Source organism: Pseudoalteromonas sp. CO342X, assembly GCF_004208915.1.
GTDB lineage: Bacteria > Pseudomonadota > Gammaproteobacteria > Enterobacterales > Alteromonadaceae > Pseudoalteromonas > Pseudoalteromonas maricaloris.
Genome location: NZ_SGPH01000039.1, coordinates 1 through 57,671, shown reverse-complemented (window position 1 = coordinate 57,671; position 57,671 = coordinate 1). Strand labels below are relative to the sequence as shown.

The following is a 57,671-nucleotide window of genomic DNA, read 5'->3' as shown; positions in this document are numbered from 1 at the left end:
ATAAACGCAGCTTAAATACTGGCAGGCATGCCCATGCAGCTTGCATAGTAAGTGGTCGTTGCTGGCCAATCAGAGAATACGCCGATTACGCCAACCTCTTTGGCCAATACATCTAGCACTTTAAAGGTATCGCCATCATTATCTATCATCGCCGCACCTGACAGACTGCCGTTGATGCTTTGATAGTACCAACCACCGCCGCTGGCTAGGTGACCAGAGCGCTCTAGTGTCCAAGTGATGATCTCAAGCCCTGCTGCTTTTGCAGCTTTGGCATAAGGTGAGGGTACGATTTCCCCTCCTTCTTCGGTTAGTAACATCCAAAGAGGTGGTGCGATAATGTTAACACCATCCGCTGCAAGCTCTTCCATCGTTGGTGACAGTAGCTCTGGGTTATGCACGATTTGCTCTGCTGATACCATAGTTTCATTGTCTACCGCTTGCGCTTCGTATCTGTCGTCCAAATACACTGCCTGTGCGCCAAACTCTGGATTTTCTTTTATCCAATAGACGACATCGTCACGATTAAATGACTGCGCCCAGACATTTTTTGGATCTACATTTGCAGCTTTATATTCGTCGATCATTTTTTGTGCGTAGGCTTCTTGTGTAAAACCGTCAAAAGGCATAGCGACTGACGGAGTCTTCAGCTCTGGCGTCATTTTCACGCCTAAACTTTTAAATAACTCAATACTCTGGGCATGGGTCATTAAAGTGCCACGGCTCGAATATAAATCGGTGCGCCAATTTGCCGTGCCATCCATATACTCCTCTACGGTTGTGGCCATTGAGTTTGCGGCATCCATTTTACCTTTCAATGTCTTAAACTCAGCCAAAGTAATGTCGCTGGTACAACACATAGCTTGGGCTGCAATTCCATTTTCAGGATCGCCTGGTACAAATGGTGTTGCACATTTTTGGCCTAAATCCGTTGCTAAAATATTTGTTGTAGTGTGTAAATCACATTGTGAGTGGCGACAAACCAGCTCTTTGTCTTTGGTAAAGGCAACGTCACACTCTAAAATCCCAGCACCCATTTTAGCCGCCGCAATATAAGATTCTTTGGTGTGTTCAGGAAACTGCATTGGCGCACCACGGTGTCCAATTGAAAAGTCTGTTTTATAAAAAGGCCCGTTAGCACACTGCTCAAGTTTGGTTTTGAGTGCACTGTCTTCCATATCTTGAATCAAGAAATCAGGACGTGTGCCCACTTGCATGGCACTTGCGCTACCTGCTGGCACTTCCACAATTACCGGAACTTCAACGACTTTTATTTCAGTCTCCGTTGTGATCACCGGCTTTTCAACCTGTACAACCTCCACAGAATCATCATCACATGCACTCAGTAATAATGCAGCTACGATCGCAGAACAAACGCTTATCTTATTCATTGTATTACCATTATTATTTTAAAGAAGGCTTACGCTAGAGGCTTTGCATTACGATTACGGGAACAAATCATGATTTTTTTGTTACATCTTTTTAACTAAATATAACTCCCCTGACTGGATAATGGTTGTGTAATTTGAATATAAAGAAAAAGAGCCTGCACTTAACAGACTCTTAGATGCGAGATAATTATCTAAGCGATTAATTAACCTGAGCTGCGGATAATTAATGCCTTTCTAGCAGCCAGTTTTAGCGCTAACTGCGTTGAATTCACTTCCAATAGCCAGCTATTGGTGCGTAAATTCGCCTTGCCTACAGGATGTAGGTACCTTAGCGAGAGCAGGACGCGGAAGCGGTGTTTTCCCTAAAACTCTCTGGCTAGAGAAGGAAAAAACTAAGTTGTTCTTTAGAAACAATGAGTTGGAACATTCCTTATCCAAACCTCAGGTTAATTAACTATTTGGCCTCTTAACTCACCACTTGGATTTGCTGGTGTATGCACATTCACGTAGTGACCACCGCCTGCCAGAATCGCAAATATTTCCGCTGTCAATGCTGCATTGGCCGGAGCCATCCAGCGATTGGCATCACTACTATCTTGCATTAATGCCAATAACACAGGGCCGTTTTCATCAGCAATACCGGTATGTATGTGGGCAGCCGTTGCATCAGCAACACCTGAGGTGAGGACTTGTAATTCAAGGTCAAAGCCGTTTCGATTTACCAAAACATATCCACTACCTGTGGCTGTGGTTGTAACGGCTGGGACTTCTTGCTCGCCACTCAATGGAAACGCTACCAAAGTGTAGTTGTCAGTGAGGATCTGACCACGGAGTTCACCACTCGCATTTGCTGGTGTATGCACATTAACATAGTGACCACCTGATGCGAGTACCGCAAAAATCTCAGCATTGATCATAGTGTTGTCTGGGGTCATCCATACATTCGTATCATCGGTGCTTTGCTCAAGGCCAACTAAAACATCACCATTCATGCCGATCTGACCGGTATGAATATGTGCCGCCGTTGCGTCCTCAACACCCATTGTCACTAAACGAAGTTCAACTTCATAATCGTTCATGTTAACCAATGCGTAGCCATCCCCTGACGCCATTGTCGATACCGCAGGAACCTCTTGCTGACCTGAAAGCGCAAATGTAGCAAGTGCATAATTGCTGGTAAGAATTTGGCCACGTAGCTCACCACTGGGGTTGCTAGGAGTATGGACATTAACATAGTGACCACCTGATGCGAGTACCGCAAAAATCTCAGCATTGATCATAGTGTTGTCTGGCGTCATCCATACATTCATATCATCGGTGCTTTGCTCAAGGCCAACTAAAACATCACCATTCATGCCGATCCGGCCAGTATGAATATGTGCCGCCGTTGAATCCTCAACACCGCTAGTGACAACTCTGAGCTCTACTTCATAGTTATCAGTGTTAACAAGGGCATAGCCATCACCGGATGCCATTGTTAACACTGCTGGCACTTCCTGTTTGCCGGATAAGTCAAATGTCGCAACTGCGTAATTGTCCGTCAGGATTTGGCCGCGGATCTCACCATTTGCTAGCTCTGGCGTATGAACATTAACGTAGTGTCCACCCGAGAGCAAAACGTTCAACATCGCTTCGTCGATCATCGTGTCATCTGGCGTTACCCAGTCTGTCATCACTTCGTCGTCTTGCTCTAACACCACAAGCACATCGCCGTTCATACCAATGCGGCCAGTGTGAATATGTGCTGCTGTGGCATCATCAACGTCCATAGTGACCGCGCGAAGGTAAAGCTCGCCATCGATGCTGTCGTATGACGCATAACCATACCCCATGGCACTACTTTCATTCATTGGCACCTGTTGTGAGCCATCTAATTTGAACGTGATCACGCTTACCGTGTCAGGCACAATCTGAGCGCGTAACTCGCCGTTTGGAAAGGCTTCGGTGTGTAGATTGATATACCAATCACCATCCAACATATCCTCAATTAGATCCTCAGACAGATCTGTGATTGGAATACTCACCTTATTATCATCTGAAGCTTCAAAGGCGAATGCCACATCGCCATTCGCCCCCAAATCACCATCGTGAATATGTGCAGCACTAAAACCTTCGACGTCGCTGTAGTCGAGTGTTGCTCTGAATTGCATCAGATTTTCATCAAGCTCCACTGTTGCGGAAGCGGTTTGCATTGACGTATTCATCGGCACTTCTTGCTTTCCTGATAACATCAATTCAAAGGTCTTAGTCGCTGAAAACTCTTGGGCTGGCGGCGGTGGCGGAGGTGTAACAGTATCGTTATCGTCGTTATCGCTACATGCCATAAGAAGCATGAGGCTGGCACTTACTATAAACTTTTTCATTATACTCATCCTGTAGACTCGGTTAAAAAGAATGACTTTTGTCACCCATAGCTAACCCTTACGAACAGGTTTGAATAAAAGTTCATCAAATTTGCAAAATTATTGTATATTTTTTGTCTGTACCTAATTGCGCCAACTGCAATACCAACTTTTGCCTGTTCATCCATTGATACCGATGATACTAACGCTTGAATGGCATTACATTCAGCTCAGTGATATCAATGAATTTCTCACAATAATTGTGAAACCTCATTGCCATATAAGAGTCATATTTTTGTGATTAAGTAGCTGCTTTAACGATAATAATCAGGGTATTTTATGTTTAAGCACTCACTTATCGCGCTCTCTTTGCTTGCTCTTCTCACAGGTTGTTCGCTTGATGGTGACGATGGCGCCACAGGCTCGCAAGGGCAACAAGGCGTTGCCGGACAAGATGGTAACGATGGTCAAAATGGTACAAATGGCTCCGACGGCCAAGATGGAGCAAACGGACAAGACGGAACCAATGGCACTAACGCCAATAGCGTGCTTGAAATAAGTCTTGTAGGACGCGCAGTGCTTAATGCAGAAAGCCCTGAAGGCGCCGCTGAAATTGTCGCTTACCAAGCATCCAAAAAATGGATATATGCCATTAATAGTTCAGGCAGTACCGCTGTGGTTGAAGTTATTCCAGCAACCAGCTTTGATACGGCCGCTCTGGTCAAAAATAATGAAGGTGTTATTACCGCTACAAATTTAACATCAGCCATGACAATCAACTTAAACGACAATACCCCCGGCGATGCAAACAGTATTGCAGTTGACGAAAACAACCAACTATTGGCAGTTGCAATGGCTGCCAAGACTACGGGTGACACAGGACAAATCGCTTTTTATGATATCTCAGGTGCAACTCCGGCCTTTGTTAAAAATGTAACGGCGGGTGCACTACCTGATATGGTTACCTTTACTCATGATGGCAGCAAAGTCGTGGTCGCAAATGAAGGGGAACCCGCAGGTGACTACAGCGTTGATCCTGAAGGTAGCATCAGCATTATCAACATTACAAACGGCGTAGTTGCAAATACAGCAACACAATTAAACTTTAGCGCATATAACACCAAGCAAGCTGAGCTAGAAGCACAAGGCATTGTCTTCGCCAATCCAACTGGTCGCACTATCAATGGCAAACTTATTAATACGACAGTTGCGATGGATTTAGAACCGGAATATGTCACCATCTCTAAAGACAACCGCTTCGCCTATGTTTCAATTCAAGAAAACAACGCACTCGCTATTGTAGATCTCAGTGACAATAGCCTTAATTTAGTCGGTTTGGGATTCAAAGACTGGTCTAATTACACCATAGATGCCTCGGATAAAGATAAAAAGATCAATTTTAAAAAGTATCCCGGTCTTTACGGCATGTATCAGCCAGACACTATCTCCAGCTACACGTGGAAAGGCGCTAACTTTATTGTCTCTGCCAATGAAGGTGATGGTAGAGAATACTTTTTTGATGCTGCCGATGAAGCCGACTGTACCGCGAAAGGTGGCCTAGATTACGATAAAGACGATGGCTGTTTAGCGTACATTGATGAGAGCCGTGCCGAAGATCTTACCTTAGCAAGCAACTTTGCTTATCTTAATAATGACGATGACGACATTGGTCGCCTTAAAGTCACAACGGTGAAAGGCGATGAAAATAATGACGGCCAATATGAAGCGCTGTACACCTATGGTGCACGTTCATTCACCATTTGGGATAGCAACGGCCTTGTGGTGTTCGACTCAGGCGATCAAATCGAGCGGATCACAGCCTCCGTGCATGGCGCACAATTTAACAATGATGAAGACACCAATGAAGGCGATACGCGCTCCGATGCAAAAGGCCCAGAGCCGGAAGCCCTAGCGCTAGGTCAAATTGGTGAACGCACTTTTGCATTCGTTGGCTTAGAGCGTATGGGTAGTATCATGGTTTACGATATCACCAACCCTTACGATGTTAAGTTTGAAGATTATTTTTACAACCGCGGATTAGTTGAAGATGCCGAAATCAGTGGCGACTTAGCCCCAGAGGGCATGGCATTTATTCCTGCCGACAAAAGTGCAACTGGCGAAGCCTTATTGGTGATCGGTAATGAAATTTCCGGCTCAGTTGCAGTATGGCAAATCGCTGAAAAATAAAGCATTCACATTATGTTGCAGTGGGAGGCGCTCTATGCGCCGATCTTGATGAAAAGATCGCGGGGTGAACCCGCTCCTACACCATATTCAAGCCTTTGGTGGGAGCCACTTTACTCGGCGATTATTGGGAAAAGCTGGCTGGGTGAACCCGCTCTCACAACATATTCAAGCCTTTGGTGGGAGCCACTTTATGTGGCGATTATTGGGGAAAAGCTCGCGGGGTGAACCCGCTTCTACACCATATTCAGGCTTTTGGCGGGAGCCGCTTTACGCGGCGATTACAAGCGTAAAGATCGCGGGGTGAACCGGCCCCTACACCATATTCAAGCCTTTGGTGGGAGGCGCTTTACGCGGCGATTGCAAGCGTAAAGATCGCGGGGTAAACCCGCTCCTACACCATATTCAAGCTTTTGGTGGGAGCCGCTTTATGCGGCGATCTTTAGGTTATTCTGACAATCCTTTGACCGTATTTGTGAGGTTTTCTGCGCCTTGCTTTATTTCATTCATCACTTTATTCACTTCATCGATTTGTGCAAGACCAAGCTCTGTGCTTTCAGACACCGTATTCATCAGTGCGGTGGCTTCTTTAGTTAACACTTCATTCTGATTTACCACATCATTGATTTCGTTGGTCGACTGCGAAGTACGTGCTGCCAAGCTTCTTACTTCATCGGCTACCACCGCAAACCCTCTTCCCTGCTCGCCCGCTCTGGCAGCTTCTATCGCTGCATTTAACGCAAGCAAGTTAGTTTGCTCTGCAATCGCACTGATGGTAGACACAATTGCCGAAATCCCTTTTGACTGTTCATTAAGCTGTGCTATTGCGGCCATTGCACTTTGTACTTGATTAGAAATAAGTCCAGAGGTACTGACAGACTCTTGCAGCAGCAAACTCGCACGGGCCGCGATTTGCTCGGTTTGCTCTGATGTCACCTGCGCAACCTCAGCAGCTTTTGCGACTCGATGCGCTTTTTGCACCCGCGCCGTGATATTTGTTGCAAACTTTATCACTTTAATGACTTTGCCATGTTCATCAAAAATAGGGTTATACGTTGCTTCTATCCAAATATCTTCGCCATGCTTACCTAAGCGATGAAAGCGACCACTTTTATGCTGGCCTTTTGCTAGCTCTTGCCAAAAATGTGGCTGCTCTTTGTAAAAGCTGTCGTCACAGAACATTCGATGGTGCTGACCTTTAATCTCACTGAGCTTATAGCCCACAGTTGCCGTGAAATTTGGATTTGCATCTAAAATAACGCCCTCGGGTGTAAACTCTATGGTTGCCATGGACTTATTGAGTGCGTTAGCTATCGCTTCTTGTGCTTTGATAGTGAGCTTTTCTGCTGTGATGTCATTCGCAATTTTAACAATACGGGTGACTTTGCCATTTTCTTCAACCGGAAAATAGGTAGCGTCAAGCCAAACCACGTCACCTTTTTTGGTAAAGCGCTCAAAATTACCAAACTGAGCTTGGCCACGTTGAAGGCTTGCCCAGAAACTACGATACTCTGAAGAGTTTACATAGTCCTTGTGGCAAAAAATACGATGGTGCTGTCCTATCACTTCAGCCTCTGTGTAACCCACGACAGCGAGAAAATGTTGATTGACTGCAGCTATTTGACCATCGGGTGTAAATTCAATTTTTGCGACCGCTTCATCAATCGCAGAAAGTAATGCCCGAGCACGGTTGAGTTCAGCGGTCAAATTTTCAACTTCTTGATTTGGCTTTCGAAAAAAGTTCATAAGCTATTCCGTAACAAACAATATGCATGACTGCATTATTATCATAGTTTTGGTAATAAAGTATGAATTATAGATAAGAAAGTGGAGTTTGGCGTTCTAACATACGCACCAAAACAAGCCGCGCGCTGATCACACAAGCAACGCGACTTGGCATTATATCAATTGTATTGACTAACCAGTGCTTAGGATAGCTACTTCTGTACCGTTAGACGGTAGTCACCCGCACCGCTGTATGAGTAAACCAAAATGCGGTAATAACCTGAATTTGCCGTATAGTTAATTGACTCTTGTGAGGTTGGCGTCTCCGAAATGGCAACTTGTTGCCATGCTCCACCTTGCCAAGCTTCGAGTTTCAAATCGAAGTCTGCGTTCGCTGGCCCCTCTAAAGTAAGTGCTATTGTGCCACCGCTGTACTGAAACCAACTGCCGTCAGGTTGTATGGCTTGTTGCTTGTCTGCTAAGTATCCAGTGTAAACATCTCCCGTTGGTGGTGGGGTTGTACTACCGCTTACGGTAAATTGGATCTCTGTAGCGGGATCAGAAATATTGCTGATGGACAAGCCAGAGTCGCTTCCATTCCACCATAGGGCATTCGTCCCTTTGCTACTCAACGCATTCGGCAGTGTGGCGCTAAACTCTCCTGCCACATCAAATAAATCGCCATTATCCCCACGGTTGCGACCATTTTCAGGATCTCGTTTGGCATCACCATGCTCCATTTGGATATACGGATACCATTCATTCGAGTTATTGCCCGCGGGATCAACGTGCCAAATAGCCAAGCCAGAATCGAGTTGCTCTGAGTTTTGTCCCGATTGATGAATAGCCTCAATGTAAAAGGCTTCATTTGTGTTACTTGGGTTGGTCCATTTATATGAGCTATTAGCGCCCGAAGTATGACTGAGCCTTCCCGTTGGGGCATTAGCATTTATGGCTGGATTAAGTTCAGTTACCGTATCCCAACCAGCTATGGCTCTAAAGTGTGCGACAGGTGGCGTCGGCTTAAAACGGTTGGAAGCACCAATCGCGCCAAACCCCATAACGCCAAAACTTGCGACTGAGCCCTCAGAGCTGCCGTCATAATCATAAAGATCGGGCCAATTTGTGATTAAGTGACCTGACTCATGTACAAAGGTGCCAATTGCAAGGCTATTTCCCATATCCGTGATTTGATAGCGATCGGTACACACGCTATCAGCACAAAAACGTGGACTGAGTCTTGCCATGTGTGGCCACAGACCTTTAGACCATGCACTATCAGAGTTGCCAGCATAAAAAATATTTAATCCACGGATCTGCCCACTACTATTTGTAGTCAGCGAGCTAAAATCAAATCCCTGTTGAAATTCAAGCCAATTTAGCGCTTCTTTTATAAGTTCTTGCGAGCGTACCGTTGAGCTTAATGCACTATCCGCATAATACGCTTTGTTTTTCTTTGCGGTGTAATAAGCCGTTACCGTATTGGTATAATCGAGCTTGCCACCAGAGACCGACGAAAAATACCCTCTTACTGACTGCGCGTTACCAAATTCATTGTAATTTTGGTCATTTAAAAAACGCTCAACTTGCGCTTTTGTGATAGTGCCGCGCTCATCAGGGAAATCAATGATGATGGTTAACCCTTTTACTTGACCGCTGATCTCGGCATTCAACGCCGTTTCATTGTTATTGCGTTCAAACTGATGCGTATGTACCAAGTCGGCAGATGTTTGGTTTTGACCCAACATTACCTGCTGCGCCGCTTTTACCTTTTTTGCAATAGCAGTTGAGGATAGTCCTTGCTGCATAGCATTTAATGATTGACGTTGTATGCCTTGCTTGTTGCGTTTGGTCACAAGCTTACCTGTAGATATAAGCTGCTCACCATCGACTGATACCTGTGCGTAAGCCATGCCTTTAAGTGAGGCATCATACACCACAAGCTCGCCGTCAAGTGTGCGCTGCTGAGCAAAGTATGTATTACCATTAAGAATAAGAGTGATCACCTCACCACTTGGTTGGGTAAATTGGTACTGTTCGTTTTTATAAGGGATCGCCGCGTTTACTGCGACACTGGTTGCCAATAATGACGTTGCGATAATTGCTGATGTTAATTTCATTTTTCCTTTCCTAGGTTACATGTTGTACAACTCATTAACATACAGAATGGATACAAAATTGCAACAACTCTCAAACCATTAAAGGTACAAGATTTATCAACCAGATAAATAACAAATAGTTACATCGATTGTAATTCCATCATTTTAGAAGCTTTATATTTCAAAGTGAGCAAAAAAAATCCGTTTAAACTATTTTTTTCAATTTTTAGTTTACAAGTACTAAACATTACATTAGCATTGGTCTCGTTCCTTTGGGGCTGCACCTTTTTACCTGCGTATCTAGGCGTGCCTAAAGTCACAATTGAACTCCCGAGAAGTAGAGCTTGCCGACTGGGATGTTGGCATTATTGGGATTTCCTTGGCACAGCTTGTTGCTATTGGAGTTTTTATGCAGGCCAGATGGCCTGCTTTTTTTTGTCCAAAATTCGCCATCTAAGCTTTATACCAATTGCCGAGTGCAACTCAACTGGTTAAACTCAAAGCACATGTTCCTGATTTGATGTAAACCATGTCGGCGCTACGTAAACCCGTTTCGGTATTGGTCGTAATATACAACGAGCATAATGAGTTTTTGCTATTACAAAGAGCAGACGATAAACACTTTTGGCAATCAGTCACTGGGGGAGTAGATCCCGGTGAAACTCCAATCACTACCGCGTATCGAGAGTTAAAAGAAGAGACCGGTATTGACGCCGCGGCGCTTGGGATCACCATCCACTCGCATAATAAAACGAATCAATACACTATAAGACCGCAGTGGCGCCATCGTTATGAGCCGGGTGTTACCATAAACACTGAGCATGTTTTTAGTATCCAAGTACCGTCAGGGATCAGTGTGGTACTTGCTGAAGATGAACATACAGACTTTATTTGGCTTAACAAAACACACGCTTGTGAACGCGTCTGGTCCCCAAGCAATCGACAGGAAATAGAACTTATAGGAGTATGATTGAGCTATGTTTACGACATTAGGATCCTTACAAACACCATGTTTAGTTGTTGATAAAATTGCTTTTTTACATAACCTTTCGCGTATGGAAAAGCATCTTGATGCTTTTAATGTGGCCCTTCGCCCACATTTGAAAACGGTAAAATCCATTGCAGCCGCAAGCTATATTTTGGCCGACAAACAAGCGGGATGTACGGTTTCCACTCTAAAAGAAGCAGAAACATTTGCAGCGGAAGGTTACACTAATATCACTTATGCGGTGGGGATCACAGAAGATAAGCTACAACGCGTTCTAGCCCTAATCAACCAAGGTGTCAACCTAACCATACTGCTTGACAGTATGGAACAAGCCATGCTTGTCTCGCAATTTTGCTCGGAAAATGAGTGCACGATTCCTTGCTTGATAGAAATAGACTGTGACGGACATCGCGCAGGACTTAGCCCTAAAAACAAAGAAATCGTGACCATCGCAACCATACTGGAAAGCAGTGGTTTATATCGGGGTTTACTAACGCATGCCGGTGGCTCATACGCGTGTAGCACGGCCGAGCAGCTAATACAGTTTGCTGAGAAAGAGCGCTCAGCAGTTGTGGCTGCCGCGTCCATGCTGGAAGAGGCAGGGATCACCACAACAGTGCTGAGTATTGGCTCTACTCCAACAGCACTGTCAACGCAAAACCTCGATGGGATCACTGAAGTGCGAGCTGGGGTCTATACATTCTTCGACCTTGTTATGGCTGGTATCGGCATATGTGACATCGAGGATATTGCACTAAGCGTGCTAACGCGTGTCACTGGTATCAAACGTAGTGAAAATAAGCTCTTTATAGATGCAGGCTGGATGGCGCTTTCAAGAGACAGAGGTACCGCGAGTCAAGCGTTTGATTGCGGCTATGGCCTCGTCTGTGACCAAGCGGGTAATTTGCTGCCTGGGCTCAAAGTAACCTCAGCAAATCAAGAACATGGCGTTATTGAATGTGAACCCGGCTTCACCTTACCAGACGTGAAACATGGTGACCTACTACGTATTTTACCAAATCATGCATGTGCAACAGCTGCTCAGCACTCGGGCTATCATGTGTTAAGTTATGATGATATCGAGTTTTGGCCAAGATTTGGGGGGTGGTGATACACCCTTGCTTACAACGCTCTTTTGGTACACTGCTCTCTTGAGACCTCAAAGAGTAGAATAAACAAGTCATATTATACACTTTGGCCTATAATCCTTTATACTCGTATACTCTCGGTTTTTTAATTTGCTCTTGGCAGGTTACTGAATTCCAACAATCGGTTTCTGGATAGCGATAATATAACTCTTTAAATATCGGGTTATATTTCTCTCTCACCGCTTTTTGTATTTCTTTTGGAAGCACTGGTAAATAGTCGGTTTTTATGGAATAAATATGCTGTGATACCAAAGTTCCTAAACTGTATCTAGCCTCTTCAAAAAACGAACTCTGACGGTAATATTCTGAGCTATCCGGTGCGAGCTGCTCCATCGCCAAGCTCGCGCGCTCAGCCTCTTTTTCTATTCGAGCCAAAACCGCCTCCAGCGGAGCCACTTCAACTGTAAAGGGAATTGGGTCATCAGCTTTGCTTGGGGCAAAACCTGCACTCGAATAATTAATATGGTACATAGGATGGTACACTTCGAAGTGGATTAATGCATAAGCGTTAGGATATTTGAGATCTAAGTGCTCCCTTGGAAATAAAATCGGTTGGTTTGCATCGCCAATTCTTTCATAAAGATAGCCCATTCTATGTCCACTTCCCCCATGACCTCCATACTCAACATGCGCAGATTTAATTAAAAATGGCGCTTCAGGCTGTTTACCATCTTTGGTTGCTATTGTTACAACTATCGGGCCTCTGAAACCAAAGGACTTATCAAATGCACTACAGCCAGTGAGTGTTAGGACTATAATACACAGAAAACTGTGACCAAACGTTAAATACTTTTTCATAAAGTAAACCATAAAATAATATACTAGGTAGCTGTAATCACTGGATTATCTGAACTACCAGAAATTCGATAACCAAGAATACTAGCCAGTTGAGAGACTTCTTCGATTACCCCCCACAATCAATATAAATATTTAAATCAACAACACCCACCTTTTTATAGTCCATTATATTCGTGTTCTCTTGGTTTTTTTAATTGTTCTTGGCAATACATCAAAAGCCCACATTCGGTTTCTGGATAGCGATAATATAGCTCTTTAAATATCGGGTTATATTTTTCTCTCACCGCTTTTTGTATTTCTTTTGGAAGCACTGGTAAATAGTCGGTTTTTATGAAATCAATATGCCGTGATACCAAAGTTCCTAAACTGTGCCTAGCCTTTTCAAATAACGAACTCTGGCGATAATATTCTGGGCTATCCGGTGCGAGCTGCTCCATCGCCAAGCTCGCGCGCTCAGCCTCTTTTTCTATTCGAGCCAAAACCGCCTCCAGCGGAACCACTTCAACTGTAAAGGGTATTGGGTCATCAGCTTTGCTTGGGGCAAAATATGCACTTGAATATTTAGTATTGTACATAGGATGGCGCACTTTGAAGTGGATTAGCGCATAAGCATTAGGATATTTGAGATCTAAGTGCTCCCTTGGAAATAAAATAGGTTGGTTTGCATCGCCAATTCTTTCATAAAGATAGTCCCTTTTCAGTCCACTTCCCCCATGACCCCCAACCTCAACATGCGAAGATTTAATTAAAAATGGCGCTTCAGGCTGTTTACCATCTTTGGTTGCTATTGTTACAACTATCGGGCCTCTAAAACCAAAGGACTTATCAAATACACTACAACCAGTGAGCGTTAGGACTAAAATACACAGAAAACTGTGACCAAACGTTAAATACTTCTTCATAAAGTAAATCATAAAATAATATACTAGATAGCCGTAATTACAGGATTATCTGAACTGCCAGAAATTCGATAACCAAGAATACTAGCCAGTTGAGAGACTTCTTCAATCACAAAGGTTCCATTTTCCACATCAGACAAAACACCTAATTTTGAAAGCAGGTTCGTTTTGTTATTCTCCAATATATACTTTATGGCTTCATCTCTTTCATACTGCCCCATTTTAACATTAAAGTTTAATTCAATTAGTTTATCTTTATCTGATGATAAGTCGCGTTTTAATTTTATATAACGTTCGGCAATAGCGAGATACTCATCCCCTAATCCAACATTTGAATAATTTGATTTGATGTAATCAAAGTCAGCTATTTCAGCTAGCCCTAATAACGTTAATAACTTACTATCGAAGCCAAAGTCGTCCCCAATTGACTGATTTAGCGCTTTTGATAGTTAAGCAATTGCATCAGGATCATTTTGAGCGAATAGTTTGCCAAATGCCCAGCTCGCGGGACCTCTAAAAATAGGATGAACGCTTTCATCTGCCATTAAACTAATTCTTGATTTAACACTAGCTTTAGGATGAAGCGTAAAATACATGAGTGTTTCTCGAAGCCGTATACCACCAGCTTCGTCACTGTTAATATAATCAGAGTGAAATTGAGAAGATATTGCTGTTGGCCCGGCAAGGAGAATATTTATCATGATACTTTTTTGTACTAATGATAAACTACTCGTACCTTCTGATAAATCAATCATTTCTTGCTGTAGTACGGAGTACAATTTTGCTTGATTAACATGATTTGCTAGAGCATTTTTACAGCTAAATATAGCCTCTTTAAGCAGCTCAGCGTCATTTTGTAGTGGGTTAAGGGAGTTAAAATAAACCTCAAATTTATTTAATTTAACAACAATTCCAGGTACTTTATTCAAGCCAAGATCTGAAAGATGTGGCAACTCTCGAATTTCATCTTCTACCTTTTTAATTTCAATCAAGCTAAGTGCATTAACAGAAAAGCTAAACAAGGAGAACAAAAAACAAAAAGACACTGTCTTTATAATTCTATCAAACACAGTAGCAAAATCCTCCAAACCCATATAGGGTACAGCATAATATACAACAAATAAAACTTGTCAACACAATGTTATCAACCGAGTTATAAATCAATATATTTAATTACAAAGAAAGAGGTAATTACATCTCAAACCAAAAAAATGACAGCGATATCATTATGAAACAGAAGAATAATCGATATTTTTTAGTCACATCTAAATATAAATATGATTTATACACTTCTTTAAAAACCACATGCAAAACTGCCCAAAAAGTCCAGTCATCATAGACACACTGAGGGGGAAACAAACCAATAGCTATTCTCACGTTATTCATCTATATTGGGAACATGCATTTGATGCGAACAATTCTTATGTAGTAGGAGAGCTAACATGGATCCAGTCACACTTATTTTTGATTACCTTTTTACCATCCAAGCGTTTTTATTGATTTTCGTTATTGTGGTACTAAAAGGGAGTATCAAATTTGTCCCGCAGAACCGAGCGTGGATTATTGAACGTTTCGGTAAGTATCAATCCACTAAAGAAGCCGGCCTAAACTTTATTCTGCCATTTATCGACCGCGTAGCCTCCGATAGGAGCTTAAAGGAGCAAGCCGTTGATGTACCATCTCAATCAGCCATAACTAAAGACAATATTTCATTGATTGTTGATGGTGTACTTTATTTTAGAGTTTTAGATCCGTATAAGGCGACTTACGGTGTTGACGATTATATCTTCGCGGTAACTCAGCTCGCGCAAACCACCATGCGTAGCGAACTAGGTAAAATGGAGTTGGATAAAACCTTTGAAGAGCGAGATTTACTTAATACCAACATCGTCGCCGCCATCAACTCAGCTTCTGATCCTTGGGGTATTCAAGTACTGCGCTACGAGATTAAAGATATTGTGCCACCAAACTCAGTAATGGAAGCAATGGAAGCACAAATGAAGGCTGAGCGTGTGAAACGAGCTCAAATACTAGAGTCAGAGGGTGACCGTCAAGCCGCAATCAATGTCGCGGAAGGTAAGAAGCAAGCGCAGGTGCTTGCAGCTGAAGCCGAAAAGGCAGAGCAGATCCTAAGAGCTGAAGGTGAAGCAAAAGCGATTATTGCCGTTGCAGACGCACAAGCCGAAGCCCTTCGTAAAGTCGGTGAAGCCGCAAATACCGAAGAAGGTCAAAAAGCTATCCAGCTTGACTTAGCGACAAAAGCCATTGCAGCAAAAGAAGCAATAGCCAAAGAATCTTCTGTGGTATTGCTACCAGACAATGGCACAGATGCAAGTTCGCTTGTGGCACAAGGCATGTCTATTATTAATACATTAAATAAAAAGCAAGGGTAACACCTATGGCCTTTTTACTTGAGCATTTAGCACAAACCTTAGTAGTACTAGGAATTGCTTGCCTAATTGTTGAGGTTGCTGTGCTTGGTTTTGCGACCTTTGTACTGTTCTTTTTGGGTCTGTCGCTGGTGATCAGCGGTGGTCTAATGTACGCAGGCATGCTTGACCAAACTTGGCTGACTGCACTTTGGTTTAATGCGTTAGTCACTACATTATTGGCTGTGTTTTTATGGAAACCACTAAGACGCATGCAAGATGTCACTGACAACAAAGAAGTAACCAGTGATTTTGCTGAGCTTACCTTTACGCTAGAAAAGGACTTGAATGCGGATAGTCGTATTTTTCATACTTATTCTGGTATTGCGTGGCAACTAAAAAGTAAACAACCTATTACTGCAGGAACACAAGTCAAAGTGGTTAAAAAAGAGGTTGGCGCGTTTTGGGTAGAGCCTAATTAAGCAAATTGGTATAGCCTTGCGAACAAAGTGCCTAACAGCCAATTTTGTTAGGCACTTTCTGTAATCCGCAGTATTCAGAAACAACTTTTTACCTTATTCTCTTTTCGTCTAGTACCTACTCGGTTTACTCTATCCTACACAACAGTTACACTCAAATTTAGGTACAAGGCTAAACACCTCTGAACCATGAATAAAATATAATAAAAACAAGGGATTATAATCTACGATGATTCGGGTCGAAAACTTAAGCCGAGTATACGGAAGCGGAGAAACCCAAGTGCATGCACTAAAATCAGTTTCTCTAGAAGTAATGGAAGGTGAATTTGTCGCAGTAATGGGGTCTTCTGGCTCTGGAAAGTCTACCTTAATGAATATACTTGGCTGCTTAGATTCTCCAACTTCCGGCTCTTACTATCTTGCTAATCAAGAAATTCAGGCAGTGGAAGATGAAGCCTTATCACAAATTAGAAATCAAAAAATTGGCTTTATCTTTCAAACATTCCATCTACTTACTCGCCTAACCGCACTGGAAAATGTCATCTTACCGCTACGGTACACTGAGACTTCCCCATCAGAGGCAAAAAGTCGCGGACTTGCCATGCTAAAAAAAGTAGGTCTTGATAGCAGAGCACATCACAAACCCTTCGAAATGTCTGGCGGACAACGCCAACGTGTTGCCATTGCACGGGCACTCATTAATGAGCCAAAAGTCATTTTTGCCGATGAACCAACTGGCAACTTAGATAGTAAAACCTCGCATGAGATCATGGAATTACTATGTCAGCTACACCATCAAGGCCACACGATTGTAATGGTAACGCATGAAGACGATATTGCGGCATATGCCGAGCGTATCATCAGAATGAAAGATGGCGAGAAAGTGGAGGATAGCCAATGCGCAGCTATATCATAAGCATCGCCCTGCTCACCTCTTTGCAGGCTTTTGCCAAACCAATTATCGTTTCGGGTGTTATTAAAGCAGGTGAAACTCAGGTCTTTCACGCGCCGATGAGCGACTCTTGGAAGACTCAAATCCAGTGGATGCTGCCCGAAGGTGAAGTTGCTAATAAGGGTGACATCGTCGTCGTCTATGATTCAGGCTCTATCGCGACCTCAATCGACCAAGATAAAGTAGCGCTCGATGCTGCAAAAGATGAGTACAAAAGAATTGAGCAAGACGGCGCCCAAAAGGTACTAGAAGCTCAGTTTCAGCTGAAAAAAACCATTTTGCTCGTAGAAAGAGCCAAGATAGATGCTAGCGTGCCAAAGGCCAATATCAGCACCTACGACTACGAGCAATACCAGCTGACGTTAGAAAAAGCGATTATCGAAAATCATAAAGCCGAAATAAGTTTAAGCAAGGCTGAAACTGAAGCAAAAGCAAATACTCAGAAACAGCGACTGGAAATAAGACGGTTAGAAGCAAGTCTCACGCACAACCAAGAGCAGCTCGAGAAAATGAGTCTAACGGCCAGTAATAACGGCCCTATTCTGTATGCTGATCACCCTTGGAATGGCAACAAGTTGTTTGCTGGCGCAACTGTACAACCGGGTTGGAAAGTAGCAGAAATCCCTTCTACAGCGGGTCTGTATCTAGAAGCATGGATCCATGAGGTAGATGCTATTGGCATTAAAGAGGGTCAAACCGCCGATTTAAAATTTGACGCCTTTCGCTCCTCATCAACGCCAAGTACCCTCACTGAGCTATCAACACAACCTGAAAAGCGCCAAGACTGGGGCCAAGGCATGTATTACCGAGCTAAATTCACATTCAACACCGATTTGCCACTACTACCGGGCATGAGCGGAAGCATAACTTTGCCAGGAGAGAAAAATGAAAGTTAAGTTACTGGCAGCCATCATTCCACTCTATTTACTTGGCTGTAGTCCGGCCCCCAGCGATATACATATTGTTAAGACGCAGCCAATCACTATTACAATAGAAGCGAATGGTGAATTAGAATCAAAAAGCCGAGCGTTGATAGCCCCTCCTTCAATCAAGCGTATGTGGCAATACAAGATAAAGCAGTTAATGCCTGAAAATACCACGGTCCAAAAAGGCCAAATTGTTGTTTCTTTTGACGATCAGACCGTTAGAGATCGCTTGATGGAATACAATTCGAAGCTAAGCCAAGCGCAAAAAGAACTGGAAAATAAGCAAGCTCAAGTCGAGAAGCAAGAAGAAGAATACAAACTCGCACTCGCTGAAGCGCAAATGAACTTTGATAAGGCAAAACGACGCGCAGAGATCATAGATAACTCACGCTCAGACAACGATCGTAAAAAAGCGCAAATCGACTTCACCATTGCAACCAATGATTTAGAGCTTGCCCGCAGTAAACTCGCTTTTCACCTAGATAACAAAGAGCTGAGTATCCAAATGGCAAGAAGCAAGGTTGCACGAACGGATGCTGAAGTAAAAGAGCTAAAACGTGATATAGCGCGTTTACAAGTAAAAGCGCCAATGGATGGGTTAGTTGCATATCGAGCAAACTGGGAAGGTGAAAAGCCCAGTGTTGGCGAGTCCATGCAGTTTGGTCAACCTGTTGTTGAGCTATCAGTTATTGAGCAAATGCAAGTAAAAGCACAAATTAAAGAAGCCGATTTTGGACGGATTACATTGGGGCAAAAGGTCAAAGTTACCATAGACAGCGCCGACGGTTATGTTATCGGCGGAACACTCGTTGAAATAGGAAAAGCTTTTAGAGAAAAGTCGCATCAAGATAAAAGCCGCATTGTTGATGCTATTATTGAGCTGGACAAAGTCGATCCCGAAAAGCTGCGGCCAGGCTTGACCGCTCGTGTAGAAATAATGACAGCACAACTTGATAACGCCTTAACCGTGCCATTAAACGCGTTAAAACAAAGTGCGGGTAAAGTGTTTATAGACACAAATAGCGGAGAAAAAGAAGTCACCGTCTCTTATACCACACCGACACTTGCCGTGATTTCTTCTGGAATTAGCCAAGGCGCGGAGGTAAAGCTATGAAAAAAATATTACTCGCAGTCATTGTCCCACTTTGGTTACTTGGCTGCCAAGAAGCAACTGAACAGCCTGCGCAACTACTATATACCGTAGAATCGAAGCCATTTTCGATCACAGTGGAGGCAGAAGGCGAATTGGAAGCCGCAAGTGAAACCGTTATATCCGCGCCAACCTCGGCGAGAGGGGCTCAGACGCTCGCATGGATCATGCCTGAGTACACTCAGGTGAAAAAAGGCGATGTTATTGCACGCTTCGATGGTAGCCAATTAGAAAGACGAAAACGCTTTAGTGAATTCGACAAAGGCAAAGTCGCACAAGATATCACAGTCACCGATAGTGATTTAACCACGAGAAAGTCCCATTTGGATAGCGACAAGGTTATCGTAAGTGAAGAGAAACACTTTGCCGAGACCTTTTCAGTTGACGATGAACGGATCCGCTCAAAGCTCGACATTTTAGATCAAATGCAAAATGTTGAATATCTCAATGCAAAAGAGGCTTATTTTGGCTGGCAGACAGAGCAGTTTTCATCTTCAGCTCTTGGAGAAATGGAACTGTTAAAACTGCAATCAAAACAGCATGAAAGCAAAATTGCGATGTACAACGCAAACTTAGAAGGTCTTGAAGTCATCGCGCCACACGATGGCTTACTTACCCTCAGTGCCGATTGGCGTGGCGAAAAACCCAAATCAGGCCAAGCGCTATGGCCTGGGCAAAAGATCGGCGGGTTACCAGATATTTCATCCCTGCAAGCTAAGCTTTTCGTTCATGAAAAAGAAGCGCTTGGCCTTGCGATTGGCCAAAAGGTTGAGTTTACCCTGCTCTCCAATAGCGATGAGCGCTTTGATGGTAAAATCACAAAAGTATCACCTTACCCACAATCTATTCGTCGTGGAGATCCACAAAAATACTATGAGATCATTGCGAGCCTTGATGAGACTCCAGCCCATTTCAAGCCGGGCAACAAAGTACTCGCTACGGTATTTGTCCAAGAAAATAAACAAGCGTTACTCGTGCCTAAACATAGCGTGATCAATGATAACAACGCATTTTTTGTTCAAGTTAAAGACGGTAGCCAGTTTAAACGCGTAAAAGTGGAATTAGGCCAAAGCAACCTAAGCCATACTGAAGTATTGACAGGCTTGTCTCCCAAGCAACAAATTGCACTCGTCGCGAATAAGGAACTGTAATGAAATATTTAGATTTATTTACCGACGCCATTGTGCAATTAAAGCAACATAAGCTCAGAACACTATTGACCTTGCTCGGGATGATTTTTGGTGTGGGTGCCGTTATTGCTATGTTAAACATCGGTGAAGGTGCAGAACGCGAAGCGCTCAAAATGATCGATTCTATGGGGATCAATAATGTTATTGTCAGCGCCAAAGACATTGAAGAGAATGACCTAAAAGAACAACGAAAACACTCGCAAGGTCTTAATCTATTAGACGGCCAAGTGATTGTCGACGCCCTGCCATTTGTGACCGACTTTTCGGCTGAGCGACTGGTGGATACCTACCAGATATTTAGCGAATTCGGCAGCTTTGAAGGCGAAGCCGCGGGCGTAACAGCAAACTATTTTAGCCTTGCGCATTATGAACTCGCGGCGGGTCGCCCACTAAATACTGAAGATAGCAAGGAATATAGGCAGGTTGCGTTACTTGGTGCAAATACCGCAAAAACCCTATTTCCCCTCGGGAGCGCTGTTGGGCAACAGGTAAAAATTAACCATTTGTGGTTTGAGGTTGTTGGCATTTTGCAGGCACCACACCTAAACAAAAAGGAGTTTCAAGGTGTTGCTCTAGGAGGTGAACAAAGCCGTATTTTTGTTCCGCTAACAACCGCTATCCATCGCTTTAATAAAGGACTACTTGAGCCAGAGGTTACCGAACTAAAACTTGCCATCGACAAATCTCAGAGTCCAATTTTGGCATCTCAAGCTATCACTAACATTTTAACCAATCGCCATAGTGATATCGATGACTATAGGCTAACCATTCCCGCCGCTTTGCTTGCTCAGCAAAAACAAACACAGGCTATTTTTAATATGGTCATGTCTTGCGTTGCTGGTATATCACTCCTTGTTGGTGGTATTGGTATTATGAATATCATGCTCGCAACCGTACTTGAACGAACTAAAGAAATCGGCTTATTACGCGCAATAGGCGCCACTCGGAAAAATATTCAAGTCCAGTTTATTACAGAGAGCTTTACCATCTCGATATTAGGCGGACTACTCGGTGTGGTGTTTGGTATTTTACTTTCAGAGATAATTGCATTTTACTCAAATTGGGCGGTGTCTTGGTCTCTAAGTGCTATTTTCCTATCTTTTAGTATTTGTGCTTTAGTCGGTTTAACATTTGGGGTATATCCAGCCATTAAGGCTTCAAAGCTAGACCCAATCGAAGCGCTGCAAAGTGACTAACCAATAAAAGAGGCACTAACGCCTTCTTTGTATTTCAAATCTAATATACTTTTTCGCATGCTGTTCAATGACCAAAGTCATTAAATAGCATGCTTTTTGTTGGACTTTTTTTCGCCACAAGGTAAACTTTTATGCGATTTAAATCAAAAATAACTGGAAGCATTGTATGAGCAAAGAATGCTCGTATTGCTTTGTGTTAGTTTTACAGCTTAGTAAATCTTTGAATATGTTACTTACTAAGCGCTGAAGAAAGCAGCTAACATTAAGTAAAAATGCTGATGCGAATGGAACTTCAAGGACAAATAATGAAAAAAGTAACACTTATCGCACTTTCACTTATCTCTCTTACCGCATGTAAAAGTAATGATATCAATCGTGTAGTTAACGACGGTGTTGACGGTGCCATCAACGGTATTTTTGGCAGCTCAAGCACTGTGGTTTCGGCGACGGGTAGCGGCTCTAGTAACGATTATTCTGTCAACAAAGAAAAAGTGTGGCCTCATCAAGCGACCAAAACGGCTCGAGATTATGGCTCATTGGCATTTGTAAAAACGGCAAAAAATCCAGACGGTAAAACCAGACTTAAATTTAACGAATGCAAACACCCTCGGATCGGTAAAATTAAGTGCGAAGGCTATTTATACGAAATTTCACCCGAGGGCTGGTTAGTAAAAGGTGATTCAATTCACTTTGGTACACATTACTACACTGATATCGTTATCCCAGCTGGACAATACTATATAAAAATTGAAGGTGAAGATGTGGGTAAAGATGTTTACGCGACAGGAACTATTGAGATATCGCCCTTTGTTACTAACTACATTAATGTAACCGTTCAATAAAGATCACAAAAAGTACCTAGTGCTTATAAAACAGCTAGGTACTTTTTACCAGACCAATTTCCTCTTTAATTAAGCAACCCAAAACAACGCTTCTTATTCATTTTATTTCATCAATATTATGCAAAAGCTCCTAATAACGGAACAAATAGTAAATCTGCCAGCATTAAAATTTACCTTACATTACAAAATGATGACTACCTCTCCTAGCGTATTAGCTGTTCTTAGTTTTTTATAAGCTCTAAAAAAATTTAGATTTATTCAACAATAATAATTAGTTAGATAAAAATAACAAAAAATAAAACCTCCTCCTAAATTCCCAACGAAAACATAAGGTTATTATTTTGTTTATTTTTTGTTATTTATTTATTTGAAATTCTTTATTACCTTAGAGTTTGTGCTCAAAGTAATAGCACTAATAATCAGCCGCACTCATTCGCTCTTATATCTCATGTATTGAGTAGTTGCGTTTTAGTGGGAAGGAATCTTCAAAATAATTATGGAGTTAACATGCAAGGGTTAAAGTCTCTGTGCGTTTTAGCATCAGCGATAAGTATGTATTGTCACGGCGCTGAACGCGTCTCTTTATTCAATGACACGCAGAAAATTGCGCCAACTTTACAACAAAAACAATCCACATTTGGTGATGATTCTAATCAAAACTATCTACTAACGCTGAAAACATTTGCAGCGCAATACACAGGTCATACGCTTACATTTCATCAAAGCCAAGTAGGTCAAACGAAGCAAAGCCATACCATAACTCAAAAGTACCAGAATATTCCAATCTGGAATCATGACCTTGTTGTGCTGACAGACGAAAATGGCGCTGTTGAGCAAGTTTATGGTGATCTCATTATTAACGTCGCTAAAGATATACCCACGCTCGCTCCTGTTTCTGAAGCACAACTTAGCGCGACTTTAGACTCAGTCATTTCTCAGTTTACCAGTGAACGCCCTAGAATTTTTAGACGTTCATCAGCAGAAGAAGTAATTTATATAGATGCTCATGGCAAAGCCCGACACGCTGCCAAGCTTACTTTTTTCACCGATTTTAAGTCTGGTCCTTTTAAGCCACAAAGGATCCTTGCTTTTGTAGATTTAATAACAAACGAGCTTATCAGCCAATCAGATGTATTGCAGCGCGTTGTGTATGAAGGCGGAAGCGGACCATCTGGTAATGACAAGGTTTCACGCCCAGATTATCAACAAGAAGATTACGTTTCCTACCCACCAAAGACCTTTGTTGTCGCCATGGAAACTGATGCTCAGCAAACTAACTGCTTGTTTGATGCAAAAAACGTTGAGACCAGAAACTACAATCACGGTACCGCGCAAGTTAATATGCCTTATAGCTATAACTGCTCAGATTCAACTCGCAATGACTATAAAGAATATCACGGCGCTCGCTCTGCCTTAAATGATGCTCATCATCATGGACAAACAGCAAGCTTGATGTTCGAGGCTTATCTTGGACATAAACCCTACTTTAATAAAAAGATAATTCAAAATGTCCATTACGGTCTAAACATGGATCAGGCATTTTATGAAAACGGCGAGGTCTATTTTGGTGATGGTGACTACCTCTTCTATCCTATGGTTTCCTTGGATGTAGTTGCCCATGAAATCGCTCACGGTTTTACCGAAGAGTATGGCTCAAATACGCCAAAATCAATGCTGACAGGTCAAGCTCGTGCCATCAATGAAGCCTTTTCTGATATGGCGGGTGAAGCAGCTGAATTCTTCTACTCTGGCGCGAATGATTGGAAAAGTAATCACGAAACGTTCCGCCTTGATGATGCACTGCGTTATTTCAAAACTCCTACGCTAGATGGAAATTCGATTGATCATGTTGAGGACTATGACGACTCAGTCACTTCTCACCATGGCGCAGGCGTATTTAACAAAGCTTTTTATTACCTCACGACTGCAGATCTAGACAACGAAACCTCACCGTGGAATACAAAGTACGCCTTTATCTTGTTTGCTAACGCAAATAAAAACTGCTGGACCAGCAATAGTACTTATCTTACTGGTGCTGATTGTGTAATGAGACAAACTCACACGGTAACTGATCAGCTGACTCAAGATGGCGTTAAAAAGCAAGATGGTAGCAACTGGCAAGCTACTGATTTACAAAACCACGTACGTAAGGCATTTGCACAAGTCGGTATAGGTTTGAAGGTAGACCGTGGACTCGAAAGTGAACTTGGCTTTGATCGTCAATTCTTAGCTTTTGACTTTAAAAACTTAACTCGCCGTGACGGCCAGCAAGTTTCGGCTAGTAACAGCGAAGGCTGGCAATGGCAGTGGAATTTTGGTGATGGAAGTGCACAAAGTAGCGCCTTTGAGCCTACACACAACTATACTACTGCGGGCGAATACAATGTTGAACTGACCGCCATCGCCCCCTCTGGTCAGTCTGATACTTTTATGCTGCCTATTGAAGTTTTTGACGACTATTGCCCCGCGCAAGGCATCAATCATAGCAAGTACTACTTATCATCAGTTTCGTTGAACAGCTACAAGAACGATTCTACATCAAGCAATTATAGCGACTACTCACATGATGTAGTCGAAGTTAAGGATGGTAAAGCACTCAATGTAACGCTAACCGCAGCACCCCACCCAGATACTCAAGACAAGACAAAGAACTTTTATGTCTGGTTAGACAAAGATAATGATGGCTTATTTCATAAGACGGAAGAACTCGCACTTTTTGGCAGCAGTAAAACGCAATTGACTGGCGAGATCTCATTGAGTGGTGAGCTAAACCAAAGCTACCGCCTTCGAACTATGGTGTCATTTGGTCTAGTGAAATCCGCGTGTGGTGACATGTCTTGGGGTGAAGTTGAAGACTACACAGTAAAGCTCATTGAAAACACAGATCCTGTTGATTTAAGGATCAGCACAAACCAAGGTGTCAATCAGATTAGCTTTGAAAACAATACTGTCGATGCACGTGTTAAACGTTGGCATTGGAAATTTGGCGATGGCACAACCAGTAGTGAAAAGTCGCCTATTCACCAATATGCGCAATCTGGCAACTATGCGGTCGAGCTAAAAGCATATGACAGATTCAACAAGGTAATTGGAAGCTGGAACAAACAAGTTCAGTTCAACACCACTATCACGGCAAGATTCACACCTCGTAAATCCGGTAGTACTGTTTATGTAGATACAAATCAGAGTGTTATCCCTAAAGGTAGCACAATACAATGGCAATTTGGAGATGGTGTCACGTCCTCGGTAAGAGACACTCAGCACACCTATCAAGCCGATGGCGAGTACACGATCACACTCACAATTAATCATGCTGATGGCACACAATCTACCACTGAAACAGTGAAAATTGGTGAGACGAGCTTTACGCCTGATGTGAGCTACACGGTAAGCGAACAAGCAGACGGTACGTTTAAGGTCAGCTTCAGTAATACCACCACAAAACCTGATAATGCTTCAAGATACCCAGATGTAACATTGGAATGGAACTTTGGAGATGGCTCAACACTTACGCAAACTGGTGATTTTGGCCAAGACACCGAACACACCTATCAAGCCGCAGGTAACTTTAGCGCAAGCCTAACAATTAGTTACGACAAACCTATTTGGGATGATTGGGGAAGCCGAGTTACAGGTACCAAAAATATGCTGCTAGAGCTTAAATCAACACAACCTGTTGAATATTGCACGGCTGTAGGTCTGACCGATTATGAACACATCAGTAACGTGACTTTCAATCAAGATGGTCCATTTAGCAATGCACAGCAACCTGGTGTCGTTAATCCTAACAATCCAATCAAGCTCTATGCCACACAGAATAATACTTATCGTATTGAGGCAGGTTATGCAGGCAATGAAGCCTTCGCTGAAAACTACCACATCTGGATAGATTTAAACGGCGACGGTCAATTTGGCGATGGCGATTGGAGAAACAACAAATCAGAGTTGCTGGTCATGGATTTTGACCAAACTAACCAAGACTACGGTAAAGGCTATGTTGAGGGGGAATTTAGCATTCCAAGCAATAAGCTGTCACAACCTGTCACAACGACTCGAATGAGAATTTTGCAGTATTACGGATTTAGCAGAGTAAATAGTATCGATCCTTGCTCTGACTATAGCAGTGCCGCGACCTCGGGGAGCGGAGAAATTGAAGACTACCTTGTAGAAATCTATAAGAATTAAGGAAAATAAAATGAAAAAACTAAACAAAAAGGTGCTCATGCCGCTTGCAATCGCGTTAGCAGTCAGCAATGCGGTTGCTGCTAGCAACAGTGTTAATGAACAACCGACTACCACGGCGTCGAAACAGAAGTCTGGTCCTGCTGCAACCCAGGGTATCGCAGTAACTCAGCCAGACCAATTCGGGATCCGTAAACTCGATATGTCCAATCCGCAGCACTATCAATTGGCGAAGTCACGCTTAATAAAAGCAAACCGTATTGAGAGCGAGTTCCCACAGCTACACAAAACGCTAGATGTAGCAAAAGGACAGCACTTATCAGCCAAAATGAATATGACCACCTCTGAAGTGCCGCCAGTTAGTGAAACTGAAGTGGATATTATTAAAGAAGCACATTTCTTCTTGGATATGAACTTAGCTATTTCGTCTGATACAAACGAACCTTATCTCATTGTACGTGCAAAAAGCTCACGCTTTGGTGGTACAAAAGCGACCTACATCGACTTGTTGTTAGAAGATGCAAATGGTAATCAGCTTGCGCCTTTAGGTTCTACATTTAATGTATTAGATGGTAAAGACACACTTGCAACTTCGACTATTTCACTGAAGTCATTGAAAGCAAACTTTCCCAACCTAGATACCATTTACGCAAGTTCATACGTTGAACTAGAGCAAGAAGATGGCACTATCAGTACGACGATGAAGTACACTGAATACCCATTCTCATGGGAGCACTTTGAAGCGCTGTATGGCTCTGCTGCACCAGCAGCAAAAGGTGAGGCTTCTGCACTTAACGTAGGGATCAGCTCATCTTTGGATACACGTCCGAAATATAATGCAACTGCGCCAATCGATAAAAACAACGACGCGGTTATTAAAATCTGTTTAAACCGTAGTCACACTGACTGTGATTACGCTGCAGATCAATACCGTGAACCGAATGAAATTACCGATGTAAATATCCCATTCAACGGCGAGTTACGTGTTCCTCACGAGATCACTGAAATCTATCCAACTGTAGGCGATTTGCCAAACGGTATAGATGAACCAACGAATATCTATCTACAAGAAGGTATCTATGGCGGCGCGACAAAGCAAAGTTATAAAGGGCTCGAAAACGCGGTTAAGCAATTTTCCGATTACTTGGAGTTCGAAGTTGATACTGTAAACCAAGAGTCGATTATCCGTTGGAATATTCCACGTTCTGAGGGCCGTTTTGGTAATGCCAAACTGTTCTCAAACATCGCTGAAGCAAACTGGTATATGACCTTTGCTGTTAAAGGTTATCCGTACTTTAAGAAAGGACGTGGTGGTGCCGTTGCATTCCAAGTTTCATTAACGTCAGAAACATCAACGCGTTTTGGTAACTTCTATAGTGAAGTATTACCTATGATGAAGCTAGGTTACAGCTGTCTAGCTACAGGCACAATGATCACCATGGCCGATGGCAAACAGCTTGCCATTGAAGACATTGCAAAAGGCGATTTGGTATTAGGTGCACTTGCTTCGAATACCCAAGTTAAAGAACCAATGCAAGTTATTGATGTGTCGGTTGGGATTGAAGCTATCAAGATGTATCGCGTAAAAGGCGCAGATGGCTCTGATATCTTAACTACTGAGACTCACCCAATTTCGACGTCAAATAAAGGAATTATTTGGGCGAAAGAGCTTAAAGTTGGTGACCGTATCTTAACTGAGAATGGGTCGGTGCTGGTAACAAGCGTGACCAAAGAGAAGTATCGCGACAAGATTTATAACCTAAAACTTGCTCCAACAGCAGATTCTAAACTAGCTGAGTCACGTAACTTTGCCATGTTTGCCAATGGTATGGCGGTAGGCGATCTTGCTACACAAGATGAGTTCAACTACAAAGATCAGGACGTACGCATGTCAGAAGAAGAGATTCTCCAACGTCTTCCTGAAAAGTGGAAAACAGACTACATCAACAGCCTGAACTAATCGCTGCATCTGGCCTCTCCTATTGAGGGGCCATACTTCTCAGTAAGGAATTCAACATGAAATTTATACATTCTCCATTGGCACGTGCCATGGGGGTAGCGGGACTTTTTGCCTGCAGTTTTTCAGCTACTGCTGATCAAATTGCTAATCCAGAGTTCACTACTCAAGCAAATAACTCTGATTTAGACTCAGTGACACTCGGTACTGCTTACCATAGTGAAAAAGAAGGTTTTTATGCACTGCAAAGTGTGCTTGGTCGAGTTGATGAAACCTATGGCAATACCGAAATGGATTTTGTAGTCGGTGTAGATATGAGCTATAGCCAACTATCTAGCATGCTAGATGGTAATTTAGGCGCTGCACTTGATGTTCCAGTCATAAAAGTTGGCGTTGGCGCAAGCTATGCAAAACAAAACGCCGCAGATAACTACACCGGCACTTACACCCTATTCCTCTCCTTGAAACCGAAAAAACGGCTGCTAGTTGCAGATCCTCAAACAGGATTTAAGCCAACACAAGCGGCGCTTGATTTGGTCAATGCTAATCCTGGAGATAAATTCAATAATATTGGTAATGAGTTTGTATCAGCGATTGAGTATGGCTCTCAAGTTATGATCAATCTCAAGTTCCAATATAAAAATGACGAAGACAAAGTCAAATGGGGTGGTCAGCTTGGTGTTGACTGGGCGGGTAAAGTCAGTGTCAGTGGTAAACTGCAAAAAGTAGACGAAGATGTGAAGCGTAACATCAAAATTACAGTTTCTGCGCTACAACTTGGTGGTGATCCAACTGAACTATTGAAGGTGATCCCTAATCAGCTCGTCAACTGTACGATGGAAAACCCAACACCATGCTTTGATGTGTTTAAAAACAGCATCGATTACATCAAAACTAACTACGTCACTCAGTTTGATACCTTAGATAAATACAACGTTGGTCGAGTCTTAACACAAAGTTATACCGACTCAGGACCAAGCCTATCTCCCTTAGTACCTGATGATGTCTATCCAGCCAAAAGCATCTTGACTAAATTGGCATTAAAAAACATGAGTGATGATTGGGTACAGGCAATTCTCGACAATCGTCGTGCCGATAACCTACTCAATTACTACGCCAGTGAGCTGAATAACTCACATCGAACTGCATTAGAGACCATTCGCGATAATGCACTCTTTAACTCATTTATTCTGGCAGACGCCGTTGATTATTGTAAGCGTAATCCAATTGGTAATTACTGCCGCGATAGAGAGCTACAGACTCGTGGCCGCGTTCATCAGTATGACCGTAAATGGCTAGAATTATAAGGAATAAGACTATGTTAAAAGTCATGCTAACCAGCACATTAATTGCCTCATTCGCTGCGATAGTAGCACCATCAGCACAGGCAAATACGACTTTATTTGAATCTCGAGATGTACTCACGCCACAGCAAGCGTTAGGACGCTTTCAATGGTTGGAAAAGTGCTACCCAGGGTTATTGGTTGAAGTCTCTGATAATATCTTTGATCCCACAACTCCCATTCCAAATGATGAGAAAATAGCAAATCTTAAAAAAGTAATGCTATACAAAAATAGTACCCTCAGGACTGATGCAAAATATCTTACCTTTGGAGATGAAGACAATGCGAATCCAAAGAACTGGTTTGCGGGTAAATCACCTACAACTTCTTGTTTGCAGATCCCATCAGATTATCGCATAAGCGCGGTGATGGTTACACCTGCAATGCCGAACTATTGCACCACTAAGTCTCGTGAACGTGCCTATGAGTTTATCCAGTCAGTCAAGTTTTCTAATCTTGAAAATACCAGTAGCAACACCTTTTACAGTAACTATGTTGGTGATACTGCGAAAATATATGCCGATAGAAGCTACCAGTTAACGTTAACCCCAGGATTTAGTAGTGCAGAAACATACCCGGAAACTTGGCATGTGTTTATTGACTGGAACCAAGATGGTGATTTTAACGATACAAAAGAAACCTTATTTGCAGGTGTTTCAGAACAAGCCGTTCAGGTAGAAATTACACCGCCAACGGGCGCTAAAAAGGGCATGACGAAAATGCGGGTGACCATGGATTACTTGGGTGGCAGCAATGACGCATGTAAAGAAGTAGACTCCGGAGAGGTAGAAGATTACCTCCTTTACGTGAAGTAATAGGTGGCAACATGAACTTATACAAACAGACTATCGCGGCACTTATTGCCGGCACTACACCTTTCGCATTCGCAGATTCCAATTTTGTGAACGAAGCGGAATTAATGCAAAAAGCACAAAATGTGAATACCTTTCAAAGCGAAATCCCTGGATTAATGAATGATCACATCGTACTAGGTACGGCCTATAACAGCGACCAAAAACGCTTTTTGAATGTTCAAACTGTCGCAGGGGAAACAGTTGAGACTCTCGGTAATACCCGAGTGCAATTTGAACTAGTAAACAATGGCAGCTATGACGAAGTACTCCGTCAACTCAACGGTAATGTTGATGTTGATGTTGGTTTTCCGGTCATTCGTGTGAAAGCAGGCGGTCACTTAGCCAAAGAAATGTCCTCGACTGAGTTTTCTAATACTTATACTTTCCAAGCATCGTTAACACCGAAAAAGCGTGTACTTATGCCAGCGGATGCCAACATTGGTTACACCTTGACCCCGTCAGGTAATACGCTAGCGAATGAGTACCAAAGTAAACTCATGAGCATGGCAGGCGATGGATTTATCAGTGAGATTGAATACGGTGCACAGCTACTCATTAACATGAAAATTGAATACTTAAGTGAGCAGCACAAAAGTGAAATTGGCGGTTACTTAGGGGTAAGTTACGGTGCTGGTAATATTGGTATTAGCGTCGATGGTAAGCTTAATTATATCGACGAGGACCTAAAGAAAAGTGTGCGCATTACCGTCAGAGCCTTACAAAAAGGCGGTGATCCTAAACAGCTTCTCAGCATAATCCCTAACAATATTATCACTTGTTCGCTCGATAACTACGAGCCTTGCTTTACTTTATTTGAGCAAGCGGTGAACTATGCGAAGAACGACTTTGGTAATCAGTTTAATGCGCTATCTGATTACAACGTAGTGCGCTACAAGGCAACGCCTTACGAGATTAGCTCACAAGATGTACGTCGTTTAGATTCAGGTAATAAAGATATTCGCTTTGAAACCACTTACCGTACTTTGTGGCTTGAAGATCAATTCAAAAAGTCGGTGAATCATGAACACCGTGCGCGTGGTGTACTTGCGCAATACGCTAGCTGGATGACGGATGTACAACGTCAAAAAGCAGAAGGCGTACAAGAAGCCGCTTACAACAATGCTTGGATTTATGAGCAATATGCTCGAGTTTGTCGCGATAATCCTTATGGTACAGCTTGTACAGATGCGTGGAACGATTACCTAAATACCTGTAGTGGTAGTGGCGTCGGCTGCATACAAAACTACACGCTTGCCGATCTGAATATACCAGCTGATAACATGACGCAATACTTCAAATGTGAAAATGCCCGAGAAGCAACAGCAAACTTTGGTGTTGAAGAAAATCATGTATCACTTGGGTTTAGACAGTTGGGCTGGGCGCCTTCCTTTGTTGATGCAAATGACCCTGCTGCGGGCGTGATGGTTTGGCTACCATGTAAATCAGCCCTACCAACCTATGGAACCGCTTTTGAAAATTAGTGAGCAGTAAAAACGCTAAGACTCAATTAGTTCAATTGAGGCGTGGCAAGTAATAAACATTCGAACATTGAATTATTACTTGTTCGCCTCTCCCACAGTAAACCATCTACAGGAATTTATGTATGCACTTAAGAACCATATTAATAGTGCTCTGTGGCCTGTTAAGCTTTTATGCAAATGCACATACCTATTACTCTTTAAATACTGAGCATGAAAAACTCGGACAGGGATTTGAACAGGAATTAGGCATACCGCTTGAATCGTGCCTCGATGGTCAGTGGCAATTTCAGGGTGGTAGCATGGGCGACTTGGCTTATCGTGGCGATTTTGACTCCGACACCATGATCAATACCATTACAGGTAGTGTAAAGGCTGGTATCAACTTAGTTATTTTTGGTGGCTCAGCCAAGTTTTCCATGCGCAGGAAAGTAACCAAAAATAGAAATTCAGCTGCCTCAGCGGTCGAGTTAACCTATGAAAAAGGAAGTTATAACTTTGAAAATCGAACCACCAAACCCGCTTTTGTCGAGCTACTCAGTACAGATCCGACTCAGGTCAGAAACCGTTGTGGTGACAGCTTCATCCACAATATCAAACTTGGTTCTCGTATCTATGTTACCGCTAAGCTCCATTTTAAAGATCGCACAAAATACGAATGGTTTCAGACCAAAATCAAAGTGAAATTTCTTTTTTTCAGTAAAACTTTTACTAAAACCAAAGTATTTCAAGAGGCAACCAAAGATGCCGTCTATACGATTCAGGTGAATACCGATGGGGGGATGACGCCAGAACTCGCTAGACTCAGTAAAAATGGCACCATACACTGCAAAACCGATAATCTAACTCCCTGTATTACATACGCTGACAATTTATTTAGCTACTTACTAGACGGTGGAGAGTATGTCGACGACCTTAAAGACGAACATTTAAACGTTTTAAAGTACGAAGTCGAAAGCTATGAAGATTCTGGCCATTATGACCTCGCCTATGCTGGTCACACCGCACTATCTAACCGCTATATTGCACTGTCCGCCAGACTCAGAAGTTATCAAGATTTAGTTTATGACGAAATAGAAAGGTTGAGTGCATTTAAAGCTGTGTCTGAAGACCCGCTTGAAATCGAACAGCTTACAGCTCGTATTTCTGCCCGCAATACGCAGCGCATCGGACTCGAACAAGCTGGCGAATACTGTGCGACACTGCCCGGCACTACCCTTTGTGAAAATCGCATAGAATCCGCAATCGCAAACGTTGATTAGGCGAGCCAACTTCAGGAAAAGGAGCGCGCTAGCACACGCCCTTAACCCGTTGTCCTTACCACTCTATTCTCCAACCAATGAGGCTATATAGCCTCGCTTCTTCTATGTCGCAATTAAGCGTCACCTCAAAAAGCGCTGTGGAACCGCTGAGATATTCTTAATCTAATAATGTTGGCGTCTCAAACGTAAAATCAATCCATGTATTAGTGCCTAATAGCTCAGCACCCATTACACTCGGATCTTCATATCGCATGACGAAATTTTTTGGTCCGTGCGCGTAGGCTACTACTAAGCCATATTCAGAGTCCAAAAAGCCTCCGTGTGGAACAAGTCCCGGGTAGCTAATGCGCCATGCATTACTGTGATTACCTACCTGTCCTAACGTTAGCTTACCGATCACGTTATCTGGTAGTAAAAAGAACCAGGTCCATGGGCCACCTGATACAATCGTCATCACTTCATCGATGCCAACGCCATTATCGGCGCTATTGACATGGAGTTTCCCAAACTTCTCTTGTAGATAGGACTTAACTTCGCTGCTCATCGCTTTCATGTCGTATATCTTAGGATAAGGCGCAACGCCTATTTCTGAAGTAGATAAGAATCCGCCACGATGCATTTCCGGTTGACGGCCTGCTTGCTTGATTTCGTTTAGCAGCTCACCTCGGTGTAATGAAAATAACGACAGTAACTGGATGCTTTCTTGTTCGTTAATCGCTCTTTTCTTGGACACCTCCAGAATCGGCCGAGCCTCTTCTGGAATATTCACAGTGCTCACCCTCACTCCGACACGACGTAATACTTGATTTACCTGCTCAATCCCCTTTGACTCGGCTCTGCCATCACTATACGACAGTATAAGTTGCCCCTCTCTCTGGGTAGCATTGGCGATACCGCTTGATAGGGGCAATACCGAAACAAGCGCAACTAGCATCAAATTAGAAAACTTCTTCATATTAATTTCTCCTCAAACAATTAGACAAGTAAGGCAAAACCATCACTGTCGAGCCTATTTTCCAAGTCTAAATATTAATGATGAGTAGAAAAACATAGTTATAGTAAACAAATTAAACACTGAGAGTAAACAATAAAACAGCAGCGTACGTGCATACTATGTGCCGTTTAGACTATTCTCTGAGTCATTCATATTTTAAGTAGGAAGTTAAGAAATCAATGAATACACGCACTTTTTGTGACTGCGCTTTATGATAGGGATAAACCGCGTAGAGCGCATGGGGACTAATTTTCCAATCCGGTAACAGTGGTAGCAATTCACCAGAGTTTATTTCTTTTGCAACAAACACTTCTGGAAGGATCATGATTCCAAGCCCAGCTAATGCCGCTTGTTTTAAAGCCAAACCGTTGTTAACGGAATAGTTACTCTTTTGAATGTTGACAACCTGAGTGTCGTCCTCACGCGAAAATGTCCACCTAGTTGCTGAAGAAGATAGACTATAAACCAAGCAATTATGCAATATCAGTTGTTGAGGACTTGTAGGTGTATCATATTGTGTTAAGTACGATGGAGAAGCGCAAAGGATGCGATCCATAGTAGTTAGTTTTCTGGATCTAAGCGTGGAATCCGTTAGTGTTTCTCCTCCACGTATTGCGATATCAATCCCTTGTTCAACCAAGTCGATATACTGGTCGTTCATGACAACTTCTACCGATATTTCGGGGTACTGTTTCATAAATTCACAAATGGCTGGATTTAACATTAATATGCTTACCGACATTGGAATATTGATCCTTAAAAGCCCTGAAAGTTGCTGCGAAGACTCTATGATAGAAAGATCAGCACTCGCCCATTCATCCAAAATAGTCCTGACGTGGTCATAGTATTGTTGTCCGTTCTCAGTTACATGCATCTTACGTGTGGTTCTATGAATAAGTGGGCTTTTTAAATACGCCTCAAGTTCATTGATATTTTTACTTATCGCGGCCTTTGATAACGACAAATCATCGGCTGCCGCGCTAAAGCTCCCAAGCTCGACAACGCGCCTAAATACTGTAATTGCTTTTAGCTTGTCCATATATCTATCCTAATTTTATAGCGTTCAGTCAGTGTGCTTAATGGCACTTTGGCATAGGCCTATCGAGAGATAAAGCCAGCCGATTCAAAAATAATAAGCACTATTCTCATTGGAGAACGACAACTTATTGGAACATCTTTAGGAATGCCAACTAGTAGCGATAAAAATTCAGCCAACGCAAAGTTTCACAGGTCTAAGTAATATATCTATTTAATAAACAGCATGTTAAAAAACATCCACATGATAATAAAAAAGGTCTACTTATTTATCAGTGTAATTATTGGAAACTAGTTTCTAAATAAAGTACACTCCCCCGCCCACTGATTATTTAATAAAACAAGATAAGATATCAAGATGATTAAAAGCGCTATATACAAGGGAATCGTAACCTCATTACTCACCTCCACTCTAGCAGCTTGCGGCGGTAGTGGCAGTGGCAAAGGCGATACACCAGTCACATCAACAAATAAAGCACCAGTAATTGCGACCATAGCACCAATTACTGCAATGGAAAGAGACTCAATCACAGCCGTTGCGACCGTAACAGATGAAGATGGTGCGATTGAAACTTTGCTGTGGGAGCAAACGTCAGGAACAACAGTCGAGCTGATAAACAATAATAACGAAACGCTCGAATTTCGGGCACCTGACATCAATGAAGCGACCACGTTAACGTTTAAGTTAACTGCAACAGACGATAAAGGGGACTCAAGCTCACAAGAATTAACGGTCAACCTAAGTGCGTACGCTCCACTTTCAAGCTTAACGATTTCAGACGCGGCGCTGGCGCAATGTTTATCAAATACACATCAAGACGTGGGCATTTCCATTGTTGAATGTACAGACTACCCAATTGCAACATTATCAGGGCTGTCGGATATTGGCGGCTTATCAACCGTGTCTATTAAAAACGCAGAATTGAATAATCTCAACGAGTTAGCTCAAATTTCCACGCTCACAGTATTAAAGCTCGATAACGCGTTTGCCGCAGCTCAGAACAGCTCAAATAATGATGCACGTTTAGAACAAGTTAATAAGCTCAACAAACTTGAGTCTTTATCTATTATTGAAAACAAAGAAGATAGCTCTGGCAAACGCCTAGCGTTCCAGATGCTAGATCTATCAGGCTTTACGCAACTTCATACGCTTGAAATAGAAAACTATAGTAGTCAATATGAAACTATACAGCTCAGTGAACTTCCAAGTGATAAGCTCACTCGTTTGACCCTAAGTTCTCTGAGCATTGATGATAAAAGTACCCTAAAACGCTTTAGTAACTTGCAGAGTTTATCTTTGACATACATAAACGATCTGGATTCACTGTCATTTTTAAACTCTATACCTAACCTCACTGCATTAACACTTGATAATATCGAAGCCGCTGATTCAACAGCAATAGAAGCCAAAACAAATCTGACAACACTCGTACTCAACAGAACGCAGCTTGAAGATTTCTCATTCTTAGAAAAGTTTAGTGAGTTGGAAAAACTAGGTCTTCGTAGCTATTATAGTAATGCTGAGTTTGATATCGCGGATATCAGTAGTAATACGAAGCTCACCTCTCTGTCATTAAACAATTTAAGCGTTGATAATGCCAGTGAGCTATCAACTTTTACGGAACTGCAATCCTTGTCTTTGAAGAGTTTAAACCTTTCTTCTCTGAGATTTTTGCAAGCGATGCCGCAGTTAACATCATTAAAGCTTAATAGCCTGCATAACATTAATGATTTAGGCTGGCTAAGTTTCACACCAAACCTAACCGAATTGTATATTCGTGAATTGGATAATAACGCGGATTTTAGCGCATTGTCTGAGCTTAAAAATATGCGCGACCTCACCGTCGACAGCGATTACTCAAACTTTGCACTAGATACGTTAAGTAAAATGCATGCATTAGAAACACTTAACCTTGAAGTTAGTTTATTTGAAGCTTCAAGTGAAACAACATTTCCAAGCTTAAAAACACTAAACGTGAAGAGCAGCAGCTATTCAAACATGGTGAACTTGACTAACTTCCCCGCGCTCGAATCAGTTGAATTATCAAAAGGCCACTATTATGGTAATGAAGGGAAAATCACAACTCTCGATTCTCTAGGTTCAAACTCGAGCCTGAAATCGTTCAAGATCAGCGGCTTTAAAGAGCTAGAAGATATCTCTCAGATATCTCAATTTGAAAACTTAGAAACTCTCTCTATTAACTACTCTCTAGCGGCTGACATCTCTGACATCGCATCATTAACCAAGTTGAAGTCATTAACATTAAGCAACTTTTCTACGTTTTTTAGAGCAGACATGCTTGCCAGTTTAAACAATCTGGAAAGACTTGAAATACAAAGTAGTGCCATTTATTGTGATGATCAGGAGCTATTAAAATCTCTCGATGGTGTAACTACAAATGTTTATAACTATAACTGTATTAAGAAGCCAGTCGACTTGAACTTAATTACAGATGCGGCATTTAAGCAGTGTATAGTAGAGCAAAGATATCAAGATGTATTAAGTAATAGCTCACTCTCTTGCGATGGCTCAGCAATTGAATCATTAAATGGAATTACACAGTTTGAAGCAATTAAGGCTTTAACACTAAGTGGCTCAGTTGACAGTTCGTTGTTACGTGATCCTAGCTTAGCTCAGCTCCACACCTTACAAAGTCTAGATATCTATAGACTCACGGGTGAACTAACGGCTAAAGCTGCACTTCCTCAATCATTGACCTCCTTTGAGTTAAATACAAGTAGCCAAACCGTATATGACTTTGCGCTTTTTGGCTTGCCTACGACCTTAACTTATTTGGACTTGGATAATACTAAGTTGACAAACTATAGCACAATTAAAAATTACACCGAGCTTACCCGTTTAGAGTTGGACTATAGCAACATTTCAGATCTGTCACCGCTATTCGGTTTGACCAATCTAGAATCTTTAAGTTTATATGGAAACCCAAATATCGACTGTGCTCAAGTAAGCAAACTACAAGAGTCGTTACCCAATATTTGGCATATCTCAAGTAGCTGTAATTAACTGCTAGAACGTTAAGCTTCTCAAATAAACACAGCCTCATTGCGAGGCTTTGTCTCATTTTCACAATAGCCTTCTGTAAATTGTTATCTCAACCCGCTATACTGGCGCAAAAATTTTTAAGCAAATTTATGGCGCTAAAATCTACTATTATTAAAGCCCAACTATCACTCAGTGATATGGACAGACATGTTTATCAAGATGTTAATTTAACACTGGCTCAGCACCCTTCTGAAAACGAACAACGGTTAATGATCCGTTTACTTGCCTATGCACTAAATGCCTGTGAGGGACTTGAGTTTACTAAAGGCTTATGCGCTGACGATGAACCTGAACTATGGGTTAAGAATTACAGCGAAGAGATTGAGCTTTGGGTTGAGCTAGGACTGCCTGATGAAAAGCGCCTTAAAAAAGCATGTAATAAATCAAAGCAAGTGATCCTTTACACCTATGGTGAAAATAATCAAGCTATTTGGTGGCAAAAATATCAGCCTAAATTATACGACTTTAAAAATCTGAGTATTTTCAGTTTGGATTATAGTGCGACTCAGGCTTTAGCCCAATTAGCAGATCGTAGCATCAAGCTCACTATTACGATTCAAGATGGCGAAGTATGGGTAAGCTCTGATAGCGCTAATATTGAAATCAAACCACAACAGTTAATGTAATATATGATTACGTAGTAAGTGTTGTAGCCAACCAAAAGTGGCTACAACACGTTTACCTACAACCGAGATGCGGCATCGTTTAGCAAATCAGCATAGGCAGAATCTGCACCTATCCGTTTGGCCTCTGCTCGCAAGTCATTGCTAATTCTTGCTCGGGTAAATTCATCAGTTAATAATTCATTTAGCTGATACGGTGAACGACTTATCAAAATCGCTTGCTCAAGTGGGCTTTTAGCTGCATTAATCTGTTGTGTATATATGCTCTCACTAGAGCGTTGAGCCGATGCACTCAATTTTGCCATCGCAATTGACAAATCTGAATACAGCTTTACGGCATCGTAATCAAATTCAGCACTGTCGATGTCCATCACAGGAAGGTCTCGTGCCAAAAATGCATTCACCGTTTGCTTAAACTCATGCGGAGCCTCATTCATAAACTCATCTATTCTGATGATATTAAAGAGATCTTGCCTTAGCGACTCTCGCTCTACCTTTTGTAACAGCTCATTATTAAGAGTTTCAATATATTGCGGTAAAAATTCAGTCCTTGATTGAGGGTTAGCCAATGCGAGACGATTATAAATTCCAGCTTTTGTTGCTCTGATAGCATCATTTGATACGTTGTTAGATTTATTTTCTGATATCACAAACTGGTCATCTATCAATAGTTTGGCTTTCTCAAAAGGAAGGTGACCAACAACAGCCTCAAGAATTGAAAAGCCTAATGCAGGATCTTCCACATTGGCTAGCTGACCACTAATTACATCGAGTAATTGCTGCTTTACTTCTGATAAATGCATGGCAGAAACTTTCGCCTCTTCTCCATTAACCAGTAAGATAGTCTCAAGTACATTTAGTAAGCCAAATTTTGCCCGCTCTGATGCACTTTCGAATAGCAAAATTAACTCATTGGACAGCTCAATAGGAGCCAAGGTACTCATATACTCAAGCACATACAAGCCTTGCTCTGATTCCACGCCTAACTGCTGTACCATATTCCACAATATACTTATTTTATCTTTTCTTGATATATTCGGATCTTTTAATAGCTCTATTAGCTCAGCTTCAAAATCAAGCATAGCCTTTGTACCAAAACTATTCTTTAATGTTAAACTAAGCGTATCTGCTAACTCTAACATTTTATTATTTTCTTTATCTGTTAATTTAACATCCATATCATAAAAATCGGGAAGTGTAGCTATGAGCTCGGACTGGCTAATAAAAGGAACGGTCTCATTATTTTGTGCAGTTTTTTTTACTTCCTTTTCTGCTGTGGATACAAAATAAATGACAACCAAAAAAACAGCTAATAAAGATAATGCTACATATTTTGCAATTAGTTTCATATCCACCTCGAATTACCTAGTGCTTGGGAAGCTATTATAAAGATTTCTCGGAGTAAAAACGGTAACTAAATTCTCGCCAGTAACCTTTTTGTATGAGTAGTTTACAAAAGTATCACAACGGAACTTTGCCTTCACTTTTACAAAACTACCATTTTTATATACCCATTTACCTTCTGTATATTGTGCTGTGATTGTATATTCTGGATCAAAGCTACGTTGTGCCCACCCAGCTTCAACGATTTCTCCATGCCTAGTACCGCGACCGTACTTTGCGCCCCAGTATGAGGAAGCACCTTTAAAGCTACTCAGCGTGTTTTTGTGAATGACAGTGTTATCATTCAATACTTCAAGTACTTTTGAACCGTCCCAGATCCCAACGTGCCCAGCCCAACCTAGGCCTGAAATTGATAGATCTCGAGCAACAACATCACCTACACTCGTTGGATTGCCAGCAAAAGCTGTTGTACTTATAGCGAATAATAACGCACCAATAGATAAAACTTTCATGAAATTTCCTTTTAATTAAAAACCAACATAATAACAACATTGAAAACAAAAAACTCAACCAAACCACGAAAATATAAATTAAAAACCTATAAATACGCACCAATCTATAAATTGCAAAAATGAAAATACCACAACAAATATAAAATACACAAAATCACAATAACATCTTATTTAATAAGTTTAAAAACCCAGCTAAATAGTGAGAAAATATTTTTTACAACTAAACTCAAATAAAACGACTAAAAAATTTCTATATTGCATTTTTATAAATTTAACGTCTGTCTAAAAATCAACACTGCTACACTTGCATTTGAGATTAAGATCACTGGCAGTGGTATCTACCAGTGATTTTTCAGCGGGGTTTTAGACTACAGCTTGCGCCATACTGAGTGCTTGTCTGGTTGTTGACCTTTGGTCCACCAGCGCGCTTGATATTCAACGCCTTGATAACTCACTCTGTCGCCGCCTGTATATGCCTTATTGGCATTCCATGTGTTACTAGCATCGGACTTATCGACCAGCTCCCACGCATCACTTTGATCGGGCTGCTGACCTTTTACCCACCATTTAGCACGATAGCTTTTTCCCTGATACACTGCGGTATCGCCAGCGGTATAAACTTGATCGGCACGCCACGTATCACCATTTGGTGGCGCGGTTTGGTTAGTCACTGTGATGGTAAAGCTCACAGCTTTTTCAGACGTGCCATCAGAAACGGTGACTTGCCCCTGATAGTCGGTATTTTGCTGAACCTCAGGCGCAGCCAACGTGATAGTTGCACCGCTACCGCTATAACTCAGTGGCGCAGGGATCTGCCATGCAAAGGTGAGTGGATCTTGGTCATCATCAAACGCATGAACATGAAGTGATGTGCTTGAGCCTTCTTTTAGCGTGATATCGGCAGGGGTATGAACCACAGGGGCGCGGTTTTGTGGCTTAGCTAGAATTGAAAGGTTGAAAGTGTACTGGGTATCACTGACAAATAGCTGATTAGCAGCGAGTTGCGCAGCATCAAATACAATATTGCCGTCACTTTGTTGTACGCCAATTTGTAACGTATTCGCATGATTATTATTAAGTGTGCTAGCAAATTGCGCTGCCCAATGATTGATATTGCTTTGTGTTATCGATAGTTTTTCTTGTACCAATTCTTGGCCATCACCATCAAAAACGCGTAGCCATACCGTATCGCCTACATTGACTTGTTGACCGGGTTTAATTAAAAACCCAGCAGGCGTCCAACTTACCGGCTCAGTCGGTGTAGTATCACGCACTATAGTGACGTCACTACAATTGTAAAAGCCTTCACCTACAACATCATCACGCTGCCAGCGCGTATACAAGATAGCATCTCCGCTAAATTTACTCGGCACCGCAACCTGCATTTCATAATAGCGTTTACCGTCTGGTGCGACGAAGAAGTCTACATTGCCATACTCTTGCACTAGCTCTAAATCTTGCCACGCTAGGGGCTTTGACTGAATATCCGCCTCCGGTTTGGTGAGATAAAACTGCCAAAAGCTAGGGTTGTGCGGCGTTGTTGCACGAAATCTCACTTTAATTTGGTTTTGAGCATCTGGCGTTATCGCGGTTCTTTGCCACTCACTCGATGCGATATTCATACCCGCTTTATTTCTGTCGCCACCCGCACAAAGTTGTCCGTTAGGAACAGCAGCTTGTACCGCTTGCTGATTAAAATAATCAGGAACATTCGCTGCAAACTCATGCTTTTGAATAAACTGCACATGCTCAGATGCCAGGTAGGCCGCTCGACATGCCGCGTTCGGGATATTGCTTCCATCTTTTGGCCACCAAAATCCGCCTTGCTCCTCACAAATAGCTTGTCTTGCCTTTGGGCTATCCATATAACCATGTGCAAATGTCTTCGATGCTGCCATGCCAAGTGCCATGGCAATACTGACTGTTAACATTGAGTTTTTCATTTTCTTCTACTCGTATTAGGAAGTAGCTACCGCCACTTCGATTAAGATTAGAATGAGCGAGAGTCTGCCGATGCTTATCACCGAAATTCGGCCTAGCTCTGTACACATAGGTTTTACTCGTTAGTAAACACAGCTTATCCTGGCTATAGCACAGTGCTTCGACAGTAAAAACAACGCTGTCATTTTTAACAACTGATAAACTTTTTGCACGCCCATGGTATACTCGCCTTCATTTTTTGTAATAAAAAGGTATCCAAGTTAATTTTATTGTGATCACCAACTCGAATTCGAGGCATTTTACCCAAGCACAAATCAATAACAATAGATGAGATTATTAATTACACTCAATACTTTATGGCTAGATTAAAAAACACCTTTACACCATAATTCAGGCCTAACCACCTGTTTACTCTGACTATTACAACAATCAAAACAATTGAAATACTTTATTCTATAATAATTAACAATCAGAAGGCGCTACTCTGTGTAAAGTTTTATCTACATTGGGTACTAAATTACATTTAATAAAAGCACTTTTTTCTTATCAAAAAAATTAAAAACAACCCTTTTTTTACGCAGTCGTTTTTTCTACTAGAGCCTTATAATTTGGCTATACTTTGACTTTATTGCTCACTTGGAAATGATTTTGCGGACGCTATTTACGTTACTATTGCTCATTGTAGTGTTTATCACAGGATTTATCATGGGTGTGTATACTTTACCGATAATGACGCAACCTCCGGCGGCTAGCCACACAGAAATACTGGCGATCAGTAAAGCCGCAACATACAAAGGCAAATTCAAAAAGGAGCTTAAAGATTCAGACGCGTTGCATTACGCCACTGGTGAGATTTATTTTACGGATAACCACATTGCATTTGTGGGCGAGATAGCCCCAGGACCTGATTATCGGCTTTACCTCGCCAAAACATTTATTGAAACAGAAGCCGATTTTAAAGCACAAAAACACACCATGGTGGAAATTGCCAACATTAACCAATTTTCGCAGTTCGTACTGCCCAAGTATCGCCAAGTTGATCTGGCCCAGTTTCAGAGCGTTATTATTTGGTGTGAGCATTTTGAGCAATTTATATCGGCAGCGCCATTACAACGCGTGGATAGTAACTAGATCTGAAGTGATGGTGCGACCGGTAAACAAACGAATCAACACTAGCTCTGTTATGCTGTCTCTCGCTCCAAAATAACAACCATGGAGTCAGACTCACCAAAGCCAGATGCAGGAATAACAACCTGTTTTAATTGCCAGCCATTTTGCCCTTCAGCATTTAATAGCGACTGCACGTCTGGTGTCCCTGATTTAAAAAAGCGCAATTTAAATGGTAATTCAACTGTTTTATATTCATATTTTTTCATCACTCTAGCCTCCTTAAGAGTAAGACTCGCATAATCTAAATTAAAAGTGGCAGCTAGTGCCTTCTGAGTTTCCATGGAAGCACTCGCCTCTCTTTCGACCCTCTGAATGGTTCTTTTGCTTAAACCAGAAGCACCAGCTAATTGCTCTTGGGTCCACCCCTTGAGCATCCTTTGCCTGATTATCAAAGCGGCATCAATTTTCATTTTTTACACTTATATCTATTCCCCAGCGTTATTAAGTAATACCCTAAAAATATGAAGTTTAAAACGCCAAATAAGTGAAAGCTTGGCGACAAAGAAGCGACAGCACGGACAATTCAAAGCTTTTTTGCTTTCTAGAAAGCCCAAAGACACACTACACGTTGGAGTAGGAGTTGCTTTACGCAGCGATCTTATGTTTCTTCACCGAAAGATAATCCACTCTGCTAGGATAGTAACAACTCGCCGGGTAAACCGCCTCCCACACAGCACGTTACAGTTTGGAGTAGGAGATGCGTTACGCAGCGATCTTGTGTTTCTTCACCGGAAGATAATCCACTCAGCTAGGCTAGTAACCTCTCGCCGGATAAACCGCCACCCACAAGTCACTATACAATTTGGAGTAGGAGTTGCTTCACGCAGCGATGAGTCTTAGAAACCTAAGCCAAAAAAAGCCACACTGTTGAAGTGTGGCTTGGGAGCATTGCATGGGTGTATTGTTGCAATGATTCTTTCCAGTAATGCGAGAAGTTAAGCAGCTTGCTCGTCGTCTTGTCCTAACCGAATTAGGTAATCAAAAGCGCCTAAACTTGCTGTCGCTCCACCACCCATCGCAATTATGATTTGCTTAAACGGTGTGGTGGTTGCATCGCCTGCGGCGTAAACGCCCGCTAGACTAGTCGCACCTTTGCTATCAATTTCGATTTCGCCAAAGCGGCTAAGTGCAACTTCACTCGACTTTAACCATTCAGTATTTGGTACAAGCCCAATTTGTACAAAAATGCCGGCCAATGGTAATGAATGCGATCCGCCGCTCACTCTATCTGTATAGTTCAAACCCGTTACTTTATTGCCGTCACCAACTACTTCGGTGGTTTGTGCGTTTTTAATAATGGTAACGTTATCAAGACTTTTCGCCTTTTTGATCAGCACTTCGTCAGCTCTGAGCGTATCGGCAAATTCTAATACCGTGACGTGTTCAACGATATTTGCTAAGTCGATAGCCGCTTCAATACCCGAGTTACCGCCACCAATGACCGCAACAGGTTTCCCCTTAAATAATGGACCGTCACAGTGCGGGCAATATGCTACACCTCTACCCTTGTACTCGGTTTCGCCGGGTACATTCATGCTTCTCCATCGAGCACCAGTTGCCAAGACTAAAGATTTGGCTCTTAATACCGCACCGCTTTCAAGCGTGATATCAATGGTTTCACCTTTGTTAATTGCCGCTGCACGCTGGTTCTTCATCACATCAACGCCATACTGGTTAACATGCTCTTCTAACTGTGCAACCAACTTAGGACCTTCGGTTTTTTGCACTGAGATAAAGTTCTCAATGCCCAAAGTATCGGCAACTTGGCCGCCAAAACGCTCCGCAACTACCCCTGTATTTAACCCTTTGCGAGCAGCATAGATTGCAGCTGATGCACCAGCAGGGCCGCCACCTACAACGAGCACGTCAAACACGTCTTTCTCGTTAAGTAATGCCGCTTGTTTTTCACCAGCTTTACTATCCAATTTGAGTAGTATATCGCTCAGGCTCACTGCGCCTTGGCTAAATTGCTCACCATTTAAGTACACGGTTGGCACGGCCATGATATTGCGTGATTCCACTTCTTCTTGGAACAAAGCGCCATCAATCATGGTGGTGGTAATAATTGGGTTAACAGCCGCCATGAGATTCAAGGCCTGTACGACTTGCGGACAAGTTTGGCAACTCAGTGAGATGTAAACCTCAAAGTTCAATGCGTTATCTATATTCCTGATCAGTTCCAAATCGTCTGCCGATGCTTTAGTGGCATGGCCACCTGAATGCAATAATGCAAGTACCAAGCTGGTAAACTCATGTCCCATAGGCACACCGGCAAACGTAATTTCGCTCTTTGTTTCAACGCCACGCACCACCATTTGTGGGATACGTTCACCTTCGCTTGATTCAGATAAAGTAATTTTGTCGCTCAATGACGCTAAGTCTTGTGCTAACCCTTTTAGCTCTTGCGATTTTTTACTGTCATCAACAGTAATGACGAGTTCAATCGGACGTTGTAGAGAGCTAAAGTGGCTTTGTAGTTGAGTTTTAATTTGGTTGTCTAACATATAAGGTAACCCTCTGCAGAAACTACAGTAAAAATTCGCAAAAACGATGAATTTGATTCATCTAGATGGTTGAGATGGGAGTGCATGCCGCACTCCCCAGACAAATTAGATTTTGCCAACTAGATCTAGTGAAGGTGCTAGTGTTTCTTCACCTGGCTGCCAAGAAGCTGGACATACTTCACCATCGTGAGATGCGATGTATTGAGCAGCTTGTACTTTACGTACTAGCTCTTTAGCACTGCGACCAATACCTAGGTCATGCGTTTCGATAACTTTGATTTCACCCTCTGGGTTGATAACAAAAGTACCACGAAGTGCCAGACCTTCTTCCTCGATCATTACACCGAAGTTACGAGTAATACGGCCTGTTGGGTCACCAATCATTGGGAATTGAATTTTCTTAATAGTGTCTGACGCATCGTGCCATGCTTTATGCGTGAAGTGCGTGTCTGTCGATACAGAGTAAACTTCTACACCCATTTCTTGTAGCTGTGCGTAGTAGTCAGCTAAATCACCAAGCTCTGTTGGACACACGAAAGTGAAGTCCGCTGGGTAAAAGAATACGATTGACCATTTACCTAGTAGGTCTTGCTCAGAAACTTCTACGAAGTCGCCACCATGGTATGCTGTTGCGTTGAATGGTTGAATTTTAGTATTGATTAATGAAGTGCTCATCGCTTTCCTCACTGTTGTTTAGTTTAAAATAATGTTGGCGATTAGTGTTCGCCTTGGCTTGAGTACAAAGATAAGGGGAAGTGATGATTAAATAAAATGGATTGTTTGAATCACTGTGATCGAAAAAACCGATAACTCACTTTTAAATGATCAACTAATTCAGCATAAGAGTATAAAAATAAGATAATTACGGTATGATCCCAGCAATTAACTATAGCAGAGCGTGACTATGCACCCGTACTTCAATCATATTCAACTTGGTTACTTTGGCTTCGTTCCCTTTTTGGCTTGTATCGCGTGGACGCTAATGACAGGTGTATCAAGTGACGTGCTTCATGCTTTTCAGTTTTACAGTCTGGGGATTCTAGCTTTTATGGCCGGAAGTTTATGGCGTGCAGGTGAGCAAACCTACAAACAAGCGATACTGGCCGTGATTGTCGTGATCCCTTACCCCCTACTTAGTATTGCAGCACCACAATGGTTGCTTCTCTATCTCGCTATCGCATATTGGCTTGTATATTTTATAGAACGCAGTTCGTCTCGCTGGGGTGACTATCATAAAGACTATCAAAAAATGCGAACGGTGCTAACTTCTCTCGTTTTTGTTAGTCATCTATTTATGATTGCTCAAGCACTTGAGTTAAACGCATAAGCGGCTTGCTTCTGAAGCTCAATTAACTATAACTAAAGATAACTGAAGCATCAGAAGCCAAAGTATTTTGATCAAACGCGCGTTACCTCCCTTAGTCATATGGATAGCCATCATCTTTTTTGGTGGCTACATGTACTATATTGGCCACTACGAATACGAGAGCTACGAAGAGTTGTTCTGGTTCGGTATTTCTTTCACTTTATTCAATTTGATCACCAGAGAAATCGCAAATCCGTTCTTACGCCTTGCCCTACTTGTGTATTGTGCGGGCCTACTCCTTGATATTATTGATAATTTCACCGACGGTTTTTCCATTCCCTTACTTAACTTTGACACTTCTTTGAAAAATATCGGCTTTTTACTCATCAGCTTTGGTTTTTACTGCATGCTCACCAATAAAAGAGCCAGCATTACAGAGCTAAAAAAAGAAGTAGAGAGAAGAAGATTGTTAGAAGAGCGGATGCGGTATGAAGCTGACCATGATGCGATGACAGGCGTGGGTAGTCGTCGCGCATGTTTTGAAGGCTTGCAAACACACCGCTTTGATGAACAATGGCTACTCTACCTCGATTTAGATAATTTTAAGCAAGTGAATGACAACTATGGCCATCATATTGGCGACGAGGTTTTGATTAAGTTTACGCAGAATATGAAAGATTACTTTGGCTTAGATTACAGCTTTCGTATCGGGGGTGACGAATTTATTGCCTATATTAATGCTGTGCTTCCAGATACAGATGAAGTAAGAGCGGCATTATTAAAGGGATTACATGATTACAAAATTAACGTCAGTATTGGAATGGTCAAAGTTGACCCAGCTAAACAAGCTGATCTCATCATCCACGAAGCCGATGAGCATATGTATGGCGATAAACGCGGTAAATCACTCAGGTCTAGTGCTAGAGGGTAACACCATAACACAGTTTTATTGATTCAATTTCAATGATGCTCAGCGCACCAAAATCCAATCACAATTCTACGCTAACTTATCTAAATTTATAGCTTTTTTAAAATCTAAAGAAGTAGCACTATTTTCCAATGATTGCTAAGCTTGCGTTAATATCAAGTTACAAGGGAAAATAACGTGTTTGCAAAACTATTTACAAACAATGAAACCCAACAAGCCTTATTAGCCGCGCAACAAGAGATTGCCAGTTTAAAACATGCGAATGCGCAATTAGTTGCTGAAAATGAGTCATTAAAACAAGAAGTTGTAAGCTCACAAGCTGCGCTCAATGATAATACTGACAATCAACTACTGCAGTGTGCATTGACTGGATTAAGCCAAGTGCAAGGGATCCGCGAAACCGTTCTTGCAAGCTTTATGAGTATTGAAGAAGAAAGCCATTCAATTGAGCAAGTAAACTCCGCCTTTTCTAAATCTGAAACCGCATTACGTAAAATACTCACGGGAATGGAGCAGCTCGGCGGTAATATGGACAGAATGACCACCAATATTTCTGGCCTATCGCAGATGGCCGATAGCATTAATACCTTTGTTACGACGATTTCAAAAATTTCAGATCAAACGAATCTGTTAGCGCTTAATGCTGCTATTGAAGCCGCCCGGGCGGGTGAAGCTGGCCGTGGCTTTTCGGTTGTCGCCGATGAGGTACGTGCACTGGCAACCAACACCAACGAGTCCGCCAACGAAGTCTCCGATCTGGTCAAAAAGATCATCGATACGACTCATACAACCGTGAGTGCCGTGGAAGAAATTCAAGCGTCTAATATCACGCTGTCTGACAGTATTGGACACTTAAACGATGAATACGAAGGGATAGTAAGTTGTTGTGATTCAATGAAAGACACCATTTTGGTTTCTACCACTCAAACTTTTATCCAGACAGTAAAGCTCGATCATGTCGTTTGGAAAGGAGACGTATACAACGTTATTATTGGCAATAGCCATAAAAATATCAGCGACTTTGCCGATCATACGATGTGCCGCTTAGGCAAATGGTTTAGTGGCGATGGCGCCCAAAAGTTTGGCGGTCACAACGCGTTTAAACGTCTAGAAGCTCCGCATAAAGAAGTCCATAGAGCTGGTGTAGAAGCAATGAAAAAGTTTAAAGCAGGCGATTCTCAAGGCGCAGTTAAACAGCTTAACCAAATGGAACATGCCAGCGTTGAAGTAATGGACTTACTCGATCAACTAGGGCATTGATAAGAAGCACTACAAAGCTTTTAAATTTACCCGCTTAACACGTAGAGTGGCAGTCACCGATTGAAGCGGGTAACTTTTCATGTAATCCTGTGTAGTAGCTCATATCTGATCTTACAGTTTCGATGAATAGGTTTTGACTTTATCTGACAGACAGTTTCGAGCGAATTTGAGACGGTCGCAGTTATTTGGTGTCATTGGCTCACTTCCACAAAGCAGACATTCAGCCAAGTTACTAACATCACCTTAAAAGTTAACTGAAGTCGTTATTGTCGCTAAAACAAGCTGTGGTTGTAGAAGCTAACGTTTCTTATCAGAACATTTGGAAATAACAATATTAATGGCAATAACACCATGAGCCATTAAACCTGTGTTCATACTGGTTGCCATGTTTTCCAAATTAATGAAATCAACCTGATTCAAGCAGTTAAATTATTCACATTGCCACTTAAAACTCAGTAACAACAGTTACGCCAGGTACAGAAGATGAATCCATGGTGGTTAAAGCATCGATCGATTGCTCAAGATTAATGCGCTGACCTATTAGTTTTTCAGGTACCAGTTTCCCAGAAAGCATCATTGCCAACATGTCTTGATAACGGAAAGCTTGCATACCATGACTTCCAATGATTTCTAGCTCTTGAGCAATTACCTTGCTCATAGGGATATTGGGAGCTGCTTGCTCCCCCAGCAGCAAGCCTACTTGGACGTGTTTACCTAAGCTGCGCAGGCATTTGATTGAATTGACACAAGTCACACTGTGGCCAAGTGCATCTAGCGAGACATGAGCGCCACCTCGGGTAAGTGACATAATTGCTTCAGCAACATCGTCAACCTTACTTGCGTTAATGACGGCAACGGCGCCTAAAGAGCGAGCAAGCGTAAGTTTATCTTCAGCAATATCGACGGCAATAACATTTGCACCAATGGAATTGGCGATCATGATGGCAGATAATCCAACGCCCCCACAGCCATGAACAGCAACCCACTGCCCAGCTTTCACTTTACCTTGGTCGACCACGGCTCTAAATGAAGTTACAAATCGACAACCAAGACTTGCTGCTGTAGCAAAATCCATATCGTCAGGTAAGTGAACTAAATTTGTATCGGCATTATTAATCGGTACATATTCGGCAAACGACCCCCAATGAGTAAAACCTGGTTGCGTTTGGGTTGAACAAACCTGTTGGTTACCAGAATGACAATCCGGACAACTTCCACAACCATTTACAAACGGCACAGTTACACGTTCACCCACCTTAAAGTGACGAACATTTTTGCCAACCGCTTCTACCACGCCAGCAAATTCATGTCCCGGCACATGAGGCAACTCAATACCTGAGTCATGACCTTTCCAGCCATGCCAATCACTGCGGCACACGCCTGTAGCTCTAACATTGATAATAACGCCATCATCAGCCAATTCCGGCTCTTTAACATTCATTACTTTTGGTGCTTGACCAAATTTTTCGTAAACAACTGCTTTCATCACCAACCGCCTTATGTATCGAGTTTGTTACCTCGGACTATACTACGAGTTAAAACTGAAATTACCTTGCTAAATTAACTTGAAGGCTGCCAAATAAGGAAATACTCTTTCATATATAACCCACTTAAAGAAAGAGTCCCCCTATGAGTAAGCTAACCAAGATAGACAATGATATTTTGTGGCATATGCAAAGAGATGGTCGCTTGACGAATGCGAAGTTAGCCAACGAACTGGCGATGAGTGAGTCCCCCTGTTGGCGAAGGTTAAAGCGTTTAGAGGAGGAAGGATATATCGAAAGTTACCAAGCCAATTTAGACAGACGTAAGCTAGGGTTTGGTGTATTGGCCTTCGTACAGCTCACTTGTACAGAGCATGACAGTCAAACAACCACCACTTTTGAAGCAGTTATCCAAAATTGCGTTCAGGTACTTTCTTGCCACAATACAACAGGTGACGCTGATTTCCTATTACAGGTTGTTGCAAAAGATTTGGATGACTATAGCCAGTTCATCGATAATACCTTACGTAAATTACCAGGGGTTTCGTCTATTCGTTCAAGCTTATCACTGCGAGAACTAAAAGCTTCCTCTCGGCTTCCGATTGGCTAAAAATTGCTATATCCAAAAAAGTTTGGTTTGAGCGTCCGCTATCACAATTAGATTTGAGATATTAAGAGCTATAGAGCGGCAGTTGTTGGCACATATGCGACTGTCAGATTTGATTGAGTTTTATTATTCGAATCTGACAGATCAAATTAAGACTTATTCAAATCCTGAGCTGGTACACATTATTCAAACACACAACTCTCCTCAATTAATGCAAGTAACGCTTCTTCAAACGTTTCATACTCATCAATTATTTCCCAAGTAACTCTATCTATGACAGCATAGAGTCGGGTGTTCAAATTGAAAACTACACGACTCATGTTTTCATCAGCATATGCAATAAATTGCTTCAGGGAGCACTCTTCATAAAATGATTCATCGGCTTCAATTATACCTGGTAGATAAATTGGACTTTCGATGGTGTTTGCACCATACACGTTTAAACCATTTACAGAAAAACCATTTGAAATTTTTAATAATTCTATAAACTGGTCTGATATTTTCCCCTTAAAAAATCTTAATGAGTTTTCTTGCAGCTTTATAAGTTGTTTCTCAGTTGCAGGAGGAAGTAAAAAACCTTCTTGGTATTGCGATTCTTCTATTTTGTTTTTCTGTTCGATCAAATTGATTAGTACGCTCATCATCATCTCACTTAGGATAAACCAAGCCTTCGGGAATTGGCCAATCGACGTTTATTGTTTCATAGTGCGTCATTTTTGACGTCATTTTTTTTGGTAAGTTGTAAATACTGAGTGTTCGGGGCTATTTCGTATGAGAACTAAATTATTGAAACTATTAGTGCCACCATCATCCAATGGGATTTTATGATGAACCTGCCAACCTTTTGGAACTTTGCCATCTGCGAGCTTTGCCACTTCTCTCTCATTCACTCCAAGCTTATTCAGTTGTTTAATTAATTCTGGCCTGTTAGATAAGCTTTTTAAAAAGTCTTTCCGTATACCATTATTGAATGCTTTACGTAAATCAGCATATTCAGCCCTATCCCGCTTAGTGTAGTTGATATTAATAGTTGAAATATTTTTTAATAGTAGCTCACTTCCTTTGTATTGCCCTTTAAACTCGGACTTAGCCCCCAGCAACTCATTCCCTTTTGGCGGCTCCAATTCATCAGCTTTGGCTTTGGTGGGCTTATCGGTAACGCCTCGAATTGGTGATTGGCCTTGATACTCATCCAGTGCTTTATTAACTCGCTGCCCGATTTCTTGGGCGGCTTGTTGCATATGCTGGTCGATTTTGGGGGTGACCTCGTCTAGGCGTTTAACCGTGGCTTGCATGCCTTCGATGGCGGCGTCTGGAAGCAGTAGGTCGTAGTGCCAACTGGTGGACATGTCATCAAGTGAATCGCGCAGGCCTTTGACGATGTTTTTAACTTCCGTGGCGGATTGTTTTCCTAGGTCTTGCCAGTTGATGTCTCTTAGGTATTTAACTGGGTCGCCTTTGCCGAGCTTGCGTAAAACGGCAAGCGCAGCAGAGAGCGACTCTCCGGTATTTTTTAAGATAACCTTGCCTACGCCTTTGACTGCTGAGCCCACTACTGGCACTAAACCAATACCCGTTAGGGTAAAGGCAAGCCAAGCGTCGGTGTTGTTGGCTTCATCATCGTCAGTCAGTAACATGACATTGGCAATGATATCTCGTAAATCCATGACTTGGTCGATAATTGGTATCATGGAAATCAAGGTGCCCACCACGATTTGTGACGTGGAGGGGTTTTGATTAAAGTCGCCTTGTAGTGTGCCCCATAACCAATCGCCTGCTTGGGTTGCAATGCCATTGGCTTCTATCAGTGGTGCGGTATTACCGCTGCGTACCATTTCAGCCGCTCGCGCTGGGGTGATTTGTCCATACAGTGGATTTTTAGGGCGATTATCTTCAGGTAGGTAATCGCGTTTATCCTCACCATATTGCACGGTGTATTGACCGGGCGGTGCATTCTCAATTTTCTATATAAATTCACTAGTGCTTGCTGGAGGTGGTAAACCAAAGGTATCTAATTTTTAAAAGAAGGAGCTTATATAACGCTCAAGGAAATGTAGATGCCGTGGGCTGTAAAAAAATTTGAGAGCTTACGTCATTTGCATATGAAGTAGCTCTCAAAATAAGTGTGCTATTTTACACTTAATTAGTACTTTAAGGCTAACTAAAGCCAGTGTCAGAATAGATATGCTAAACGCACAATAAAGTACTATTCGTCTTCTAATATGCCCAAAATAAAGTTATTAAACCCAACGTGATACTCTTGCTCTACAATTTTATCTAAATTGTTCCAAACTGTAATTACACACTCTCCATTACTGAGAGGTTTCGAACAGTTGATACAGTAAAGAAACTCATTGTTCACGCTATGGAAAACTACAAGCTCTTTTGGGAGTTGGTCATTACTCCTCTTTTTAAGAGTAAACCAAACAAAATTCGGATATTCTGCATTTATAAAATTAGGTGTTTTAGTTAAACCTAAGATTTCAATCGGGCCTATCGCTATATTTCCCCAAGCTTTCAAGTAGTCTTTAAAACTTTCTGGGAGACGAAGGTTGAGCACTGACTCAGCTTCTTTTATTTCTAAGTCACTATGACTACCTTGATATTCAAATTCGTTTAGTGACTCTAATCTTTGCTTTAACTCATCATGTGTAAAGTTTTTCATAATTAAAATCCTTTGGCTCTATATTTCCAGTACTCCGAGCTCCACTTTATAAATACCTTCTCTGCCTCAGTTTTCTTGATATTACCAAACTGAGTGCTTGGCCATGTTGATTTCCTGCCATTATGAGCCCTAAAGCTATAATTCTTCCTCTTAAGCCAAGCGCCATTTCTTTTTTCGTATTGAGGAATATGTAGTATTTTTGTCCGCTCTGAATGCAGTTTACCACCAACCTCTGCAATTGTACCAGGCTCCTTTTGAATCAAATGGTGGAGGTTTACCGGCTCACCGTCGAAACCAATAGGAGGTCGTCCTTTCATCATTCGTTCAAGGTTCGTCAAACCATTAAGGTCTTTCTTATTGATATCGAATAAGTCATTACGCTGGTGTACAAGCCGCCCATCGAACATCGTTTTATGTTTCCACTGGCGAGTATTTAACCTTGAAGATGTCCTATGCTTTTCAGCTGTTATTCTTATTGATGGACCATGATTGATTTTTTTTACATCACGGATACTGGTGTCTAGTTTTCTAATCCGATCTAGTTGTACTTTTTCAGTTGTACCTGAGCGAGTGTAATTTAAGCGTTTTAACTTGGTGGCTTGAGTGAGCTTTTCCAATGCGCGGGTTGCTTTAACAAAGTAATTGGATTTAGCGATAGCAGAAACCACTGCACCACTGCCAAAGGTGGCAAGGGCAAGCAGTATTTCAAACGACAAGCGACCTGCCATTCTGGTGCGTTCAACACTGGAATGAGCATTAAAGTAACGTGCTGGGAAATTTGCAAGTAAAGTACGCGCTTCTTCATCTTCTGCAATAATAACTAATGTTTCAAACGCTTCAACGATGCCATTAATAGACTCTGAGGCAGTTGACATAATTTGCTGTAACTCTGCCCGCATAGCTTCCACATCGCCAGTTGCAAGGTGACCCAAAATACGGAAAGTTGCTGCGCCAACATCATAAATTGCTCCAGCTGTGCCTTCGACTAAATCTGCGACTCCCGTTACAATGCTTTCTCCTTGCTGATAAAGCCCGTATAAGAATGCACCGCTATAAATAAGCCCTTGCATCCCAAGGTTTTCGTCATCAATCAGGCGCTCTTGAATGTCAGCTTGCTTGCGGATTTCTGCAACCATTTGGTCAAGGGCCGTGCGAAGCTCTTGGCGTAACGAAATAATCTTCTCTTCGTCCTCGCCGATGTAACTCACGGTATAATTCCCAGCAGGCACATCAATGATTTCTGCGGTACCGCCACTAAGCTGGCCTGTGTATATTTTGCCGTTATCCATCACGACTTCGTAATCAATGTCTTCTACTGGTGTGCCATCGCTATAAAAATACGAAAGGTCAATGGTTTTATCCGCAAGTGATGCCACGCCATCAGCGGTTAACGACAAGCGTTGATTTGCTGCTATCTGCGCTATTTGCGGTACACTCGGCATAGTGGCGCTTTGTTTACCACTAATATCTTGCTCCATGCTACCGTCAAACACGGTCATGCCTTTGCCTTTTAAGGTCAGTAACTTGTCTGCAAAGATGTTGACGTTACCACTTGAGTCAATGCTGATTTCACTGCCACCATTGGCAAGGGTGAGGTTGCCAGAGCCACTGCCTTTTACTGTGATATTGCCTTGGCTTTGAATGATTTGACTTCCCGCCGGCGCGGTGATGGTGAGGTTGTTGTCTGCCTTGAGGTTTATATCACTTTGGATAACACTGCGATGGCTGCGACCCGCCTTAAGGGTGATATTTTGTTTGGCGCTGACGTCAATTTGATTGGCGGTGACGTCTAGGTTGGTTGCTGCATCGACAATCACCGACTTTTTACTCTCCAGTGCCAGTTGTTGTTTGGCGCTGGCAATAAAGGTTTTATTGGTAAGTAGTCGAATTGCGCTTTTAACACTGCCAAGTTGTATGTCTTTGGCCGCAAAAATGTTCATCGCGCCTAGTTGCGCAAGCCAGTGAATATAAGGCTGCTTTTTATCCCCATGTAACACCAAGTGCTGGTTGCCCGCTAGGGTTTGCAACACAATATGCGGGGTATTTGGGGTGTCATCAAACATCAACAGGTTTTGGCCGCGAGAGCAGAGCACGTTTTGGGCGTTATTGGCGCTAGTAACAACAGATGGTTGCGTGTCATTAAGCGCAAACCCTAACAGGTAACTTTGGTCAGGGTCGTTGTTCATGCAACCGATGAGCACATTACTGTCTGGCAGCAGTGGAAAGTGTAATCCTGTCGGTTGCTTTTGACCGCGACAGGCATATTGTGTGAGGCGCTTTACTGATTCAGTCACCTGACTATCAAAATGTACTTGCGTGGCATATTGCCCTTGGGTATCTAAGTGAGGATTGGCCTTTGACCCCGACAGCGAGCGCACTGTGGCGGTAAACACCATCGGTTTTGGGCTATGCTCTGGGGGCGCGATACGTATTGGCTCACCTCGTGGTACACACACCGACTCGCTATGGTGAGCAACTTGGTT

45 protein-coding genes and 1 pseudogene are annotated in these 57,671 nt (G+C 42.3%); 24 read left to right on the top strand and 22 right to left on the bottom strand.

Going from position 1 to position 57,671, the window contains the following annotated elements; translation table 11 throughout:
• Positions 1-11 precede the first annotated feature (11 nt).
• Both EXT47_RS18425 and EXT47_RS18420 read right to left on the bottom strand, forming a co-directional pair.
• Positions 12-1,388, bottom strand: coding sequence for a glycerophosphodiester phosphodiesterase family protein (locus tag EXT47_RS18425; RefSeq protein WP_130127263.1), 1,377 nt, complete (start codon positions 1,386-1,388; stop codon positions 12-14).
• 446 nt (positions 1,389-1,834) lie between these two features.
• Positions 1,835-3,751, bottom strand: coding sequence for a CHRD domain-containing protein (locus EXT47_RS18420; RefSeq protein WP_130127262.1), 1,917 nt, complete (start codon positions 3,749-3,751; stop codon positions 1,835-1,837).
• A gap of 318 nt (positions 3,752-4,069) precedes the next feature.
• Here EXT47_RS18420 and EXT47_RS18415 point away from each other — a divergent pair, with 318 nt between their 5' ends.
• Positions 4,070-5,917, top strand: a complete 1,848-nt coding sequence (locus EXT47_RS18415; RefSeq protein ID WP_130127261.1) for a choice-of-anchor I family protein — start codon at positions 4,070-4,072, stop codon at positions 5,915-5,917.
• Between the two features lie 444 nt (positions 5,918-6,361).
• Here the strand turns inward: EXT47_RS18415 and EXT47_RS18410 are convergent, their stop codons facing one another.
• Both EXT47_RS18410 and EXT47_RS18405 read right to left on the bottom strand, forming a co-directional pair.
• The gene (locus tag EXT47_RS18410) at positions 6,362-7,660 is read right to left on the bottom strand and encodes a PAS domain-containing methyl-accepting chemotaxis protein (protein WP_130127260.1); all 1,299 of its coding nucleotides are present in this window, start codon (positions 7,658-7,660) and stop codon (positions 6,362-6,364) included.
• A 191-nt stretch (positions 7,661-7,851) separates the two neighbouring features.
• The gene (locus EXT47_RS18405; RefSeq protein WP_130127259.1) at positions 7,852-9,759 is read right to left on the bottom strand and encodes a M6 family metalloprotease domain-containing protein; all 1,908 of its coding nucleotides are present in this window, start codon (positions 9,757-9,759) and stop codon (positions 7,852-7,854) included.
• A 508-nt stretch (positions 9,760-10,267) separates the two neighbouring features.
• Here EXT47_RS18405 and nudB point away from each other — a divergent pair.
• Together nudB and EXT47_RS18390 are read left to right on the top strand one after the other, a co-directional pair.
• The gene (gene nudB, locus EXT47_RS18395) at positions 10,268-10,708 is read left to right on the top strand and encodes a dihydroneopterin triphosphate diphosphatase (RefSeq protein WP_039491786.1); all 441 of its coding nucleotides are present in this window, start codon (positions 10,268-10,270) and stop codon (positions 10,706-10,708) included.
• Positions 10,709-10,715: 7 nt separating this feature from the next.
• Positions 10,716-11,837: an alanine racemase gene (locus tag EXT47_RS18390; protein WP_130127258.1), complete on the top strand. Its 1,122-nt coding sequence runs from the start codon at positions 10,716-10,718 to the stop codon at positions 11,835-11,837.
• An 88-nt stretch (positions 11,838-11,925) separates the two neighbouring features.
• On the opposite strand, the gene EXT47_RS18385 is transcribed toward EXT47_RS18390, so the two are convergent.
• The 4 genes from EXT47_RS18385 to EXT47_RS18370 all read right to left on the bottom strand — a co-directional run bounded on the left by EXT47_RS18385 (position 11,926) and on the right by EXT47_RS18370 (position 14,641).
• On the bottom strand, positions 11,926-12,672 hold the full coding sequence (locus EXT47_RS18385) for a hypothetical protein (RefSeq protein WP_130127257.1): 747 nt from the start codon (positions 12,670-12,672) through the stop codon (positions 11,926-11,928).
• Positions 12,673-12,827: 155 nt separating this feature from the next.
• Positions 12,828-13,574: a hypothetical protein gene (locus tag EXT47_RS18380; RefSeq protein ID WP_130127256.1), complete on the bottom strand. Its 747-nt coding sequence runs from the start codon at positions 13,572-13,574 to the stop codon at positions 12,828-12,830.
• Positions 13,575-13,597: 23 nt separating this feature from the next.
• Entirely contained in the window at positions 13,598-13,792 is a 195-nt protein-coding gene (locus tag EXT47_RS18375) for a hypothetical protein (RefSeq protein ID WP_130127255.1), read from the bottom strand.
• 228 nt (positions 13,793-14,020) lie between these two features.
• Positions 14,021-14,641, bottom strand: a complete 621-nt coding sequence (locus tag EXT47_RS18370; protein WP_130127254.1) for a hypothetical protein — start codon at positions 14,639-14,641, stop codon at positions 14,021-14,023.
• 372 nt (positions 14,642-15,013) lie between these two features.
• Between EXT47_RS18370 and EXT47_RS18365 the strand changes: the two genes are divergently transcribed.
• The 14 genes from EXT47_RS18365 to EXT47_RS18295 all read left to right on the top strand — a co-directional run bounded on the left by EXT47_RS18365 (position 15,014) and on the right by EXT47_RS18295 (position 33,751).
• Entirely contained in the window at positions 15,014-15,964 is a 951-nt protein-coding gene (locus EXT47_RS18365; protein ID WP_010377916.1) for an SPFH domain-containing protein, read from the top strand.
• 5 nt (positions 15,965-15,969) lie between these two features.
• On the top strand, positions 15,970-16,422 hold the full coding sequence (locus EXT47_RS18360; RefSeq protein WP_017218224.1) for an NfeD family protein: 453 nt from the start codon (positions 15,970-15,972) through the stop codon (positions 16,420-16,422).
• Between the two features lie 226 nt (positions 16,423-16,648).
• The gene (locus tag EXT47_RS18355) at positions 16,649-17,335 is read left to right on the top strand and encodes an ABC transporter ATP-binding protein (protein WP_039491805.1); all 687 of its coding nucleotides are present in this window, start codon (positions 16,649-16,651) and stop codon (positions 17,333-17,335) included.
• On the top strand, positions 17,317-18,267 hold the full coding sequence (locus tag EXT47_RS18350) for an HlyD family secretion protein (RefSeq protein ID WP_130127253.1): 951 nt from the start codon (positions 17,317-17,319) through the stop codon (positions 18,265-18,267). Before EXT47_RS18355 ends, EXT47_RS18350 begins: the two co-directional genes overlap by 19 nt.
• On the top strand, positions 18,257-19,411 hold the full coding sequence (locus EXT47_RS18345) for an efflux RND transporter periplasmic adaptor subunit (RefSeq protein ID WP_130127252.1): 1,155 nt from the start codon (positions 18,257-18,259) through the stop codon (positions 19,409-19,411). The genes EXT47_RS18350 and EXT47_RS18345 overlap by 11 nt, the downstream gene beginning before the upstream one ends.
• The gene (locus tag EXT47_RS18340) at positions 19,408-20,598 is read left to right on the top strand and encodes an efflux RND transporter periplasmic adaptor subunit (RefSeq protein ID WP_130127251.1); all 1,191 of its coding nucleotides are present in this window, start codon (positions 19,408-19,410) and stop codon (positions 20,596-20,598) included. Before EXT47_RS18345 ends, EXT47_RS18340 begins: the two co-directional genes overlap by 4 nt.
• Positions 20,598-21,833 carry an ABC transporter permease gene (locus tag EXT47_RS18335; protein ID WP_130127250.1) on the top strand — a complete coding sequence of 412 codons (1,236 nt, stop codon included), beginning with the start codon at positions 20,598-20,600 and terminating at the stop codon, positions 21,831-21,833. Before EXT47_RS18340 ends, EXT47_RS18335 begins: the two co-directional genes overlap by 1 nt.
• A gap of 305 nt (positions 21,834-22,138) precedes the next feature.
• Positions 22,139-22,675, top strand: coding sequence for a hypothetical protein (locus EXT47_RS18330; protein WP_039491811.1), 537 nt, complete (start codon positions 22,139-22,141; stop codon positions 22,673-22,675).
• Positions 22,676-23,182: 507 nt separating this feature from the next.
• A complete protein-coding gene (locus EXT47_RS18320; protein ID WP_130127249.1) occupies positions 23,183-26,860 on the top strand; it encodes a PKD domain-containing protein in 3,678 nt (1,225 codons plus the stop codon).
• A 10-nt stretch (positions 26,861-26,870) separates the two neighbouring features.
• A complete protein-coding gene (locus EXT47_RS18315; protein ID WP_039491814.1) occupies positions 26,871-28,817 on the top strand; it encodes a Hint domain-containing protein in 1,947 nt (648 codons plus the stop codon).
• Positions 28,818-28,873: 56 nt separating this feature from the next.
• Positions 28,874-30,121, top strand: coding sequence for a hypothetical protein (locus EXT47_RS18310; protein WP_039491816.1), 1,248 nt, complete (start codon positions 28,874-28,876; stop codon positions 30,119-30,121).
• An 11-nt stretch (positions 30,122-30,132) separates the two neighbouring features.
• The gene (locus EXT47_RS18305; RefSeq protein ID WP_130127248.1) at positions 30,133-30,972 is read left to right on the top strand and encodes a GEVED domain-containing protein; all 840 of its coding nucleotides are present in this window, start codon (positions 30,133-30,135) and stop codon (positions 30,970-30,972) included.
• An 11-nt stretch (positions 30,973-30,983) separates the two neighbouring features.
• Positions 30,984-32,492, top strand: coding sequence for a hypothetical protein (locus tag EXT47_RS18300; RefSeq protein WP_045963290.1), 1,509 nt, complete (start codon positions 30,984-30,986; stop codon positions 32,490-32,492).
• Positions 32,493-32,614: 122 nt separating this feature from the next.
• The gene (locus tag EXT47_RS18295; RefSeq protein WP_045989281.1) at positions 32,615-33,751 is read left to right on the top strand and encodes a hypothetical protein; all 1,137 of its coding nucleotides are present in this window, start codon (positions 32,615-32,617) and stop codon (positions 33,749-33,751) included.
• 157 nt (positions 33,752-33,908) lie between these two features.
• On the opposite strand, the gene EXT47_RS18290 is transcribed toward EXT47_RS18295, so the two are convergent.
• Together EXT47_RS18290 and EXT47_RS18285 are read right to left on the bottom strand one after the other, a co-directional pair.
• Positions 33,909-34,706 carry a hypothetical protein gene (locus EXT47_RS18290; RefSeq protein WP_130127247.1) on the bottom strand — a complete coding sequence of 266 codons (798 nt, stop codon included), beginning with the start codon at positions 34,704-34,706 and terminating at the stop codon, positions 33,909-33,911.
• A 184-nt stretch (positions 34,707-34,890) separates the two neighbouring features.
• On the bottom strand, positions 34,891-35,784 hold the full coding sequence (locus EXT47_RS18285) for a LysR family transcriptional regulator (protein WP_130127246.1): 894 nt from the start codon (positions 35,782-35,784) through the stop codon (positions 34,891-34,893).
• A gap of 354 nt (positions 35,785-36,138) precedes the next feature.
• Here EXT47_RS18285 and EXT47_RS18280 point away from each other — a divergent pair, with 354 nt between their 5' ends.
• Positions 36,139-38,805 carry a hypothetical protein gene (locus EXT47_RS18280; RefSeq protein ID WP_130127245.1) on the top strand — a complete coding sequence of 889 codons (2,667 nt, stop codon included), beginning with the start codon at positions 36,139-36,141 and terminating at the stop codon, positions 38,803-38,805.
• Positions 38,806-38,933: 128 nt separating this feature from the next.
• Positions 38,934-39,470, top strand: coding sequence for a YaeQ family protein (locus EXT47_RS18275; RefSeq protein WP_130127244.1), 537 nt, complete (start codon positions 38,934-38,936; stop codon positions 39,468-39,470).
• A 56-nt stretch (positions 39,471-39,526) separates the two neighbouring features.
• On the opposite strand, the gene EXT47_RS18270 is transcribed toward EXT47_RS18275, so the two are convergent.
• The 3 genes from EXT47_RS18270 to EXT47_RS18260 form a co-directional block, all read right to left on the bottom strand.
• Entirely contained in the window at positions 39,527-40,816 is a 1,290-nt protein-coding gene (locus EXT47_RS18270; protein WP_130127243.1) for a hypothetical protein, read from the bottom strand.
• A gap of 12 nt (positions 40,817-40,828) precedes the next feature.
• Positions 40,829-41,323: a hypothetical protein gene (locus EXT47_RS18265; protein WP_130127242.1), complete on the bottom strand. Its 495-nt coding sequence runs from the start codon at positions 41,321-41,323 to the stop codon at positions 40,829-40,831.
• A 368-nt stretch (positions 41,324-41,691) separates the two neighbouring features.
• Positions 41,692-43,266 carry a lytic polysaccharide monooxygenase gene (locus tag EXT47_RS18260; RefSeq protein WP_130127241.1) on the bottom strand — a complete coding sequence of 525 codons (1,575 nt, stop codon included), beginning with the start codon at positions 43,264-43,266 and terminating at the stop codon, positions 41,692-41,694.
• A gap of 703 nt (positions 43,267-43,969) precedes the next feature.
• Between EXT47_RS18260 and EXT47_RS18255 the strand changes: the two genes are divergently transcribed.
• Positions 43,970-44,395: a DM13 domain-containing protein gene (locus tag EXT47_RS18255; protein ID WP_223193769.1), complete on the top strand. Its 426-nt coding sequence runs from the start codon at positions 43,970-43,972 to the stop codon at positions 44,393-44,395.
• A gap of 50 nt (positions 44,396-44,445) precedes the next feature.
• On the opposite strand, the gene EXT47_RS18250 is transcribed toward EXT47_RS18255, so the two are convergent.
• From EXT47_RS18250 to ahpC, 3 genes are all read right to left on the bottom strand, one after another.
• Positions 44,446-44,844 carry a DUF4177 domain-containing protein gene (locus tag EXT47_RS18250; RefSeq protein WP_084204156.1) on the bottom strand — a complete coding sequence of 133 codons (399 nt, stop codon included), beginning with the start codon at positions 44,842-44,844 and terminating at the stop codon, positions 44,446-44,448.
• A gap of 525 nt (positions 44,845-45,369) precedes the next feature.
• Positions 45,370-46,938 carry an alkyl hydroperoxide reductase subunit F gene (gene ahpF, locus EXT47_RS18245; RefSeq protein ID WP_039491837.1) on the bottom strand — a complete coding sequence of 523 codons (1,569 nt, stop codon included), beginning with the start codon at positions 46,936-46,938 and terminating at the stop codon, positions 45,370-45,372.
• A gap of 105 nt (positions 46,939-47,043) precedes the next feature.
• Positions 47,044-47,613, bottom strand: coding sequence for an alkyl hydroperoxide reductase subunit C (ahpC, locus tag EXT47_RS18240; protein ID WP_010377859.1), 570 nt, complete (start codon positions 47,611-47,613; stop codon positions 47,044-47,046).
• 229 nt (positions 47,614-47,842) lie between these two features.
• Here ahpC and EXT47_RS18235 point away from each other — a divergent pair, with 229 nt between their 5' ends.
• The 3 genes from EXT47_RS18235 (at position 47,843) to EXT47_RS18225 (ending at position 50,432) form a co-directional block, all read left to right on the top strand.
• On the top strand, positions 47,843-48,265 hold the full coding sequence (locus EXT47_RS18235; protein WP_039491839.1) for a DUF3429 domain-containing protein: 423 nt from the start codon (positions 47,843-47,845) through the stop codon (positions 48,263-48,265).
• Between the two features lie 130 nt (positions 48,266-48,395).
• Positions 48,396-49,175 carry a GGDEF domain-containing protein gene (locus tag EXT47_RS18230; RefSeq protein ID WP_039491841.1) on the top strand — a complete coding sequence of 260 codons (780 nt, stop codon included), beginning with the start codon at positions 48,396-48,398 and terminating at the stop codon, positions 49,173-49,175.
• 174 nt (positions 49,176-49,349) lie between these two features.
• Positions 49,350-50,432, top strand: coding sequence for a methyl-accepting chemotaxis protein (locus EXT47_RS18225; protein WP_010607417.1), 1,083 nt, complete (start codon positions 49,350-49,352; stop codon positions 50,430-50,432).
• A gap of 445 nt (positions 50,433-50,877) precedes the next feature.
• Here the strand turns inward: EXT47_RS18225 and EXT47_RS18220 are convergent, their stop codons facing one another.
• Positions 50,878-51,918 (bottom strand): zinc-dependent alcohol dehydrogenase family protein, encoded by a 1,041-nt coding sequence (locus EXT47_RS18220; RefSeq protein ID WP_039491842.1) that lies wholly within the window; start codon positions 51,916-51,918, stop codon positions 50,878-50,880.
• A 143-nt stretch (positions 51,919-52,061) separates the two neighbouring features.
• On the opposite strand from EXT47_RS18220, the gene EXT47_RS18215 reads away from it, so the two are divergent.
• Positions 52,062-52,526, top strand: coding sequence for an Lrp/AsnC family transcriptional regulator (locus EXT47_RS18215; RefSeq protein WP_039491843.1), 465 nt, complete (start codon positions 52,062-52,064; stop codon positions 52,524-52,526).
• Between the two features lie 179 nt (positions 52,527-52,705).
• Here EXT47_RS18215 and EXT47_RS18210 read toward each other — a convergent pair whose 3' ends face one another.
• The 5 genes and pseudogenes from EXT47_RS18210 to EXT47_RS18195 form a co-directional block, all read right to left on the bottom strand.
• Positions 52,706-53,164 carry a YrhA family protein gene (locus EXT47_RS18210; protein ID WP_226899479.1) on the bottom strand — a complete coding sequence of 153 codons (459 nt, stop codon included), beginning with the start codon at positions 53,162-53,164 and terminating at the stop codon, positions 52,706-52,708.
• An 81-nt stretch (positions 53,165-53,245) separates the two neighbouring features.
• On the bottom strand, positions 53,246-53,398 hold the full coding sequence (locus EXT47_RS24255; RefSeq protein WP_306419081.1) for an HNH endonuclease: 153 nt from the start codon (positions 53,396-53,398) through the stop codon (positions 53,246-53,248).
• Positions 53,399-53,611: 213 nt separating this feature from the next.
• A pseudogene (locus tag EXT47_RS24250) lies at positions 53,612-53,872 on the bottom strand (HNH endonuclease); the annotation flags it as partial.
• Between the two features lie 857 nt (positions 53,873-54,729).
• Positions 54,730-55,188: an SMI1/KNR4 family protein gene (locus EXT47_RS18200; protein WP_039491845.1), complete on the bottom strand. Its 459-nt coding sequence runs from the start codon at positions 55,186-55,188 to the stop codon at positions 54,730-54,732.
• A 2-nt stretch (positions 55,189-55,190) separates the two neighbouring features.
• The coding region (locus EXT47_RS18195) for an HNH/ENDO VII family nuclease (RefSeq protein WP_276319742.1) at positions 55,191-57,671 on the bottom strand (2,481 nt) is incomplete at its 5' end.

What these genes read in the sequence shown, in the direction of transcription:
- EXT47_RS18255 (WP_223193769.1), top strand. Translation starts at nt 43,970, where the DNA reads ATGGGTGTGTATACTTTACCGATAATGACGCAACCTCCGGCGGCTAGC.
- EXT47_RS18410 (WP_130127260.1), bottom strand. Translation starts at nt 7,660, where the DNA reads ATGAACTTTTTTCGAAAGCCAAATCAAGAAGTTGAAAATTTGACCGCT.
- EXT47_RS18210 (WP_226899479.1), bottom strand. Translation starts at nt 53,164, where the DNA reads ATGAGCGTACTAATCAATTTGATCGAACAGAAAAACAAAATAGAAGAA.
- EXT47_RS18345 (WP_130127252.1), top strand. Translation starts at nt 18,257, where the DNA reads ATGAAAGTTAAGTTACTGGCAGCCATCATTCCACTCTATTTACTTGGC.
- EXT47_RS18220 (WP_039491842.1), bottom strand. Translation starts at nt 51,918, where the DNA reads ATGAAAGCAGTTGTTTACGAAAAATTTGGTCAAGCACCAAAAGTAATG.
- EXT47_RS18405 (WP_130127259.1), bottom strand. Translation starts at nt 9,759, where the DNA reads ATGAAATTAACATCAGCAATTATCGCAACGTCATTATTGGCAACCAGT.
- EXT47_RS18260 (WP_130127241.1), bottom strand. Translation starts at nt 43,266, where the DNA reads ATGAAAAACTCAATGTTAACAGTCAGTATTGCCATGGCACTTGGCATG.
- EXT47_RS18305 (WP_130127248.1), top strand. Translation starts at nt 30,133, where the DNA reads ATGTTAAAAGTCATGCTAACCAGCACATTAATTGCCTCATTCGCTGCG.
- EXT47_RS18295 (WP_045989281.1), top strand. Translation starts at nt 32,615, where the DNA reads ATGCACTTAAGAACCATATTAATAGTGCTCTGTGGCCTGTTAAGCTTT.
- EXT47_RS18340 (WP_130127251.1), top strand. Translation starts at nt 19,408, where the DNA reads ATGAAAAAAATATTACTCGCAGTCATTGTCCCACTTTGGTTACTTGGC.
- EXT47_RS18310 (WP_039491816.1), top strand. Translation starts at nt 28,874, where the DNA reads ATGAAATTTATACATTCTCCATTGGCACGTGCCATGGGGGTAGCGGGA.
- EXT47_RS18250 (WP_084204156.1), bottom strand. Translation starts at nt 44,844, where the DNA reads ATGAAAATTGATGCCGCTTTGATAATCAGGCAAAGGATGCTCAAGGGG.
- EXT47_RS18265 (WP_130127242.1), bottom strand. Translation starts at nt 41,323, where the DNA reads ATGAAAGTTTTATCTATTGGTGCGTTATTATTCGCTATAAGTACAACA.
- EXT47_RS18415 (WP_130127261.1), top strand. Translation starts at nt 4,070, where the DNA reads ATGTTTAAGCACTCACTTATCGCGCTCTCTTTGCTTGCTCTTCTCACA.
- EXT47_RS18200 (WP_039491845.1), bottom strand. Translation starts at nt 55,188, where the DNA reads ATGAAAAACTTTACACATGATGAGTTAAAGCAAAGATTAGAGTCACTA.
- EXT47_RS18425 (WP_130127263.1), bottom strand. Translation starts at nt 1,388, where the DNA reads ATGAATAAGATAAGCGTTTGTTCTGCGATCGTAGCTGCATTATTACTG.
- EXT47_RS18285 (WP_130127246.1), bottom strand. Translation starts at nt 35,784, where the DNA reads ATGGACAAGCTAAAAGCAATTACAGTATTTAGGCGCGTTGTCGAGCTT.
- EXT47_RS18355 (WP_039491805.1), top strand. Translation starts at nt 16,649, where the DNA reads ATGATTCGGGTCGAAAACTTAAGCCGAGTATACGGAAGCGGAGAAACC.
- EXT47_RS18235 (WP_039491839.1), top strand. Translation starts at nt 47,843, where the DNA reads ATGCACCCGTACTTCAATCATATTCAACTTGGTTACTTTGGCTTCGTT.
- EXT47_RS18330 (WP_039491811.1), top strand. Translation starts at nt 22,139, where the DNA reads ATGAAAAAAGTAACACTTATCGCACTTTCACTTATCTCTCTTACCGCA.
- EXT47_RS18320 (WP_130127249.1), top strand. Translation starts at nt 23,183, where the DNA reads ATGCAAGGGTTAAAGTCTCTGTGCGTTTTAGCATCAGCGATAAGTATG.
- EXT47_RS18350 (WP_130127253.1), top strand. Translation starts at nt 17,317, where the DNA reads ATGCGCAGCTATATCATAAGCATCGCCCTGCTCACCTCTTTGCAGGCT.
- ahpF (WP_039491837.1), bottom strand. Translation starts at nt 46,938, where the DNA reads ATGTTAGACAACCAAATTAAAACTCAACTACAAAGCCACTTTAGCTCT.
- EXT47_RS18315 (WP_039491814.1), top strand. Translation starts at nt 26,871, where the DNA reads ATGAAAAAACTAAACAAAAAGGTGCTCATGCCGCTTGCAATCGCGTTA.
- EXT47_RS18230 (WP_039491841.1), top strand. Translation starts at nt 48,396, where the DNA reads ATGTACTATATTGGCCACTACGAATACGAGAGCTACGAAGAGTTGTTC.
- EXT47_RS18420 (WP_130127262.1), bottom strand. Translation starts at nt 3,751, where the DNA reads ATGAAAAAGTTTATAGTAAGTGCCAGCCTCATGCTTCTTATGGCATGT.
- EXT47_RS18300 (WP_045963290.1), top strand. Translation starts at nt 30,984, where the DNA reads ATGAACTTATACAAACAGACTATCGCGGCACTTATTGCCGGCACTACA.
- EXT47_RS18290 (WP_130127247.1), bottom strand. Translation starts at nt 34,706, where the DNA reads ATGAAGAAGTTTTCTAATTTGATGCTAGTTGCGCTTGTTTCGGTATTG.
- EXT47_RS18390 (WP_130127258.1), top strand. Translation starts at nt 10,716, where the DNA reads ATGTTTACGACATTAGGATCCTTACAAACACCATGTTTAGTTGTTGAT.
- nudB (WP_039491786.1), top strand. Translation starts at nt 10,268, where the DNA reads ATGTCGGCGCTACGTAAACCCGTTTCGGTATTGGTCGTAATATACAAC.
- EXT47_RS18365 (WP_010377916.1), top strand. Translation starts at nt 15,014, where the DNA reads ATGGATCCAGTCACACTTATTTTTGATTACCTTTTTACCATCCAAGCG.
- EXT47_RS18385 (WP_130127257.1), bottom strand. Translation starts at nt 12,672, where the DNA reads ATGAAAAAGTATTTAACGTTTGGTCACAGTTTTCTGTGTATTATAGTC.
- EXT47_RS18375 (WP_130127255.1), bottom strand. Translation starts at nt 13,792, where the DNA reads ATGGGGCAGTATGAAAGAGATGAAGCCATAAAGTATATATTGGAGAAT.
- EXT47_RS18215 (WP_039491843.1), top strand. Translation starts at nt 52,062, where the DNA reads ATGAGTAAGCTAACCAAGATAGACAATGATATTTTGTGGCATATGCAA.
- EXT47_RS18270 (WP_130127243.1), bottom strand. Translation starts at nt 40,816, where the DNA reads ATGAAACTAATTGCAAAATATGTAGCATTATCTTTATTAGCTGTTTTT.
- EXT47_RS18335 (WP_130127250.1), top strand. Translation starts at nt 20,598, where the DNA reads ATGAAATATTTAGATTTATTTACCGACGCCATTGTGCAATTAAAGCAA.
- EXT47_RS18275 (WP_130127244.1), top strand. Translation starts at nt 38,934, where the DNA reads ATGGCGCTAAAATCTACTATTATTAAAGCCCAACTATCACTCAGTGAT.
- EXT47_RS18280 (WP_130127245.1), top strand. Translation starts at nt 36,139, where the DNA reads ATGATTAAAAGCGCTATATACAAGGGAATCGTAACCTCATTACTCACC.
- EXT47_RS18360 (WP_017218224.1), top strand. Translation starts at nt 15,970, where the DNA reads ATGGCCTTTTTACTTGAGCATTTAGCACAAACCTTAGTAGTACTAGGA.
- EXT47_RS18380 (WP_130127256.1), bottom strand. Translation starts at nt 13,574, where the DNA reads ATGAAGAAGTATTTAACGTTTGGTCACAGTTTTCTGTGTATTTTAGTC.
- ahpC (WP_010377859.1), bottom strand. Translation starts at nt 47,613, where the DNA reads ATGAGCACTTCATTAATCAATACTAAAATTCAACCATTCAACGCAACA.